This is a genomic window from Microbulbifer taiwanensis, from assembly GCF_014904815.1.
Taxonomy (GTDB): domain Bacteria; phylum Pseudomonadota; class Gammaproteobacteria; order Pseudomonadales; family Cellvibrionaceae; genus Microbulbifer; species Microbulbifer taiwanensis.
The window spans coordinates 57672-115203 of the sequence record NZ_JACZFR010000009.1; the positions used below are offsets into that span (position 1 = coordinate 57672).

Below are 57532 nucleotides of genomic sequence, written 5' to 3' on the forward strand. Positions count from 1 at the left end.
TCCTTGGAGCTGTCCAGCAGCTCCTTGGCGCGCTGCAGTGTGGCGTGGTAGCGGCGATCGTGCAGGCGCGCCTGGCGGCGGTTGGATAGCGCGATCATCTCGCGCTGGATCACCAGCAACAGGTGCTGGTCCTCATCCACAGTGACCACGTCCCGCGCACCCAGTTTCAGTCCCTCGACAGCGGGCTGGGAACCGCTGCGCTCGCTCAGCAGGATTACCGGTACGTCTTTCTGCAGTTTGCTGATAGTGCGCAGTGCCACCGCGGGGGGCAGCTGCTTGCTGTTCTCGGCAGCGATCAGCAGGTCCCAGGTCTTGTCCTGCAGCAGCTTGGTCAGTGCCGCCGCGCTGGCGACGTGCTGCGCCCGATTGGGGCGACCCGCGTTGTGCAGCATGCTCACCAGGCGCTGTGCCTCGGAAGGCGTATCGTGAATCAGGAGGAGTCGGATGGTGTCGTTGCTGCTCATTATTTGCTCTATTCAACTACTTTGCGGCAGTACACAGGACCGCGGAACCCGCTAGTGTAGGGGCCGGCAGCGGTGGCACACAAGGGCGGAAGATTTGCCAATCGCGACCTGGATCACACAAATTCAAAGCGGGCGAAACTGCCGGTGGTCAGGGTCTGCCGCTGCAGTATCTGCATACTGCGCCAGCGGTGTCCGGGCGTGCCCAGCCCGAAAAGGGAGACGACCCGAATCACTCTCTCCAGGCTGTCCAGCCCGCGCTGCAGGCTGCGCGTATACTTTTCACGCGACAGCAGGGCCAGGCCAGCACCTTCCTGTGCTGCCCCGCGACACAGGCGAAGGCAATACCCAATTGCTGTAGCAGCCGCACCGCCGCCAGTACTGTCTTGCGCAGCTCCGCGGTCTGCGCAGTGGCCAGTACGGAGCGCTGAATCCCCATCGCCTTGACGCAGGCCAGGGTGTATTCGCGCAGCAACTCCAACATCGCCAGGCGCCTGCCCGCGGGCGCGCGCCACCGCGCCACCTCGTCGGTCAGGCTCAACAGGAGTCCGGCCAGGCACTGCTGGTCGGCGGGTTGGCAGGGCTGCAGATCGTATTGCTCCAGCCAGCTGAAAAGCTGTTGTCCAGTGGCGCAACCGCAGCTGAGTGCCGGTAGTGTCCGGGCCGGCATTTGGAGCCTGGAGAATAATTGTTGTGGTGCGGCTGCTTGCTTCGCGGCAGCCACACATCTTGTACAGCTTCCTGCATCGCTTTCTAAGCATCCTGTGGTTTTTCAGCAGTACAAGAAGCGGGCTTTTTACCGAACAAGCGCGCAAGTCGATACTGGTGACAAAATTGCGACCTACATCAGTGGCTACTTACGCGAATATAGCCACTTTTAGCTACACACCGGCGACTTTGATGACTTTCCGGGAATTTCTCGCACCAGCCTGGGTACCAGGTAGCCCGGCAGTCGACAGCGCAGCTGTTCGACGAGATGCAGCGCTTTTTCGTCCTCCACCTCGAAGTGGGCCGCCCCCTGCACCCGGTCCAGCTGGTGCAGGTAATAGGGCAGCACGCCGGCCGCAAACAGCGCCTCGCTCAGCGCCCCCAGCGCCTCGGTGCTGTCGTTTACCCCGCGCAACAGTACCGCCTGGTTGAGCAGGGTGACGCCGGCGGCGCGCAGCCTGGCCGTGGCCGCGCGTACCTCTGCGTCGATTTCGTTGGCGTGGTTGCAGTGCAACACCAGCACCGGTTGCAGGCGCGAGGCGGCGAACCAGGCGATCAGTTCGTCGGTCACGCGGCTCGGCGCGACTATCGGCAGGCGACTGTGCACGCGCAGCTTGTCCAGCTGCGGTATCTGCGCCAGCTCGGCGGCCAGCCAGCCGGGCTGGCGGGCGCTCCGCACCAAGGGGGCGCCACCGCTCAATATCACCCCCCGCAAATCGGGGCGCGCGCGGATGTGGGCCCGTGCGCCCATCCACTGATTGCGGTTCAGGTGGTTGTCGCCGTAGGGAAACTGGCGGCGGAAACAGTAGCGGCAGTTGATCGCGCACTGGCCGGCGGCGATCAGCAACAGGCGGCCATGATATTTGTGCACCACCCCCGGCACCGGATTGGCCGCCGCTTCGTCGAGGGGATCGGCGCTGTAGCCGGGGCTCGACTGCAGTTCCGGCGCGCCGGGCAATACCTGTAGCAACAGGGGGTCGCGCGGATCACCGACACGCATACGGTGCAGGAAGGCGCGCGGCACACGCAGGGCAAATTCACCGGCGGCGGCGAGCGCGGCCGGCAGCTGCTGCACATCCAGCTGCAACAGCCGGACCAGTTCTCGCGGATCGGTCACCAGATCCGCCATTTCCTCCTGCCAGCGGCGGTGCTCGCGTACGGGAATTGCACTGGTTGCAACGGAATCTTGTGTCATGGAAACCCTGGGCGGAAAAAGCGCGCATTGTAACAGGGCGCCCCCCGGGCGGCGATTTATTGACCAGCCCATCCGGCGCCCCGCGGCCGATATTTTACGCGCCTAACACCGGTGTCTGGCACCGGCACCTGACATTTCTGCTAGGTGACGCTGCAGGCCCCCTTAAATAGTCTGCCTGCCGAAGCAACCGGCCGCTGGCCGCGCGCAGGGAAGCCACCGACAGCTGCAGTTTCGACTGTCCCACTCCCCTTTCGGTATGCGCCGCAGCACAGCCCCGCAGGCATCGGGAATCCCCCGCCCGCATCCGCCGGTCATCCGTTAACCCATCCACCAGCAAGTCAGGAAACCGACATGGAACAAGTTCAGAGCAAACGCCCGTCCGCGGAGAAGAGTGCGGGCAAGAGCAACAGCGCCAAGGCCACGCCGCAAAAGCGCGAACCCACCACGCCGCTGGAGCCGGCGACACCGGCCAATACCGCGCTCTTCCCGGTGACCACCCAGGTGCCGGAGCAGCGCGAACATGTGCTCTGGTACGACTCCCGCGTACTGGCCTCCCTGGATGAGGAAAACCGCAAGGCGATTGTCCAGCGTCTCGGGCAGGGCCGCTACAACGGCATAGTGCTCTACAGCGACAACTTCGAGGAGCTGGACAAGGCGGTCTCACCGCGCCTGCAGCGCGTCATGCACCTGGACACCATCGACGAGTGGGCCCAGTTTGCCAAGCGCGTCCAGGATGGCGCCGAGAAGAAAACGGTCGCCGTCATTTCCAGCCACGCCCCGCAGGTGCTGGCCGCAGCCCGCGAGGCCGGCTTCCGCACCAGCCTGCGCACCCACGTCGACAACGCCTCCAGCCTGCACGCCTCCTTCCACCTGGGCATGCACTACGACCACCTGATGGTGTCTTTCAAGGACCCGACCAATATTCCGCTGGAGCTGGTGATCGCCGAGCTGCACAAGACCAATACGGTACTGCTGAAGGAAGTGCACCAGGATGTAGACGATGCGGTCATCGCCCTCGGCGTGCTGGAACTGGGCAGCGACGGCGTGCTGGCCTCCTTCACCAGCATGGAGCAGTTCGACCGCTTTGCCAGCAAGATGGACGCACAGGCCTCACCGAAGATCGATATTGAAATCGGCGTGATCGATCGCATTACCCACCTGGGCCTGGGCTACCGCGCCTGTATCGACACCACCCATATGTTCAACCCGGACGAGGGCATACTGGTGGGCTCCACCTCCACCGGCGGCATCCTCTGCTGCCCCGAAGTCTTCCACCTGCCCTACATGGAGCTGCGCCCCTTCCGCATCAACGCCGCCTCGGTACACAGCTACGTGTTCCAGAGCAACAACCGCACCAGCTATATCAGCGAGCTGCGCGCCGGCAGCCAGCTGACCACGGTCAACGCCCGCGGCGAGACCCGCCAGGTGTACGTGGGCCGCACCAAGACGGAGATACGCCCGCTGCTGCTGATCGAGGCCACTTTCCCACAGGACCGCAAGGTCAACATCATCATGCAGGACGACTGGCACGTGCGGGTCTTCTCTGACAAATCCAAGCCCCTCAACGTCACCGAACTCAAGCCCGGCGACCGGGTGCTCGGCTTCGGCACCGAGCCCGGCCGCCATGTGGGCGTCAAGGTGGACGAGCACATCATCGAGCTTTGATTCCTCCACCCGGCGGGCGCCGCCCGCCGTTTCACCAACCATTGGATAGGAAAAGGAGTGTGGAAGTGCATCAGGTACTGATTACCGGCGTCACCGGTTTTGTCGGCAGCGCCCTGGCGGCGAGTTTTCTCGCCCGCGGCGTCAAGGTCACCGCCGCGTCGCGCAACGACCCCGACGGCGTGCGCACCATCAACGCGGTACTGACCGCCGCCCACGGCTGCGGCCTGGATGTGAGCGGCGCAGTGGAGAGTCACCTGCGGGTACTCGATATCGATTTTGCCAACCTGGAAGCCGACCTGGCCGAGGCCGGGCTCGAGGAAATCACCGAGATCTGGCACGTGGCCGCGGAGATGAGCTATTCCGCCCACAAGCTCGGGATCTCCTTCGATACCAACGTTGGCAACAGCGCGCGCCTGTATGAAACCGCCGTGCGCTGCGCGCCCAATTGTCGCCGCTATTACTACGTCTCCACCGCCTACGTGGCGGGCATGGCCGGCGGCGCGGTGCGCGAGGAGCTGCACACGAAAAGCCGCATGGTCAACACCTACCAGGTCACCAAGTGGAGCACCGAGCAGTCGCTGCACCTGCTGCAACAGCGCCACGGGCTGCCGGTCACCATCTTCCGCCCGACCGTGGTCGTGGGCCATCGCCACACCGGCTGGGCGCACCGCAATGGCTTCGGTTTTTATATGTTCCAGGACGCGATGATCGCCATCGCCGCCGCCGGCCACCGGGAACTAACCGTGGACCTGCTGCCGGACGCACGCCCGGACCTGGTCTCCATCGACCAGCTCTGCGCCGACGCCTGCTCCCTGACCCTGCGCCAGTCCACGGACGGCGAATTCGAGGTGTTCCACAGCAGCGGCGGCATCGGTGTGCGCATGGAGGAAATGGTGCGCATCTGGGGCCAGGTTGCCGGTATCGACGCACGCCTGGGCGCCCCCACCACCGCGCTGGAGCAGAAATTCGATCGCGCCGTGGGCCCCAACCGTCCCTTCGCCCGCACCGAATGGCAGTTCGACCGCTCGCGCCTCGACGCCGCCATCGGCCTGGCCCAGCCGGTACAGCCACTGTCCCGCGATGAGCTGTTCGCCCTGTGCCGCTGGTACGCCGAGGAGTCCACCAGTGTCGTCGCTAGCACCGCACCGGCAGTGGCCGAGGCCAGCTGAGGAAACGCCGTGACCAGTCTCACCACATCAGCGCCCGCCGCCACATCCGAATCCAGCGCATCTCCTATTGACGCCCTGGCCGAGGTATTCGTGCACCTGGGGGAGCTGGCCAACGTCAACACCAACCAGATACTGATCGTCAGTGGCCGCCTGGATCCCCGCGCGCTGGAGAAGGCGGTGGCGCGCGCGGTAGCGCAAATACCGCTGCTGCGCAGCCGTCCGCAGGGTGGCCAGTTGCGTCCATTCGACACCGCCGAGACCCGCTGGGTGGAGCACCTGGAGTATGCGGCGCCCTGCGACTTCAACGATGTCGCCTTCCGCCAGCTGTTGATGAACTTCAGCTCTGCGCGTCGGTTGCGCTGGCGCGACCGGCCGCCACTGCAGCTGCTGCTGGTTACTGGCAACGGCGGGCACAATTCCTGTGTCTACCTCAGCAGCCACCACGGTGTCGCCGATGCGCGCAGCGACTGCCTGCTGCTGCGCGCCATCATCGAGCACTACGCCCATATCACCGGCGTGCCAGGTACCGCGGCACCCGGCGGCGAACTGCCCTTCGCGCCGCTGGCGCAGATACGCCCGCAGTGGTACCGACCACTGGCGCGCGGGCACCGCTGGCTGCGCGCGCTCGGCAGCGTCGCCGCCGACCTGCTGCGCCGCGACAGCGGATTTCCGGTGCAGCTGCAGGGACAGCGCTGGGAGGGCCGCAGCGCAGACCCCGGTATCGGGCAGCTGGATTTTTTCCAGAGCCCGCTGCCGCGGGCGCTGGAGGAGCGGCTGGCGCCGGCGGCCAAGGGCGCCGGTGTGACGGTCAATACACTGCTGTGCGCGGCGCTGGCGCGACTGATGGAAGCCACGGGCAACTATCGCAGCGGCCAGTTGCGCATCACCTGCGCGGTGAGCCTGCGGCGCCTGATCGAGCGGACCTACGACCGCAGTTTCCGCAACTACCTGGTGCCGAGCAGTATCCGCCTCAAGGCCGGCCAGGAGACTCCCGCGCTGCTGCGCAACCTGCACAAGGCCTTCGGCCGCGCGCGCAGTGACCGGCAGCTAGGCACAGAGCTGGGGCGCCTGGAAACCCTGCTGCCGCTGCTGCGCCTGAAACCCCTGCGCGGCCCGGCCCGCAGCCTGCTGAACCGCTGCCAGGGTACCAACGCCTGCTATTCCAATCCCGGGCGTATCGAGGAGGACTTCACATCCTTCGGTTCAGACGCACACCGCACCCAGAGCTATGTGGGCTTCGGCTGCCTGGTGCCCCCCTACGATTTCATTCTGTACACCCCCACCGTCAACGGCCGCATGCAGCTGGACCTGGTCTACCGCCGCGCGGCCTTCAGCGATATCCACAGAGAGTTCGCCGCACCCTTTCTCGAAGCCCTGCGACAGCTGCTGGACACGCTGCAAAACCCGCCCCGGAGATGATGCCAAGATGATGAGCTACGCAATTGCCACCGCCGTCACACTGCTGTTCGCCTACCTGCTGTTTATCGCCGCGCGCCTCGGCTATTTCGGCCGCCTGTCGCTGCTGGCCAGCTGGGATGACCGCGTGGACCGCGCACTGGAATTCGCCGCGCGCCGCCACGGCGACCGCGAGCTGGTGGAACTGGCCCAGCCCCTGGCCTGGACCGGCGAACAGCACTGGAGTGCGCCGCTGATCCTGGAAACCGCGAAGAAACTGTCGTCCTGCTGGCACCACCTGGGTGTCGGCGAGGGCGACCGGGTGGCGATCTACAAGGCCAACCAGTTCGACTACTTCCTGTTTTCCGTGGCGGCCCTGCGCATCGGTGCCATCGCCGTACCCATCAACGTCAACGTGGCCGCAGAGACAGCCGCCGGCTATATGCAGCGCCTGGGTGTGCGACTGCTGGTCAGCGATGGGGGCGGCTGGCAGAAACTGGCAGCGCTGGACGAAGGGCAGCTGCCGGACTGCCTGAGCCAGGTGATACTCACCGACACGCCCCAGCACGCCGCCGGCGCGCGGGTACACAGTCTCGCCGCGCTGCTGAACGAGCCACTGCCGGCGGCTCCGGAGCGCCGCCGCGGCGGCGAGGATCCCCTCTACATAGTGCACACCTCCGGCACTACCGGCGTGCCCAAGGGCGTGATCCTCAAGCAGGAGGGCATAGCCCAGTCGCTGCGCTCCATAGTGCTGTTCAACCCGGTATCCACCCGCGACCTGGCCTGTTTCGCCCTGCCACTGAACCACCAGGTCTCGCACCTGTACCTGCATGGGGTGCTGCTGATGGGCGTGCGCTGTATCGTCGACGGCGAACTGTCGGCGCCGGCACTGGTCCGCCAGCTGCGCGAGCGCAAGCCGAGCGTCTTCTTCGGCTTCCCGATCACCTATACCCGCCTGCTCGAGGCCGGCGTTACCGAACAGCCACTGGACAGTGTGCGCATCTGGGGCACCACCGCGGACGCCAGTCACGAGGTGCAGCAGCGGGCCCTGATTCCCCACGGCTCCTTCTTTACCCGCCTCGGCATCCCGGTCAAGGGTTCCCTGTTCGTCGACGGGCTCGGCTCCAGCGAAGTGGGCATCGCCGCCCTGCTGCGCATTGCCACCCCCTGGACCAGGCACTTCGGCCGCCGCGTCGGCCGCCGCACGCCACTGGGCCCCGAGATCAAGATTGCCGACGCCGACGGCACGCCGGTGGCCAAGGGGGAAGTCGGGCGGCTGATGATCAAGGGCAAGAGTATGTTCGGCGGCTACTGGAATGCCCACGACGTCTTCTATTCCGCCACCCGCGACGGCTGGTGGTTCACCGGCGACATGATGCGCGAGGCCGACGACGGCGAACTGCTGCACCTGGACCGCGAAGTGGACGTGATCCACACCGCCCGCGGGCCCATGTACACGCTGCCGCTGGAGGAGATAGTGCTGAAGCAGGACGGCGTGCTCGATACCTGCGTGTTCGGTGTGCGCCCGGACGCGGACGGCCCCGAAGTCCCCGCCGCGGTGGTGGCACCGCGGGCCAGGGCGCGTATCCCGGACGCGGAAACCCTGCGACGCACGCTCAACACGCTGCTGCCCGAGGGACACCAACTGGTTCACCTGTGGCTGATCGACTGGGCGGATTTCCCCATCGGCGCCACCGGCAAGACCCTGAAGCGGCGCCTGCGCGAAGACTACAACGCCCTGCTGCAGTTGCAGCGGGACTCCAACCCGGAGGCGGCGCCATGCGAAGCCAGCGCACTGCAGCCCGCCTGACACCCGCACTGGTCGCGGTCCTCTGCGGCGGCCTAGGTGCCGGGCCCGCGACCGGCGACGACGACTGGGCCTTCGATACCAGCGGCGCACAGGAAACCTGGAGCAGCGACTACGAGTTGACCCTGCAGCTGATCCGCGAGCGCGAGCAGCTGTTCGCCCCCCTGGCCGCGTCCTGGGACGGCGGCGACCGCGCCGGGCGCAGTGCCGCCGAACTGCGCCTGGACCTGCAGCTGCGTTGCAGCGCGTCGCCCTGTAAAGGCACCCGCCTGGTGCTGAAGCCGCGCCTGGCCCTGGGCGACGACGACCGTCCGGCGGCCATGCCGGATCCGCAGCCGGACTGGCTCGCCGAGGGCTACCTGCTGCGCGAGTTCGACGGCGGCACCCGCGTCGGCGCCGGCAAGCGTCTGCTCGGCTGGGGGCCCTCGCTGCTCTACAGCCCCAGCAACCGCCTCTTCCCCGACAACGGCGCCGTGACCCCGCGGCGCGATGTGCCCGGCAAGCCAATGGCCTTCGCCAGCACCGATCTCTCGCCCCGCGGCCGCGCCAACCTGCTGTTGGCGGACCCGCGCCTGGATGAGGTGGCTGGCCTGGACAGCGGCGGCGCCTTCAGCCTGGCCCGCGCCGAGTGGAACTGGGTCGAGGGGCGCATCGCCACCCTCGGCGCCGTGGCCGCGGGCGGCGGCGGTTTTCGCCCTTATGTCGGCGGCTACTACCAGCTGGGCCTGGGCGAAGCCTGGACCCTCGGCTTCGAGGCGGCGACATCGCGCGGCTACGCGGACACCGTCGCCGGCGCCCCGGCGCTGGCGCAAAACGAAGAGCGCTGGCGCTGGGACGGTGTTTTCAACCTGCGCTACGGCGCCGCCTCCGGAGCCGAGACAGGCCTGGAGCTGATCTACAACGGTTACGCCCAGAGCGATGCCGAGCGGCTGGACCCGGCACTCGCCGCCCTGCCCTCGGCCGGGCGCGGCCCGTCGCGCAACCGCCCGCTGCACCCCTTCGTGCAGCGCCGCTATGCGCTGCTGCAGACCACCTGGCCGAAGCTGTTCGGCGACCGCCGCTGGGGCCTGACCGCGCGACTGCTGCAGGGACTCGACGGCGCCAGCACAAGTGGATTTACCGAGCTGTCCTACAGCCCCGGCGACGCCGCCACCGTCTACCTGGGATTGTCCCGCAGCCGCTCAGGCAAAGCGCTGGAAATGAGCCAGCCGGTTACCCGCAGCGCCTACCTGGCCCTGGATGCCTTTTTCTGATGACCCTGTTTCCGATGAATACGCGAATAAGAGGAGAGAAGAGATGAACCTGGTCGAATTCGAATCCGTCACCAAGCGCTACCGGCTCGGCGAGGTGGAAGTCACCGCCCTCGACAGCGTCGACTTCGCCGTGCGCCGCGGCGACTTTGTCGCCATCACCGGCCCCAGCGGCAGCGGCAAGACCACCATGCTGAACCTGATCGGCTGCCTGGACAGCCCCACGTCCGGCGAGATCCGTGTGGCCGGGCAGCCGGTGAGCGGCCTCGACGACCACGCCCTGGACCAGCTGCGCAGCCGCAGCTACGGCATCATTTTCCAGAACTTCAACCTGGTGCCGGTACTGACCGCGCTGGAAAACGTGATGCTGCCGCTGTACCTGCACGGGCTGTCGAAGGACGAGCGCCAGCACCGCGCCTCCGCGGCACTCGCAGCCGTGAGCCTGACCCGATTCGCCGATTTCCGCCCGGACCAGATGTCCGGCGGCCAGCGCCAGCGCGTGGCGGTGGCCCGCGCCCTGGTCACAGAGCCCAAGCTGATCCTCGCCGACGAGCCCACCGCCAGTCTCGATACCGCCAGCGCGCTGTCGCTGGTGGACCTGATGAAAGAGCTGAACACGGAACGGCGCGTGACCTTCGTCTTCTCGACCCACGACCAGCGCCTGCTGCAACACGTCAGCCGCGTTGTCGAACTGCGCGATGGCCAGCTGTCCGGTGACGATGCGCCCGGTGCCGGCGTGACCGGCGCCGCCCTGGTACAGACCGGCGACAGCGAGGTGGCGTGATGTGGTCCATGGCATTTCGCAATCTCTACCGGGACCGCCGGCGCACCCTGGCCACCGTCATTGCGGTGGCCGCGGGCCTGTTCGCGGTGCTGATGTTCCTCGCCTATATCCGCTTCGTCGAGAGCTCCCTGGCCGCGGTGGTCATCTACCGCGACGCCAATGCCCACGTACAGGTGTATCGCGTGGACGGGCCTGAGCAGCTAGCGGCGACACCGGCGCAGTACTCCCTGGACAGTGCCGACCAGGCGCTGATTCACCGCGCACTGCCTGAACTGCCGCACTTCCTGCGCGCCTCCAACCAGTTGGTGGGTGTCGGTGTGGTGCAGGCGGACGCCGACAGCGCCGTCTTCCTGGCCCGCGGTATAGACCCGGAGTTCGAAGCCGCGCTGCAACAGCACAGCCCGCTGGCCGCGCCGCCCCCGCCGGTGGATGGGTTGCTGCTCACCACCCAGCTGCAGGACCTGCTCGGCTACCCGGCGCAACACAGCGACCTGCAGCTGTTCGGCGCCTCCTATGCCAACCGCATGAACGCTATCGAGGCGCCGTTGGTGGGCGATTTCTCCACCGGCATTGAGGCCATCGAAGACAAGGGTCTCAAGGCGCCGCTGGCACTGCTGCAGTCGCTGTACGACACCGACGCCGTCTCGCGGGTGGTGGTGCAGCTGGACGACCGCATGCACAGCGGGAATTTCCGCGCACAGCTGGCCGCCGAGCTGGAGCGGCAGGCGCCCGGGCGCTTCGAGGTCACCACCTGGGACCACCCGCAGATTGGCCAGCTGTACACCAGCTTTATGGGTTTCTTCAATATGGTGTTCGCCTTCACCGGTATCGTCGTGTTCACCATCGCCCTGACCACCATCCAGCACACGGTGGCAATGAACGTGGCCGACCGCACCCGCGAGATCGGCATGCTGCGCTCGCTCGGATTCGGCCGCGGGCGCATCGCCGGGCTGTTCGTGCGCGAGAGCCTGCTCACGACACTGGCGGCGGCACTGGTCGCCGCGGCCCTGGCCTATGCGGTTATCGCCGCCCTGGCCCTGGCGGGGGTGGAGACCCAACTGCCGCGCATCGCCGAACCGGCGCCGCTGGCGCTGCAACTGCCGCCCCTCTGGGCTGTGATCGCCATCGCCTGTGCCGGTGCCGGCATCGCCCTGGGGGCACTGCTCACCGCGCGCAAGCGGGTCGGCGGCGAAGTGCGCCCCGGGCGCCGCGGCGTGCCGCTGACCCAGCTGCTGGCCGCCGCCGGCTGCCTGCTGCTGGCCGTGCCACTGCTATCCCCCGCCCAGGCACAGACGCCCCCGCCCATGGAGGAAGTCGCTGCCTCCCGGTCCCCGGACGAGGAGACGATGCGCGCCTGGCTCAAGCAGGCGGATCTGGCCCGCGGCGGCTGGGGCAGCTACCAGTGGAAACTCCGTATCCACACCGAGGATCCCGCCGGCGCCACCGATACCGACTACGACATCGCCGTGCGCGACGGCCGCGCCCTGGCGATGACCACGGCACCACGGCGCTACCGTGGCGAGAAGATTCTGATCGCCTCCCGCGCCATGTGGTACGCCAAGCCCGGGCTGCGCAAGCCGGTCAGCATCAGCCCGCAGCAGCGTCTGGTGGGCGAGGCGGCCAACGGCGATATCGCCGCCACCCAGTACGCCCGCGATTACGCGCCGGCGTACCTGGGCAGCGCAGACCTGGACGGCACCTCCTGCCACAAGCTGAAGCTGACCGCCGCCAGCGACAGTGCCACCTACGAATCCATCATCTACTACCTCGACAAGCGCAACCGCCTGGCAGTGCGCGCGGAGTTCCTGACCGCCAGCGGCATGCCGCTCAAGGTGGCCCACTTCGAGTACGACAACCGGGTGCAGATCGATGGCGAGACGCGCCCCTTCGTGTCGCACATGAAGATCGTCAACGCCAACTTTCCCGAACGCTACAGCCTGCTCGAGTACCGGCGGGTGGCTCCGGCCGATCCGCCGGACAGCCTGTTCACCGTCGACACACTGATGACCCTTTAGTAGGAGCAGAGATATGACTGTCAAACTGTTACTGACGATGTCCCTGCGCAACCTGTGGCGGCAGGGGCGCAAATCCCTCGGCACCTTCGTGGTGATGAGCATATCGGTGCTGGCCCTGTGCCTGCTGTCCGGCTACATGCAATCCAATGTCGAACTGATCCGCGACGCCTTTATGCGCTGGGGGGCCCGCGGCCACCTGGTGATCGAGAGACCGGCGTCGGAGCTGGCGCGTCAGGTCGAGGGCGCCGGCCAGCTACCGCTGACCGCGGCGCTGCAGCAGCGCATCGACGGGGTGCTGGCGCAAGAGCCGCAGCTGGTGGCCAGCGCACGGGTGCTGCGCATCTCCGGCATGGTATCGAACGCCTACGTCAGCTCCATCTTCGCCGGCATAGGGCAGGACGTGGAGCAGATCCGCGCGATCAAGGGTCCCGCCTACGAGTACGACGTGGTGGCCGGCACACCGCTGTGGATGGAGACGCGCCCGCAGCCGCTGGTACTGGGCCAGGGCCTGGCCGCCATCCTCGGCTGCGCGGTACCGGAAGTGGGCTTTGCCCCGCTGCAGCCCGGCGAAACCCCCAAGTCGCGCCCCATCGACTGCCCGCCCGGCCCGCTGGAACTGACCGCGACCACCCGCGGCACGGCGCGCGTCAACGCCGTGCGCGCCCAACCCACCGGCATCATGGACTGGGGCATCAAGGAGATTAACGATCGCCTGGTGGTGATGCCGATGGCCGACGCCCAGGCGCTGCTCAATACCACCGACGTCAGCGAGTACCACCTGCTGCTAGAGGACGGCGCCGACGCCACCGCCGCACGCAGCCGTATCGCCGCGGCCCTGGCGGAAGCGGGTCTCGACGATGTGGAGGTGTTCCTCTGGTCCGACCGCGCCGCTTTCTACCAACAGGTCAAGGCGGTGCTCGGTGGCTTCCTCAACTTCATCGCCCTGATCGCCTGCGCCATCGGCTTTACCAGCCTGCTGAACGCCAGCTACATGAACTTTTCCCAGCGCGCGCGGGAGTTCGCGACCCTGCGCAGCCTCGGTTTCACGCGCCGCTTCGTGCTGGCGCTGGCCGCGCTGGAAAACAGCTGGCTGGCTCTCGGTGCGGCGCTACTGGGTATCGGCACCACCGCTGCCATCGTGTGGTCGGTGCGCGCCGCGCAGATCATGTGGACGCCACCCGGGTCCAGCAACGCGGTCCCCGTGGACCTGGCCTGGGTGGCGCCGACATACGTGGCCGCGGTAGTAGGTGTTGTCGTCATCGCAGCCTTCGCCAGCTCTATCCCAACCCGCAAGATTCTGAGACGGCCGATTCGCGCTGTGCTCTCCGACGCGTAACGACTGCTCTCGCAGCAAAGGAGAAATTTCAATGACTGAAATGGCACGCAAAAGGCGCTGGAAGCGCTTCGTAGACCGGGAATCCGGCAAGGCATTGGTTGTACCGCTAGACCACGGTCTCACCATGGGCCCCATTCCCGGTATCGGCCGACCGCAGGACATATTGCGCTGGCTCAGTGCCGAGGTGGCCACCGGCGTGGTGTTGCACAAGGGCTTCGCTGAGCGCCTCGGCGGCGCCCCCGGCTGCGGCCTGATGATCCACCTGAACGGCTCGCTCACTGTCGACGCGCAGCCGGACCTGAAACAGCTGGTGACCTCAGTGGAAGCCGCGGTGCGCCTCGGCGCCGACGCCGTGTCGATTCAGACCAATTTTTCCGCCGTGACCGCGTCCCACAACCTGCGCCTGATCGGGCGGGTCGTGGACGAAGCCCACGCCTGGGGGCTGCCGGTGCTGACCATGGTGTACGACAAGTCCCGCGACGTCGAGCGCGGGCTGGAGCGCATGCGTCACTTTATGCGCGCCGCCGTCGAGCTGGGCGTGGACACCCTCAAGGTGGCGGCGCCGGCACAGCTGGAGCGGATGCCGGAACTGCTCGACGGTGTCCAGGAGCACACCCCGGTGCTGCTGGCCGGCGGCGCCCTGGCCGACGAGAGAGACCTGCTCGAGCTGGCGGCGGCCGTCGTGCGCCACGGCGCCGGCGGTATCTGCGTGGGCCGCAATGTGTTCCAGCGCGCCGCGCCGGCAGTGACCCTGAAGCGCCTGCTGCAGGTCTTCCGCAGCGGTGCCAGTGCCGAACTCAACTTTGCCCGCCCGCTCGCGCAGCCAGAGCGGGAAGCCGAGATGGCGGTGTGAATTCCGCAACCTCAAGCCATGCAGTCAAACAGGGAGAGACAACCGTGATACCTATCGATTCCAGTCCAGGATGCGTCGACCTTTTGATCGACCGCCATGTCCGCGCCGGCCGCGGCGACCACACTGCGCTGCTGGAGAGTGGCACCGGCGACCGCCGCAGTCTCAGTTATCGCGAACTGCAGCAGCGCACCCTGGCCGTTGCACAGGAACTGAATGTGCGCCTGGCCGGCAGCCGCAGCCAGCAGCGCATCGCCCTGGTCGGCTCGGCGACCCTGGAAAATATCGTCTACTGGCTGGGCGCCATGCGCGCCGGCCATCTGCCGTTTACCGTGCACCCGGGCCTGCCCCTGGATCACTACGAGGGCCTCTGGGAGGATTTTGACCCGGCACTGGTGCTGGCGGACAGGACCGCCGCGCCGGTCGATGCGGCCGAGGACATGACTACCGTGGAAGCGCTGGCGGCGGCCGCGGCGAAGGGACCACTGGCGGAAGTCAGCGATCTGGCCGCCGACCTGGACCGGCGCCCCGCGCTGGTACTGGCCACCTCCGGCTCCACCGGGCGGCCGAAGCTGTGCGTGCACAGCCACCGCGCCTTCTGGGCTTTCGAGCGCAATGTCAGTCGCGCGTCATGGGACATCCGCCCGGGCGACCGGGTACTGGCCAGCACCGGACCCTTCTTTTCCTTTGGCCTGCAGGGACTGCATGTGCCACTGAGCCGCGGCGCCACCGCGGTGACGCTACCGGAATGGCAGCAGCACACGGACTTCCTGGACGTGATCGAGGCCGAATCGGTCAGTGTCTTCCTGGCCGTACCCACCCTCTACCACCTGTTGATGTCGCGCGCCGCCCGCCCCTACCGGCTGGAGGCACTGCGCCTGTCCCTGTCCGCCGGCGAGCGACTGCCACCGGTCATCCGCGAACGCTGGCAGGCCTGGAGCGGCTCGCAGATGCTGGATTCCGTCGGCACCACCGAGACCTTTGCACCCTATTTATCGGAGGTGGTGGCCGCAGGCGCTTTATCCGAAGTGGCCGCAGGCGCTCTATCCGAAGTGCCCGCGGACGCTTTGTCCGCGACGGCCGCTGGCGCCGCGCCCGAAGTCACTGTGACACCGGCGCTGCAGCGCGTGGGCGGCTTCCACTATACGGAAACGCCCCACGGCGGCGGCGGTGCCTTCTCCCTGTCGATATCGGGCGGCTGCCTGATGCTCGGCTACCTGGCGCCGGCCAGCGGCGGCCTGTTACAGGAGGCGGTCACGCCCTTCGATACCCGCGACCTGTTCAACCGCGACGAGGCCGGCCTGCATTTTGTCTCCCGCGACAGCGAGCGCATCAAGGTGGCCGGGCACTGGGTCAGCCCCCAGGAGCTGGAGGAATTCCTGCTTGCAGACCGGCGGGTGATCAAGGCGGCGGCGCTGCCGCTGGAAACCGCCGAGGGGCTGACGCGACTGCGCGCCTATGTGGTGGCGGACACCCGCGGCTACTCGTCCGCGGCACTGGTGAACGACCTGATGAAGCGTATCCGCGAACAGCTGCACCCGCGCGCGCTGCGCCCGGACCGCATCGAGCTGGTCGAGGATATCGCCACCACCCCCAGCGGCAAGATACGCCGGCAGGAACTGCGCGCCCTGGTGGGGCAGCCGGTGGCCAGGGCCGGTGCGGTGCTGGCCCGCTAGTGGTTCATGCGGTTAATTCGGTAACTAAAGCTCACAGCCACAGGTTCCAGGGCAAGGCGAAAAAGCGCAGGACTAGCAGGGCTAATTCAAGCTTTTTCAACGCAGTACCGGGGCCTGTGGCGAAGAGATCGGTTACTGAATTGGCCGCGTGGACCGCTAGGGCCGGATCAGCCCGATGGACAGGGCGCGGGCCACGGCCTGGCGCCGGTTGGAGACTCCCAGCTTATGAATGATGTTGCGGAAATGGAAATTCACCGTCGCCTCGGAGCAACTGAGGATGCGCGAGATCTCCCAGGAGGTCTTGCCCACCGCCGCCCAGTGCAGGCACTCGCCTTCGCGCGGTGTCAGGCCGATATCCGCCGCCGCGTCGACCTCCTCGATGCGGGCGATCGCCTCATAGGCGTAGGAGGCCAGCAGCTGGATGGTGGGCATTGTCTCGGTCAGCCAGGACTCCAGGCGCGTATTGAACGAGGCGCCGTTGGCCACCGAGATCATCATCGCCCGGTTGTGGCGGGCACCGCGCAGGGCCGTGGCCACACCGGTGGCGATACCGTGGGCGGCGGACTCCTCGTACAGCTCACAGGCCTCGCCGGGAAAGTGCGCCCGGTGCCAGATCATCGGTACCGGAGACTGCCGGCAGTGGCGCACCACCGGGTCGCGACCAACCCACTGCAGGCGGCTGTAGCGTTCCACGCAGTCGCGCGGGTAATTGGTCTGTACACAGTGGCGGGCGCCCTCGGGGGCGACGGGGTTTTCGAGGCCGATCAGGTAATAGTCGAATCCTATGGCACTGACGGATCGCTGGATGCCGTCCTTCACCTGGTCAATGGTCTGCGCGGACAACAGGTCAGGCAGGGCCCGAATCACTTCCATTCGCGGGCACAAGGCTGCTTCTCCCAATAAGTAGAGAAAAATTGAAACTTTATTCTGCTTTTCCTGCAGAAACAGTTCGATGTTAGCGCATCCACATGACAAACAGGAGAACGGAATTGCCGTTTCGTGACGCAATACTTTCCCGGGGCCAGCGTCCCCGTCGGAAATACCAGACACAAGGCCGCACCGCGGCAACACACACCAACCGCTAGTGACAAGGAGAAAACTGTCGATGGAAATGCAACTTGAACTGCTCGAAGCCAGCAAGAGCGCGCTGATTGAGCGCCTGCGCTCACACCCCTTCCTGCGCCGCTGTCGCGAGGGTGCGGTTGAGCTGGATGAACTGAAAGTGTTCCTGGCCCAGCAGGGACTCTACAGCACCTACTTCACCCGCTACCTGTGCGCGATGATGGCCAACCTGCCCGGCAACGATGAGGTGATGGCGCTGGCGGAAAATCTGTTTGAAGAGCTGGGCCTGGAGCCGGACAGCCCCCAGCCCCACCACCTGGTCTACCGCTATATGCTGCAAAGCTTCGGGGTGCGCCTCGAGGACGCCCGCCCCCTGGCCGGCACCAGCCAGCTGATCGACAGCATGTTCCGGCACTGCCGCGACAGCAGGCCCAGCGCCGGCCTGGGCGCCCTCTGCCTCGGCGCCGAGGCACTGGTACCGGCGCTCTACACCGACATAGTGGCCGGCTTCCGCGCCTGTGGTGTCGCCGACAAGGAAATTGAGTTTTTCCTCATGCATATCGAGTGCGACGATGGCCACGCAGAAACCATCCGCGACATCATGGTGGATATCGCCACCCTGGACCCAGGGCAGATCGACATCATGCTCGGGACTGGCAGTGAGCTGGTGGATGCGCGCATGCGTTTCTTCGACTCCATCGAAGAGGCCTACCGCGAGACGCTGCACCAGCCGGTGACTGCCGCCGAGCCCGAAGCCATTCCCGCCTGAAGCGCCGGAGGAGAATACATTGACGGAGAAAATGTCCGGGGGTGAAACCCTATCGATGGAAAAGGACGAGCTGGTGCATCGCGCGCAGGACCAGATGCGCCGGCACCTGGAGGCGCCCGACTGGTCCCTGCGCGAGAAGGTCGCGCTCACCTGCCACATACTCTTCGCGCAGGGACACGACTCGGGTCTCGCTGGCCAGATCACCGCACGCGCGCCGGCGCCGGGCAACTACTACACCCAGCGCCTGGGGCTCGGCTTCGACGAGATCAGTGCGTCCAACCTGCTCACTGTCAACGAGGACTTGGAAGTGCTGTCCGGCGACGGCATGGCCAACCCGGCCAACCGTTTCCACTCGTGGATCTACCGCGCGCGACCGGACGTGCGCTGCATAGTGCATACGCACCCGCTGCACATCTCGGCGCTGTCGATGCTGGGGCGGCCGCTCAAGGTTTCGCACATGGACACCTGTCCATTACACGGGGAGGTCGCCTTCCTGGAGGAGTGGCCCGGGGTGCCGGTGGGCAATGGTGAGGGGGAGATTATCGCCGCCACACTGGGGGACAAACGCGCGGCATTGCTCGCCCACCACGGCCTGGTAATTGCCTGCCGCTCCGTGGAGGAAGCCTGCGTGCTGGCGATTCAGTGCGAGCGCGCCGCGCGCCTGCAACTGCTGGCCGAGTCGGCAGGCCAGGTGCGCGATATCGATCCGCAGCTGGCCCGCGAGGCCCACGACTGGGTGCTGCAGGAAAAGCGCACCCAGGCCACTTTCGCCTACTTTGCCCGCCGAGCACTGCGGGCCCTGCCGGCGGGGGGCGTGGACCCGCTGGGCTGATTGCGGGAAATCCCGGCGGGGTCGGGCCGGCCACACACGGCGGCTCGACCCACAGATGGCCAGATGTAGAGGTAATTTCTATGTTGCACCGGTTGCACCGGCTATCAGCGCTGCTGATCAGCCTGTATATCGTCTTCCACCTCGCCAATCACCTCGCGGCGCTGGGCGGGGTCGAGGCGCATATCCGCTTTATGGACGGCTACCGCAACGTCTATCGCAACTGGCTGGTGGAGCCGCTGCTGCTGACCTGTGTGCTCTTTCAGGTAGCCTCGGGTATTACCTTTATCATCCGCCGCCGCGGCCGGCGGCACGGTTTCTTCGACCGCGCCCAGGCTGCCTCCGGCGCCTACCTGGCCTTCTTCCTGCTTTTCCACCTGGGCGCGGTGCTCTACGGCCGCCATTTTCAGGGCCTGGATACCAACTTCTATTTCGCCGCCGCGGGCCTGCAAGTGGGCGCCTACCCGGCCTTTTTCATGCCCTACTACGCCCTCGCGGTGCTGGCCTATTTCACCCACCTGGCCTGTGGCCTGCGCTGGCTGCTGCGCCGGCGCCTGCCGCCGCAGGCACTGGACCGCGCCGCCACCGGCACCATGGCACTCGGCCTGCTGCTGGCAGTCACCATAGTGGCGACTTTCAGCGGCGCCCTCTACCCGGTACATCTTCCGGCGGAATACTGCCTGGGTGACTGCGCTCCCGGCAGCCCGGTTCGTTAACAGCGCGGCGCTCCTGTATAATCCGCCGGCATCAACAGACGATCACTGGGATTTTCGACATTTATGGCTAGTTACTCCACCAACGAATTCAAGGGCGGCCTCAAGGTCATGCTGGACGGCGACCCCTGCTCCATCGTGGAAAACGAATTCGTCAAACCCGGCAAGGGTCAGGCGTTCAACCGCGTCAAGCTGCGCAACCTGAAGACCGGCCGCGTCTGGGAGCGCACCTTCCGGTCCGGCGAGAGCCTCGAGGCCGCCGACGTGATGGACCGCGAGATGGAGTACCTGTACAACGACGGCGAGTTCTTCCACTTCATGGAGCCGGAGACCTTCGAGCAGCACCAGGCCAGTGCCGATGCGGTCGGCGACGCCGCCAAGTGGCTGAAGGAGCAGGATGTCTGCACCGTGACCCTGTACAACGGCGCACCGCTGGCGGTAACCCCGCCCAACCACGTGATCCTGGAAATCACCGATACGGATCCGGGCCTGCGCGGTGACACCGCCCAGGGCGGCACCAAGCCGGCCACCCTGGTCACCGGTGCCGTGGTCAAGGTACCGCTGTTCCTGGAGATCGGCGAAACCATCAAGGTGGACACCCGCACCGGTGAATACCTGGGCCGCGCCAAGGAAGACTGATCTCCCACACTATCTTGTAGGAGCGGCCCATGGCCGCGATCGCTGCCCGGATTAACCGGAAAGTACGATCGCGGCCATGGGCCGCTCCTACATGGGCTCATCGGAAATGACTGACTCTCTCTGGCAACCCACCGCCTCCCTCGAGGCCCTGCGCCGCCGCGCCGAGCTGCTGACGGATATCCGCCGCTTCTTTGCCGAGCGCAAGGTGCTCGAGGTGGAGGTGCCGCTGCTGTCCCGCCGCGCCACCAGCGACCCCCATATCGAATCCATCACCGCACTGTGCAACGGCGATCCCGCCTACCTGGCCACCAGTCCGGAATTCGGCCTCAAGCGACTGCTGGCCGCCGGCCTTGGTGACTGCTACAGCCTCGGCAAGGCATTCCGCGAGGGCGAGGCCGGCGGCCGCCACAACCCGGAGTTCACCATGCTGGAGTGGTATCGCCGGGGCTGGGACGATCGCCGCCTGATGGTGGAGGTGGGCGAATTGTTAAGCCGGGTACTGGGTATCGGGCAGGTCCAGTCAATGAGTTATCGCGAACTGTTCCTGCGCGAACTGCAGCTCGACCCGCACTCGGCCCCCGAGGAGGCGCTGCGTCACTGCACAGCGCGCGAGGTGGAGCTGTCTTTTGCGCCACAGAGCCGCGACGAATGCCTGGACCTGCTGATGAGTCACCGCCTGGAAGCGGCAATGGGCGATGGCATCACCCTGCTGTACGATTTCCCCGCCAGCCAGGCGGCGCTGGCGAAAGTGGTCAAGGACGACAGCGGCACGCCGGTGGCACGCCGTTTCGAGGCCTATGTGGGTGGAATGGAGCTGGCCAACGGCTACTGGGAACTGACCGATGCCGGGGAACAGCTGCAGCGCTTCGAGACCGACCAGCGCTACCGCGGCATGCACAAGCTGCATGTCTACCCATTCGAGGAAAGGCTGGTGGATGCGCTGCGGGTGGGGCTGCCCGAGTGTGCCGGTGTGGCGTTGGGCATTGACCGGCTGCTGATGCTGGCGGGCGGCTATTCAACCATCGACCAGGTGATCGCCTTCCCGATAGAGCGCGCCTGATTGTCGAGAGACCGTCAGGGCTCGAACTGGTAGTGCGCCACTTCGCCGACGGCGAAGAACCCCGCCTCCAGCAGCAGCTCCTGGCGATTCGCCGGCGCCAGGGCCACCGCATGTTTGTGGTGACTTTTCAGGGCCTGGCCCACCAGGTGGTGGAATATCGCGCGACCGATACCGCGGCCGCGATAGTCCTGCAGGGTGACCAGGTCGTAGAAACCCAGCGCATCGGCGGACGCGAAGAGGCAGCCCGCGGCCACCGCTTCACCATCCAGTTTGCCGAGAAAGTATTTCAGCCGGCTGCGCTTCTGCTCCGGTATTTCCTGCAGCAGGTGGTAGAACTTCTTGACCTGCGGCCCCTCGCGGGCGCCGTTGTACACGGCGGCCTGGATATCGCCGACGGTGGCCAGTTCCCCGGCGGCGGCGGGCACTATTTCCAGTTTCCCCCTGAGCTCTTGCGGCAGATCGTCGTCCGCCGCCAGGCGCTGCACCTCCACCGCCATGGCCACCAGTGACTCCCGGCGCTTCAGCCCCAGTTCCGCCAGCTCCGCATCGTCGAGGGACTTGCTGGCGCAGTGCCAGAGGGTGAAAGGGCTGTGCCGCTCGGCAAAGTAGTCGACCACGAAGCGCTGCAGTATGCGCGTCGGCATGACCGAATTGGTTACCGCCTGGTTGAAGGTATGCGACAGCAGGCCACTGTCGCTGCGCACCACGCCGGTAATTTCCTTGGTGTGCTCCGGATTCAACAGGCCCGCACAGTAACTGGCACGGGACTCCAGGTTGCGACACACGAGGTTTTTGGCGCTGAGACTGTATTTCATGCCTGTAAGGATAGCTCCGTTTATCCTGCGTCTGAGGTGGGTCGGCGGAATTCCCTGTCGACCTGGCGCCCCGTACCGACTGGCTCAGGGCAGCTGCTTGTCCACTTGCGACAGCGCACTGTGATCCATCGACAGTGCTGGCTGGTCGCAGCTCGCCCTGCAGATCACCCGCGCCGGCACGCCGGCGACCAGCTTGTGTGCCGGTACTGACTTGAGCACCACACTGCCGGAGGCGACCTGCGCGCACTCACCGATTTCGATATTGCCGAGCACCTTGCTGCCGGCGCCGATCAGCACGCCACAGCGCACTTTCGGGTGGCGGTCGCCACTCTCCTTGCCGGTGCCCCCGAGGGTAACCGACTGCATGATCGATACACTGTTTTCCACCACCGCTGTCTCACCGATCACTATACCGGTGGCGTGGTCGAGCAGTATGCCCTCCCCCAATCTGGCCGCCGGGTGTATATCCACACTGAACACCACCGAGATGCGGTGCTGCAGGAAGAGCGCCAGGGAGCGACGTTGCTGCTGCCACAGCCAGTGCGCCACGCGATAGGCCTGCAGCGCGTGGAAGCCTTTGAAATAGAGGAAGGGCTCGTAGAGGGAATTGCAGGCGGAGTCGCGCTGGTAGACCGCAGTCAGGTCCGCGCGCGCGGCCCGGCCGATCGCCGGGTCAGCGCCCAGCGCCTCGTCGATGACTTCGCGAATCAGCAGTGCTGGCGCCACGGCGTTGTCGAGCTTGTTCGCCAGGTGAAAACTGAGCGCCGACTCCAGCGAACTGTGGTTCAGGATGGTCGCGTGCAGGAAACTGGCCAGTATCGGCTCCCGCTCCACCTGCTGGGCCACATCGGTGCGAATCTGCTGCCAGAGTTCGCCCGCCCTCGTCCTAGATTCAATCGCTTCCATCGATAAGACTCCTTCAGTTAAACGGCGCCCAGTGTCAGCGGTGGCTCCAGCAGCGCCGACTGCTGCTCGCGCAGCGCCAGTATATGCTCCGCCCAATAGCGCGGCGTGTTGAACCAGGGAAAGGCCTGGGGAAAAGCAGGATCCTGCCAGCGGCGCGCCAGCCAGGCGGCGTGGTGCATCTGGCGCAGGCAGCGCAGCGGCTCTACCAGCTGCAGTTCCTGAGGATCAAAACTGGCAAAGGTCTCATAGCCCTCGATCACCGCGTCCAGGTAGGCGGTCTGCTCGGCGCGATTGCCGGAAATCAGCATCCAGATATCCTGGATCGCCGGCCCGGTCAGGCAGTCATCCAGATCCACGAACCAGGGGGTGTCGTCGCGCCATAAGAAGTTGCCGCTGTGGCAGTCGCCGTGCAGGCGCAGCGTGCGCCATTCGCGCTCGAACAGCGGCGCTATCTGCTCAATGATATGGCCGGTAATCGATTCGTAGGCATCGCGGTTCTCCCGCGGCAGGAAGTCGCCGGCCAGGATAAACTCGCGGCTGTCGATGGCGAAGTGCTTCAGCGTCAGCGCCGGGCGGTACTCGAAAGGCCTGGCCCGGCCGGTCGCGTGAATGCGCCCGAGCATGGTCCCCACCTGTTCCAGGTGCTCGAAATTGTCCAGCTCGACCTGGCGCCCGCCGCGGCGCGGGAAAAGGGCGAACCGGAAGCCCTTGGCCTCCATCAGCGTGCGGCCGTCGAATTCCAGTGGCGCGACCACCGGAATCTCCGCCGCGGCCAATTCCAGGCTGAAGCGGTGTTCCTCCAGTATCTGTTCATCGCTCCAGCGCCCGGGGCGGTAGAACTTGGCGATCAGTGGCTCACCGCCCTCTACGCCCACCTGGTAGACGCGGTTTTCGTAACTGTTCAGCGGGAAGATACGCGCGTCGGAAATCAGCCCGGCGCTCTCGACGCAGTCGATAACCGCATCCGGCGTAAGGGCCTCATAGGGGTGGTGGCTCTGGGGCATAAGTTGTCCCGGGTATTGCATAGGGCAGCTATGCTAACGCGGTGTGGGCGCCATCGACAATCGGAGATGGTGGCGGGCTGGTCGGCACTCTCTGTGCCCCGAGCCGCTGAACTGCGGCCGCCCCACACAGACGGTAGACTCGCCCCGCGCCCGAACGTGCGACACGCTTGCCTCGCCGCCACAATGAACTTGCGACCCACAGCCGTGCGACGGGGACCTACCATGCAGCCTGGAAGAATCTTTTCAAAATCCATAGTCCCTGCCCTCTTTCTCGGCGCCCTGGTGTCGTTGAGCGGCTGCGGCGGCGAGCGGGAAGCCGCGCGGAACGATGCCACCATCGGCAAATTGGACTCCAGATTGGAAACTCTGGAGCGGCGGGCGAGCAACTGTGCCGCCGGCCGGGACTGCGCGTCCGTATCCATCAGCCGCGAAGTATTCGAGCAGAGGCCCGCGCTGAACAAAGCCGTGTTGCGGCTGCTGGTCCGCCAGCTGCAGGGCAATGGTGAGGACCAGACATCGGCATCCAGCCTGGAGGAAATCGCCGATATCTTTCTCGCCGAGGCCGCGCAGATGGAAGAGATCAGCAGCGCCGTCTGGCAACTGACCGGTGAGGCCCGGCGCCTGTCCCGGCGCGGCAAGCTGCTCACCGTGGAGATCAACAGCTATCGCTATACGGGCGGCGCCCATGGCATGCCGAGTGTGCACTGGCTCAACTGGAATCTGTCCAGCGCGGAGCAGGTATCCCTGGAGCAGGTGATCGGGGATGGCAAGGAGAAGCGTTTCTGGAAGGAGGCTCAGGCGGCACACCGGCGCTGGCAGGACAAACAGCCGGGCAGCAACCGGGATTTCCGCCAGATGTGGCCCTTCCAGCGCAGCGAGGACTTCCGTCTCGACGATGAGGGCCTGGTACTTTTGTACAACGTCTATACCCTGGGCCCCTATGTGCTCGGCCCGGTACAACTGACCATACCCTGGAAGGATCTGCGCGATGTGGTGCGCGAACAGTACCAGCCAGCCAGTGCGCCCGACCGGCAGCGGAAATAAAAACCATCGAGGTGACGTCCGGGTTTTCGAGCCCGCCGAACAGGTCAGCTGCGGACTTTTTTCGGCATCAGGTACCAGAGCAGTGCCGCCACCAGAAACAGCGCCGGCACATCGCCGAGCAGGTTGGCTCGCTCGGTGTTATCCACCAGCGCCTGCACAAACATAATGCCGCCGTGCACTATGCTCGACCAGATGGTGAACCAGATCAGGCTGGCGTTAGCGGATGGGTCCTTGGCCGCGAGGATCAGGAAAACGCCCAGGGTCGCGTAAATACCCATGATCATCTGCTCATATTCCGGCTGCCGCGGTGTCCAGCCCCAGCCGGACGGCCATATCCACATCATCAGCGGGTAGATCCCAAAGATGAAAATCAGCCCCACGGCAATCAGTGCCAACTTGAGTAACCTGGCCCGGCTGCTCGGTTCCATTCCGCCACCCTCCTTGATTGTTGGATCAGGCCCTGTCCAACTGCGGCCGCGCCTCGCTCGCGCCGCTACCCGATTTCTTCGCAGCAGCCTTGAGGCTGCGCAGGTAGCCGTGCAACAGTTCCGCATCCAGCCCGTGCAGCATCAGGCGAAAGCCCGCCTGCAGCGTCGAGTGCGGCACCATCGGATGGCGATTGCTCACCAGAGACAGCGCCGTAGTGTCATTCAGCAACTTACCAATATAGATGGATACCGTCTCATCCAGCTGCAGGGAATTGCTTGCGCGCCAGAAATCGTGATCGGAGAGGAATAGCGCGTATAGCGGTGTGTACATCTCAATCGCCGTCTGCAGGTCTATCACATTGGTAACATGGCTGACGCCCGGATCCAGATCGAATTCGCCGTCTGTGATGGCATCAAAATTCAGCTTGTCGACGGCGACGATGTCGCGATCGCTGGCGCGCAGCTTCTGGTTCAGCTCGGCAATAAAGTTGTAAATATTCAGGTCGTGGATCAAGAAGGTATCATTTAGCAGGTCTTCCAGGCTTTTTGGCCGCAGTGGTTGCGTACTCTCGATATGGACACCGTCGATATTGTCGGCGATGAACTGCAGCAGTTCAGTGCCGATATTGAAGTGGCGCAGAATCAGGTAGTTGGCATCCCGGCGCACAAAGTATTTCAGCCCCCAGTAGATGGTGCGGTGCAGTATCCTCGACGAATTCCAGCGCTCCGGAATCACTATGCGCAACAATTGCACCAGCACGATACTGAGCCTGGCGAGGGGGCGCACCAGCGGCAGCAGCAGGCGCCGGGACCAGGTGTTATTCCCGGCGAGCAGCGCCCGCTTGGCCGGCTCGTGGATCGGCAGGCTGCGGTCCAGATAGAGCGCCAGCCAGGGGTTGGGATCCCGGGTGTTGATGGCCTCCTTTTCGAAATCTGTATTCCAGCTCATCAGTAGTTGCCCAACTCTTCCAACTGCAGCAGATAGAGGCGCCCGGTGACCCGCGCGGTTTCCTGAATTTGCTCAGCCAGGCCGTCGATTGCCAGCACACCGGTCTCGAATACATCCGCCAGCTGCTGCAGGTGGTCGTCGTCGTGTTGTGCGTGGTAGAGGTAGAAAGACACCTGGTCATCCCGAAGACCGAGATGCTGCTGCAGCGAGCGGGCGAAAATGCCGGCGAAGTGCTTGCCCAGCCCCTCGATCACAAACATGGCCCCGAGCAGATCCAGCGGGTTGCGCTGGCTGGCGCGCTGGTACATCCACGCCGAAAGCGCATTGGCCCCGATATTCTTGCGGCCGCGGCGCAGCGAATCGATATCGCCGCCCACCGCCACATAGTCCCGCTCCAGCATCTCGTAGTCGCGGTGCTCCGTGCCGGCGTGGCCGAGAAAGGTGGAGCGCAACTCCAGGTACTGGCGATCCATCGACGAGACGGCCCGCGCTATCCAGCAGGAGCCCTCGATGACCTGCTGGTAGTGGTCGTGCAACAGAAGCCGGTAATCTTCGATCCGCACCGCGCCGCGCAGTGCGCGGGCTATGACCGGAACCTGTAGCAAGCGGCCCTCGAAATCCGCCCAGATTCTGCTGAGCTGCCGCATCAGCAGTGCGGCAGGGGTTTCCATCACTTCCATTTCACACCACCGTCAGGCTCATAAAGGACGCCAGGCAGCGTCCGCTCTCGGGCACAAAGCACAGTATGCGATCGCCGCTTTGCACGGTTGCATCCCGTATCAGTTTGTCGATCAACAGGAAAATCGACGCGGAGCCCACGTTGCCCACCTCGCTCTGGTGGTTGCGCCAGCGCTCCTCCGGAATCATGGCTGATGAACAGGTAAGCAGCGTTTTCATGCGCTCGCCGAGGGAGCGCGCTGAATAGTGCGGCAGGAAATAGCGGATATCTCCCGGCGACAGACCGCGTTTATCCAGCACCTCGAGAAAGTAACCCATCCACACCGGGAACATCTGCTCCAGCAGAACGAAGTCCTGGCGCAGCAGCAGCGCTCCCTGCCGGTAGGCCTCCTGTGGCGAACCGAAATGGGCCCAGGGTTTGGCTTCCTCGGGATCATTGCTGTCGGCGCCGGCAAACATGCAGTTCGGAAACCGATCCGCAAATGACTTCTGTTCGATCCAGTCTATTTTCAGGCAGGTGCGGGAGCTGTCCGGTGCCGTCTCCATCACCAGTGCTGCCGCCCCGTCGGACAGGGTCCAGCGCAGAAACTCATACTGGAGTGCCTCTTCCGGGCTCATGGAGGAAAAATCGATCTCTCCGTAAAAGCCCGGCTGGAACCAGCGGCTGGAGAACTCACTGCCACAGGCGGCGGCCACCCGGTGTTCGCCGGCACGGATATTCAGGTAGGCCGACTTGATCGCCATCATGCTGCTGCCGCAGACACTCTGGTGCGAACTGATTTCCATCGGGCTGCCGCCCAGCTCGCCGTGCACGGCACTGGCGTGGCCGGGCACCAGTTGATCCGCCTGGGTGGTAGCGCAGGAGAGGTAGTCGAGCTGTCGCGAGTCCCGGCGCGCGGCATCACAGGCAGCGGTAACGGCATTGGCCGCCATCTGCGCATTGGTGATCTGATAATTACCCGCCGCATCTATCGCGTAGTGGCGGGTCTTGATACCGTTCTGGCGCAGCGCCAGGGTTTTGAGCTTGCGGCTGTGCCCGCTGATCAGGCCGATGCGCGCTTCCATTTCCCGGTTGTCCACCGGCCGACCGGGCAGATAGCTACCGCTGCCGGTAATAAAGACATCCTGCATTCAACTACATCCATTTATTCTTTTACAGCGCAGCCATTGTATTCGTCGCACAGTGCCCAATCCACTGCATTGCGAGCGCCAACTCCGCCGCACCGGACAGCGAAACCGGGGAGCCCCCGGTTCAGCCACTGGCGTTATCCCGGTTCGGGTGGGAATTACCCCCCCGGTACCACCACGACTACTCCTCCAGGTCTCCCGGAATATGGCAGACCACTTCGATATTGTGACCATCCGGGTCCACCACCGCCGCCGCATAGTAATCCGGGTGGTACTGCTGGCGCACGCCGGGTGCACCATTGTCCCTGCCGCCGGCTTCGAGCGCCACCCGGTAAAATTCGCGCACGGTGCTCCTGTCCTCCGCGCGAAAGGCGATATGCAGGTTCGGCGCCGTACTCTTGCCCCCCTTGATCCACAGGTCAGGCTTGTCGGCCCAGCCGAAGCCGGCCCAGTCGGCGTACTCGAGAATCAATTCATAACCGAGAGGCGCCAGTGCCAGGCGGTAGAATTCCTTGCTGCGTTCGTAGCTGTGAACATGAATACCGATATGATCCAGCATTGCGGGTCTCACCTTAATTCCGAGAGGAAGAAATTACCGAAATCATCACGAGCAGGACACAGACCAGGCCTGCCAGAGGAATCGGCCAGCCAGCAAAAGTAGAGGCCAAAACCAGCACAATCGCTACCGGAAACATCAAACCGTAGCAGCCCCCTGACTTGCGGTGCGGGCGCAGGTGCAAAAGCCACAGCGCCAGCAGATACACTGCCACCGGAAGGGTAAAGGCCGCCGCAGCACTCTGGCGATTCAGCTTCCCATGACCCGTGATGTAGTCCACGTTGACAGCAAAACCGGCGCCCGCGGCAGCAGCGGCGGCAAAGATAAAATAGTGACCGTAGCCCCAGAGGAAGGCTGCACGATTGGAAGTGAGGAACCTGTGGGCCGGCCTGTCAAAGTACAGCCACCAAAGGGAGAAGACTACGAGCAGTCCACCGCCAATGGCACGATAGAGTGCCACGGTGCCTCCATACTCTCCTGCCGCCAACTGGGCTGCGTTGGTCGCTGTCAGTATCGATTCACCCAGGACGATAATAGTAAAGAGACCGTAGCGTTCGGCGATATGACTTGGATGCCAGCTCGTCTTGGCAGCGCGCTCGGCCCACAACGGCACAGCGAGTTCCAAGCCGGCCATCAACCACCATCCCCACATGGGCCAGCCGGAGATCAGCAATACCGCCCAGCCCAGCATCACCGCGGACACACCGAAAGCAAACCGCAGCGCCGTGGTCCGGCGCTCGGGATCATGCTTCGCAGCGCGAAGCCACAGGCTAACCAACCCTACCCGCATTACACCATAGCCGCAGAAAACCAGTGAAAAATCATGGGTCAGGAAAGCGCGCGGCACACCGGCCGCAAGTATCAGGGTTCCGACTATCTGTAAAAGCGATGCCAGCCGGTACAGGACATCACCATTGTCGTAGGCGGAAGCGAACCAGGTGAAATTCATCCAGGCCCACCAGATCGAAAAGAATACCGCCAGGTAACTCGCGACTCCGCTGGCGATATGTCCCTCGCTCAGCGCATGGTGCAGCTGGGCCGCGGCCAGGGCGACCGCGATCACGAAACTGAGGTCGAAGAACAGCTCCAGAGGCGTCGCCTGGCGGTGCACCTGTGCCGGATCCCTGGCCGGCATAGGCAGGAGCCAGCGCCTTCCTGTCGATGTGCGCTTTTCGGGCATGGATGCCTTACCTGGACCTTTGATTCTGTCCGTCAGAAAAATACGGCCACCCCGGAAATCGGCTGGCGACCTTGATTCCGACATGATCTCCCGGACTACGCTTAAAGCATAGAAAAGTGCCGCAAGCTGGCGACCGTTCGCGCTTCACACTCGCCTACTGCCTGGCGGCTGCCGTCATTTCGCACAGACGGCCGCCATTCTTTTCGACACTATTTCCGCCACTACCTTCCGGCAGGACAGTTTCCATGAGCGACATCGCGTTGAACTGGATAGACGGCAACTGGGTGGACTCGGGTAACTACCGCGACAGCGTCAACCCGGCAACCGGCGAGATCATCGGCCGTTATGCCGATGGCGGCGAACAGGAAGCAGCTGCTGCCATTGCCGCGGCCAGGCGCGCTTTTACCGAATCCAGCTGGAAGGACGACCGCCACCTGCGTGCCCGGGCACTCTGCGAAGTGGCCGATATACTCGAGGCGCATACCGACGACCTGGTCGAGGCGCTTTCGCTGGAAAACGGCAAGCTCAAACCGCACGCACGCTTCGAGGCGGAAATGGTGCCTTCCAAGCTGCGTTTCGCCGCGTCTCAGGTACGCACCGATTACGGCCGCGCACTGGAGGTGGCGCCGGGCACCTTCTCGATGGTGCTGCGCCAGGCTCTGGGTGTGGCCGGTATCGTTGTGCCATGGAATTCACCGCTGGTCTTGCTGGTTCGTTCCCTGGGCCCGGCGCTGGCCGCGGGCACCACAGTGGTAGTCAAGATGCCGGGGCAGACGGCGCAGCTGAACGCATTGATCTTCAGGCTGCTATCCCAGGTCGAATCCCTGCCGCGCGGAGTAGTCAACGGCTTCAGCGAACTGCACGGCGACGGCGTTCGCCATATCGTCACCTCGGCGGACGTGCCCTGTATCAGCTACACCGGCAGTACTGGCGTCGGCCGCGCCATCTGCGCCAGCGGTGCCGAGCATCTCAAGCGCTTCGGCCTGGAGCTGGGTGGCAAGACGCCAATGATTGTTTTCGACGACGCGGATCTCGACGCCGCGATCCCCACACTCGTTCAGGCACTGACCGTCTTCAATGGCCAATTCTGTATGACCGGAAGCCGTGTGCTGGCCCAGAGCGGCATTGCCGACGAACTGCGCAAACGGCTCTGCGCACAGCTAGAAAAGGTCAGGGTCGGACCCGCCAGCGACCCGGCCAGCAATCTGGGACCGGTGATCGACAGGCACAGTGTAGAGCGCATCGACAAGGCGGTGGAGAGTGCGATTGCCGCCGGCGCCAAACCCCTGGTGCGCGGCGGCCCCATCAACGAGGGTCCGCTTACGGCGGGCGCCTTCTACCGCCCCTGCCTGCTCGAGGTGGAGGACAACCGGCTGGATATCGTGCAGGAGGAAACCTTCGGCCCGGTACTGAGCCTGCAGATATTCGATAGCGAGGCCGAGGCGGTCGACCTCGCCAACGATAACCAGTACGGACTCGCGGCCAGTATCTGGAGCCGCGACTTCCAGCGCCCGCTGCGCGTGGCCCGCGAACTGGACGCCGGCACCATCTGGATCAATGACTGGGCCAGGGTGTACGACGAGTTCGAGGAGGGCGGTTTCAAGCAATCCGGTCTCGGGCGCATGAACGGCCTGGCAGTGCTGGATGACTTTATCGAGTACAAACACATCACTTTCAGCTGCGGCCAAGTGGTACGTCAATAAGCTGCAACTGGTCGAGGAAATCCCCAAGATGCGCAACCCATTTCAGTACATCAGGACATCCGGATCCCTCACACGCCTTTTCACATTAGGCCGGCAGGGTTCGACGAGATGTCGGGGCCGTAGGATTTACTCTATCGTCGCGGCCGCCCTGGTTGCTGCCACGTTGTCTGTTGCCGCCTTTCCGGCTGGTGCCCAGACCACAACGCAAAGTGAAACGGAAACGGCCGACTTGATCATTGTGGACGGCAAGATTTTCGCCGATCGTGAAGGACAGCCTTTCAGCCAGGCCCTGGCGGTGCGAGACGGCAAATTTATTCGTGTCGGCAGCAACAAGGAAGTACTGACGCTTCGCGGTGACAAGACCCGGGTAGTTTCCGCCAGGGGCAGAACCGTAATCCCCGGTCTCAACGACTCCCACCTGCACCCGACCCGCGCGGGGCGCTTTTACCTGACAGAACTGCGCTGGGATGGCGTACCGACACTGAAGGAGGCCCTGCGACGCCTGCGCGAGCAGGCACGGCGCACGCCGCCGGGGCAGTGGGTCCGGGTAATCGGTGGCTGGACACCCTACCAATTTGCAGAAAAACGCATGCCGACGCTGGCGGAAATCAATGAAGCCACCGGTGATGTGCCGACATTCGTCATGTACCTGTACAGCCGCGGTTTTCTGAACCAGGCCGGTATAAAGGCCATGGGCATCACCGCCGGGACACCGGCACCCGCGGGCGCCTCCTACGAAATCGGTGAGGATGGCAAACCCACCGGGTTGATCCTGGCAGACCCCAATCCCGCGCTGCTGTATCAAATGGTTGCAAAGTTACCGGCCCTCTCCCCTGCTGACGAAGTTCTTTCGACCAGGTACTTTTACCGGGAGCTGAACCGATTCGGCCTCACCAGCGCTATTGATGCCGCCGGCGGCGGCCACGTCTTCCCAGAGGATTACGTCGCAACGGAAGCCCTCGCAAAAGAGGGCAAACTTTCCCTTCGGCTCGGCTATTTCCTGTTCCCGCGCAGCGCCGGCACGGAAATCAAGGACTATCGCAGGATGCTCGCCGGGCGCGAACCGGGGGAAAATAGCGATCACTTGCGCAGCAACGGTTTTGTCCTGCTCGGAGTGGGAGAGGCGCCGGTACTGGCGGCGATCGACTTCGAAAATTTTATGGCGCCCAGGCCCGAAATCGATGAAGAAATTTTTGCGCCGGCACTGGAGCAGGTAATTACCGGGCTGGTCGACCGGGGATTTTCTTTTCGGATACACGCCACCTACAACGAGTCCATCGACAAAATTCTCGATGTCCTGGAGCGGGTGCAGAAGAAGACGCCATTCGCCGGGCGCCTGCGCTGGGCCATCGACCACGCCGAAACCGTCTCCCCCGACAGCCTGAAACGCATTCAGGCGCTCGGCGGTGGCATTGCAGTGCAAAACCGGTTGGCATTCGCCGGCGAGGATTTTGCCGCCCGCTACGGCAGTGAAGTCGCCTCCCGTGCACCACCCCTGCGCGATATCCTCGATGCCGGCATCCCACTGGGGCTCGGAACCGACGGCACGCGGGTGTCCTCCTACAACCCCTGGCTCTCCCTCTATTGGGCGGTGTCCGGCCGCAGCCTCGGTGGCACTGAACTGCTCTCGCCGAAGCAGCGCCTCAGCCGCACCGAAGCCCTGCGACAGTATACCCAAGGCAGTGCCTGGTTCTCGGGCGAAGAGACACGTAAGGGGCGTATCGCTGTCGGCCAGGACGCAGATTTCGCGGTGCTCAGCGCCGACTATTTCAGCATTCCGGAAGTGCAGATCAAGGATGTGGTTTCACTGCTGACAGTTCTGGGCGGTGAGGTCGTGTACGCGGCGCCCCCCTTTGTGGCACTGGCGCCCGAGCCGCTGCCGCCAGCGCCAACCTGGTCACCGGTACGTCATTTCGGCGGCTATGCATCTCCATCCGGTTCGACCGCCGATTCCCAATGACCCATTGACACCGAGAGACGGGAGAAAACCATGAGCAATAACCTGATGCGCGCCGTGCAGGCGGTCAAGGCCGGCGAGCCCTTTGTACTCGGCGAAATAGCCATCCCGGAACCGGCCCGGGGGCAGGTGCGGGTCAGGGTGCACGCCTGCGGTGTATGCGGCGGCGATGCGATAGCGCGCAATGGCCTGCTCGGCGCGGTACTGCCACGGGTGCCGGGACACGAAATTGCCGGCACCGTGGATGCGGTCGGTGTTGACGTGGCCAACTGGAAAGTGGGAGACAGGGTCGGCGTCGGCTGGCAGGGCGGCTACTGCAAGGAGTGCCAGTTCTGCCGCGCCGGCGACTTCGTCAACTGCGTCGACAGCCAGGTGGTGGGGCTCTCCTACGACGGCGGCTACGCGGAATATATGGTCGCGCCCCAGGAGGCGCTGGCGCGCATCCCCGAGGAGCTCTCGTTCGAAGAGGCCGGGCCCATGATGTGCGCCGGCATCACCACGTTCAACGCGCTGCGCCACTGCGGCGCTCGCCCAGGGGATACTGTCGCGATTCACGGTATCGGCGGACTCGGCCACCTGGCAGTACAGTTCGCCGACAGGATGGGCTTTCGCACCATTGCGATCAACCGCAAGCGGGACAAGGAAGCGCTGTCGAGAAAACTCGGCGCCGATGACTATATCGACAGCACCGCTGGCAGTGCCGGTGAAACACTGATGAAGATGGGGGGCGCCGTGGCAATTCTGTCCACCGCCGGCCACGCGCCGTCGCAGGTGGACCTGATTCAGGGACTCAGGCCCAACGGCCGCCTGGTGGCCATTGCCGCGGACCACGCGCCGCTGGAGTTCTCCGCCGAACAGCTGGTATTCGGGCGCAAGTCCATCGCCGGCTGGTACAGCGGCCACGCCAGGGACAGCGAGGAGGCCATGGCCTTTGCGGTACTCAAGGGTGTGCGACCTATGGTGGAAACCTTCCCGCTGGATAGCGCCGAAGAGACCTTCCTGAATATGAACAAGGCGCGCTACCGGGTGGTGCTGACCCTGTAACCTTTCCGGCCAGCTCAGTTAGTGGGGCTGGCCGGGAAGGCTATATTTTGCCGTTCGTCATTTTGTACAGGGTTCGATCCCGCCTGCCCCAGTGGTGATACAAGGCCGCCAGCGCATGTCCGGTGACCAGCATCCAGATCAGCCACTCACCGAGCAGCTGCTTGTGGACGAAATCCAGCGGCCTTTCAAACTGTTCGAAGCTGATTCCAAAACCACCTGTAACCAGCAGAGCAAATACTTGAGTGCTTTCAAATTTCGGAATGTCGAACAGGAAAAAATACTCGGTATCCACGCTGGTGCCGAGATAGCCGGTCAGCGGTGCGAGTATCATGATGGCGTAGAGCGCATAGTGCCCCGCGTGCGCTGCCAGCTGCGCCAGGCGACTTCCCGGTTCCGGCCGCGGAGCGGGATTCATCACCCGCCACAGGATTCGCAACAGGACCAGCACACCGATGGTGACACCGACGGACAGGTGCAGCTGCAGCGCAGTCCAGTTCTCCGGAGTTTGTTCCTCGGTAAACCAGTGTCGGTAATAGACGGTTACATAAGACAAAAGAAACAGCAACGCTGTGCCCCAGTGCAACCACTTGGCCACGGTGCCGTAGTTATCCGCAGTATTCCTGATCGCCATTTAGCCTCCCGCCGATATCGGCTACAAACCTGCCAGAAAATGCCGCACAGCGTTATTTCCCCCGCGCGGCCCATTAATCCGGGGCCACCGCTTACCAGTAGCCCCCATTGGCGCCGACCACTTGGCCGGTCACCCAATCCGCCTTGGCACTGACCAGGAAGGAGACTACCCGGGCCACGTCTTCCGGCTCACCGATGCGACCGAGAATATGCTGCCCGGCAAACATCTCCACCACTTCCTTCGATTTTCCGGTGTTGAACAGGTCGGTGTTCGTCGGCCCCGGGCGTACCGCATTCACGCGAATACCGGACGGCCCCAGCTCCTTGGCCGCGACCTCGGTCAGTTTTTCGATCGCCATCTTCGATGCGGCGTAGGGGCCATAGCCCGGAATCGGCGCACCCTGGAAGCTGGCGGTCACATTGACGACGCGACCACCGTCTGCGAGGCGCTTCGCCGCCTCGCGCAGTGTCAGGAAGACACCCTTCAGGTTGGTGTCCATGACTGCCGCATAGTCTTCATCGCTGAACTCGGCGAAAGTCTTGCGCACCGCGCGACCGGCATTGTTCACCAGCACCCCCACCGGGCCGAAGCGCTGTTCGGCTTCGTCAAACAACCTCGTCACGTCGGCACTGCGGGCGACATCTCCCTGCACCGCCGCGGCGCGTCCACCGGCGGCCTCGATATCAGCGACCACTGCGGCGGCGGCATCGGCGGAACCGGCGTAATTGACAATGACCGCGTAGCCATCGGTGGCCAGGCTCGCGGCAATCGCCGCGCCGATTCCGCGGGACGCGCCGGTAACAATCGCTGTACTGCTCATAGAAATCGCCTCTTTGATTGGGAACTGCGCAGATCCGCGATCGGATCCACGGCGATTACTATAGGAGAGCCACTTTGAATGAGTACAATGCATAATTAAAATAACATCCATGCGCTATACACATATTCGCCAATCGGACCTGAACCTGCTGCTCGGCCTTTCAGTGCTACTGGAGGAGCGTTCGGTATCCCGCGCCGCCGAGCGTTTCCACCTGAGCCAGCCGGCCATGAGCCGAATGCTGCAGCGGCTGAGGGAGACCTTCCACGACGAACTGCTGGTACGCACCAAAGACGGCTACGAACCCACTGCGCGGGCGCGCAAAATCCAGACAGAGCTGGACCAGTTGCTGCCGCGGATCAACACACTGCTACGCGGCCCGGTATTCGACCCTTCAATCGCGGATGAAACTTTCCGTATCGCCTGCACCGACTACGCAACCGTCGTCATGGGCGCGCAGCTGAGCGAACGCCTCTACGGTGAGGCACCGGGCATAACGCTGGATATCTCCGCCTGGCGCGACAGTGCCTTCGAGGACTGCGTCCAGGGTCGACTGGATCTGGTGCTCTGGGTCGATGCGGCGCCGGAGCCGCTGGTTTCCGAAGTGCTGTTTCGCGAGGACTTCGTCTGCGTAATGTCGGCGGAGCACGCGTTGGCCGGCAGGCCGCTGACCCTGGACGACTATCTGCGCTATCCCCATATCGTCGTGGATCTACTCGGCGGCCAGCAGACGCTGGTGGAAGACAAACTGGTCGAGCTGGGAGCAGCGCGTACCGTGGGTCTGCGGGTTCCATATTTCTCCGCAGCGATCAGCGCCGTGGCGCACACCAATCTGATTGCGACTGTGCCGCGCCGCATTGCAAGTTGCTATTCGGCAAACAACGATCTATTCACTATTGATGCGCCGCTGGAGCTGGCACCCTTCGACTATGTGATGGGCTGGCACCCTAGATCTGCCGAGGATCCCGCACACCGATGGCTGCGGAGCCTGTTTACCAATCTCGGCAGAAGAATTTAATTTGCCGCGGCGAGTACGGAGTCCATTACCTCTAGCTGCCAGTCGAAATAGGGGTTGTAGGTCAGGCGTGCATGCACCTTGCCAGATTCGCGGTAACCCCAGGCGGAATACCAGACCTGTTCTCCAGCCAGGCAACTGGCATAATCTTCCGGCGACTGTCCATTCCAGCAGATCCGCTGATCGGCGCCGATTCCATAGAGCGGATTCCGCGGAGAGAAGAGCACGCTCATATGGGAGAACTGGCTGATATTCTGCTCGGGCAGGGAATCGCTGCGCACGAGAATACGCCTGTCCTGCTGCTCTCCCGCGGCCAGTTCGCCATACCAGATCATGCGGCTTGCCGGATGGCCGAATCGCCGCTCGAATATCTCGCGGATGCTGGCAACATCCACCACCGAATCGTGCTCGGTAACCACCAGTAGCGCCGGCTTGTCGAAGCGCCGCCTGGCCAATGCATTCCTGACTGCGCGGCTGCTCTTGTAATAGAGTGCAAACCCGTTGGTCGGCGTATTCATATAGCGCACTTCCGACTGGTGCGGGCGGCTGTCGTCCGGCTCCATCAGCCAAGGCCGGAACCAGCTCAATATCGGTGTCACCCAGTCCAGAGCGCTGTCTGATTTGAATGCCGGCGAGAAGAGCAGCAGGCCCTGCACCGACGGATCACCCAATGCATACTCAGTTACCAGATTGGCGCCGGTGGAGAAGCCGCCGAGATAAATCTGCTCTACCTCTTCTTTCAACAGCGCGACCTGATCCTCCACCAATTGTTGCCAGTCGCGGAAGTCCGGCGACATCAGGTCCTCCGGCTTTGTGCCGTGCCCCGGCAGCAGCAGGGTCCTGACGAGGAAGCCGCGCCCGGCAAGCAGTGGACCTATATCGCGGAAAGACCAGGGGGAATCCCCCAAGCCATGCACCAGGATAACACCCTTACCCGTGCCAGTATCCGGCCGCCACTCGGCGGGCAAATTGCGTTCGATCTCTGTCTCGATATCATCGCTCTGGAAACGGCGCTGCTGCGCCAGTTGACCCCGTATTTCCAACCGGTATTGGTCAAACCCGCCCAGAGCGGATGGATTTTCCCGCGTCGCGGCATCGGTGCCATGTAAAAACCCGGAGCCGACGTAGAGCACGACGGCGACAACCCAGCCGGTGGGACTTATGTGCGATACAAACTGAATCAATGCCGGAAACCCTGTAAACCTATCAATGGATCACTTTAGGAACAACGGGAGCCACCTGTACAGTGCGGGCGGGTAATAATGCTTATGCACAGGACACATGCGACAGGTCATAAGCGCCTACCGACAAGGAGCGCCTACGCTCTTCCGGGGCAAGAAGCATCGTTGGCAGCCGAAGATAAATTTCCTGCGTACGACAGACTGTTGCGTGAACCGGGACACTCCTCACTCGGCAACCCTGCGCCAGTGTGAGAGTTTCTCAGCAAAACTGTGTGTTGTGTTCGCCGGGCTGGTAGATGGCAGTCTCTGGGTGGGAATAGCGGAAAATTCCCGCGGCAGTTCGATGAGCACATACCGCTTGTACATCTGCTCCGCCTTGACGCCGTTGAAATAGATACGGGCGATTTTCGGATGGGTATTGAGAAAGGCGACGAAGTCATTCGGCACTATCGACGAGTCGACGATGGCCGAATCCATGCTGCCGGAACGGGTGCAGGTTTTCAGCACATCCCAGAGCGCAATGCGATTTTCTGTCAATGCGGCACAGCGCCGCTCGTAGCTGAGCCCGGAATCCAGACTCAGCAGCTGTTCGATGATGTTCCAGAAGGCATTGCGCGGGTGCGCGTAGTACTGCCGCGCCCGCAGCGAGGCGACACCGGGCATGGAACCGAGAACCAGGCGCGTCGCGTCGGCGGTGGCTATCGGCTCAAAACTGTGTACGGTGGTCACGGAAAGGCACCATCAGCCGCGGTGGCAGTACTCGGACGCGTCCCAGTCGCGCTCGAGCAGGCCGAAAAGCAACGCGTCCTGGATCTCGCCCAGATGAAAATAGCATTCGCGCAGTAGCCCCTCGCGCCGGAAACCGAGTTTCTCCAGCACGCGGATGGATGCGGCGTTGCGCGGGTCTGCGTCGGCGCCGATACGGTGCAGCCGCAAGCGCCGGAACGCGAACTCGATAACCGCCGGCAATGCGCGCAGTATCAGGCCCCGCCCCCAGTATTTCCGCCCCAGGGCAAAGCCGATATCCGCACGGCGGTTATGCCGGTCGACAGCCGCCAGGGTACAGGTGCCAATAATCTCGCCATCCAATTCTATACCCCACTGGTATAGGCTGCCTGCGAGAAACCCCTCGTGGATGGACAGCAGGTACTGGCTTGCCGCCGCCTCTGTGTCCAACGGCTCGGTCGCCATATAGCGCACAACCCGGACATCGGCGAAGATTGCCATCAATGCCGGCAGGTCCACTGTGGTCAACCAGCGCAATACCAGGCCGTCTTCGCACAGTGCAGGCAATCGAGCGCCCAGGTTGTCGGGATTCATCGCGCCATTATCCAGTGATACAGGCCGTAGCAGGCAACTCCGGCACCGAAAATAAATTGCCCGAACAGCAGTGCGCGAATCGCGAAGGTATAGCGGACCACAGTGCCCTTCTGTGCACTGTCGCGGGAATAGATACGGCTGCTCTCGGGTAAATCCTTTTCCAGCCGCTTCAGGCCCGGAACCGCGAGACTCAACAGCTCGCGGCTGCGCGCGTCCACCAGCCAGAACACCGCCGAAATTATCACGACGAAGCCGCCGAGCAGCGCCAGGCTCAGCGGGTGGAAGCCCTTCTCGACCGCAGTGAAGATACCGCCCTCGGCAAACATCGACAGGATGACAAAAAAGTTGAAGCCTTTCAGGCGCTGCTCTGCGTTAAATCGGTAGTGTTCGCAGAGATACTGCTGTTCGTTCAAGACGCTGTTCCTTCAAATCCATCGCGCTGCCAGCCCGCGCGCTCCAGGCGATAGACAAAGCAGTCATCGTCGCCAAACTGCCTGCGCTCGACAAACCGGAAGCCCAGCCGCTCGTAAAACCGGTGCGCGCGAGTATTAGTGGCCAACGGATCTATCAGCACCGCCGTAACCTCTGCATGCGCAAAACATCTTTCCAGCGCCAACTGCATCATGGTTGTGCCGTAACCGCGGCCCAGATCCGCCGCCTCGCCGATCCAGATATCGACAGCGCGCAGGTTGTCCGCCACATCACCCCAGTAGTGGCTGTCCTCCAGGGCCGGGTCGATAATCTGCATAAAGCCGATCGGGCGGCCGTCCAGCTCGGCGATCAGTAACTCGCGCCATTCCGGGGTGCGGTGGAGCTCCTCCTCCCAACCCCAGTCGTCGTTCGGGTCAGCGGCGATCACATGGCGCTGCTCATCCCAATGGCGCAGCAGATTCAGGTCGGCGGGACTGGCGGCTCGCAGCTGCATATGCCCGCCGCCGTGGCACCAGGGCAGCGCCTCCTCCGTGAATACATCGCCGCTCGGTACAAACTGGTACGGCTCATCGAAAACACCGATCAGGAAATGGGTTTCCCCGACCCATTTATCGCTCTGGTAGCTAAGCGGCGTACCGCACTGTTTGCAGAATCCGCGCCTGACGCCTTCCGAGCTGCAATAGCAATCTGCGTCTGAGAGCCACTCAACCTGCGGATCTTCGAATCCTACCCAGGTCGAAAAGGCACCGCCGGTGGTGCGCCGGCAGCTGTCGCAATGGCAGCGCGCGACGAATTTCGGCGCGCCCTTCGCCTCGAATCTGATGGCGCCGCAGTGGCAGCCGCCCCGATAAGTTACATCCGTCATAGCTCCCTCTTTCCGCTCTGCAACAAACTGGCTGCTCATGTACAGCCCGCTTCCAATAGTACGGGATTTCACTACACAAAAAAGCCGGGCAGTGCCCGGCTCAAAGTAAAGGTTTTCGAATACAATCAGCGATTGGCGCGATGCTCGATCAGCTCTTCCACCACCGACGGATCCGCCAGCGTCGAGGTATCGCCGAGGGTGTCCAGCTCGTTGCAGGCGATCTTGCGCAGTATGCGGCGCATAATCTTGCCGGAGCGGGTTTTCGGTAGCCCCGGGGCCCACTGGATAATGTCCGGCTTGGCAATCGGACCTATTTCTTTCACGCACAGATCGATCAGTGCCTGGCGCAACTCCTCGCTCGGCTCGTGGCCGTGCTTCAGGGTGACATAGGCGTAGATGCCCTGCCCCTTGATATCGTGGGGGTAGCCGACCACGGCGGCCTCGGCGGTATCCTCGTGCAGCACTATCGCGCTCTCGATCTCGGCGGTGCCGAGGCGGTGGCCGGACACGTTCAGCACGTCGTCGATGCGGCCGGTGATCCAATAGTAGCCGTCGGCGTCGCGGCGGGCACCGTCGCCGGTGAAGTAGTAGCCGGGGAAGGTGGAGAAGTAGGTGTCGATCATGCGCTGGTGGTCGCCGTAGACGCTGCGGATCATCGACGGCCAGCTGGATTTCATTACCAGCGCGCCCTCACCCTCGCCCTCGATTTCCCTGCCCTTCTCGTCCAGCAGTGCCGGCTGCACGCCGAAGAAGGGGAAGGTGGCGGAACCGGGTTTCAGCGGCGTGGCGCCGGGCAGCGGCGTGATCAGGTGCGCGCCCGTCTCCGTCTGCCACCAGGTGTCGACGATCGGGCAGCGCTCCTCGCCGACCACCTTGAAGTACCACTCCCAGGCCTCCGGGTTGATGGGTTCGCCGACGGTGCCGAGCAGTTTCAGCGAGCTGCGGTCGGTTCTCGTCACGTATTCGTCGCCGGCGCCCATCAGTGCACGGATAGCGGTCGGCGCCGTGTAGAAGATATTGACCTTGTGCTTGTCGACCACCTGCCAGCAGCGGGAGGCGTCCGGGTAGGTGGGCACACCCTCGAACATCAGGCTGATGGCGCCGGCGCAGAGCGGGCCGTAGACGATATAGCTGTGGCCGGTGATCCAACCGACATCGGCGGTGCACCAGAAGACATCGCCTTCCTTGTAGTCGAAGGCATACTTGAAGGTCATGGCGGCCATCAACAGGTAGCCGGCAGTGGTGTGCTGTACACCCTTGGGTTTGCCGGTGGAGCCGGACGTATAGAGGATAAACAGCGGGTCCTCGGCGCTCATCGGCTCCGGGGCGCACTCGGGTTTCATCTCGGCGACCGATTCGGCGTACCAGATGTCGCGCTTGCTGTCCCAATCGATATTGGCGCCGGTGCGCTTGACCACTATGGCGGTGTGCACGTCCGGGCAACTGGCCAGGGCCTGGTCGACATTCGCCTTCAGCGGCACCTTCCTGCCACCGCGAACGCCCTCATCGGCGGTGATCACCAGGCGGCAGTCGGAATCGAGGATGCGGTCTTTCAGCGAGTCCGGGGAGAAGCCGCCGAACACCACCGAGTGCACGGCGCCGATACGCGCACAGGCCAGCATTGCGTAGGCGGCCTCGGGAATCATCGGCATATAGATACAGACACGGTCGCCTTTCCTGACGCCGCGGGTTTTCAGAAGGTTGGCCAGGCGGCAGACGTTTTCGTGCAACTGGCCGTAGGTGATTGCCTCGCTTTCGGCGGGATCATCTCCCTCCCAGATCAACGCCGTCTGCCCGGCGCGGGTCGGCAGGTGGCGGTCGATACAGTTGACGGTCACGTTCAGCTGGCCATCGGCGAACCAGGCCGCGTGGCCGCGCTTCAGGTCCTCCTCGATCACCTGGGTGAACGGCTTCTCCCACTGCAGGAAATCCTTGGCCTGCTGGGCCCAGAAGGCATCCGGGTCCTCGACCGACTGGCGGTACATCTTCTGGTAGTCCTCCGCACGGATGTGTGCGTCGGCGGCAAAGTCTGCGGGCACGGGGCGGGTATGCACTTCTGACATCGTTTTCTCCCTTATTAGTATTATCCGGCCAACCTTCAACCGAACTGAAGGCGGCGATGGTCGACCAGTTATAACACTGCCGGACAATTGATGACAACGCTGTCAACCAGCGTAGCTGCCAATCCTAGCTGGCCATCATAGCCCGGGGACGAGCGGCTTCCACCTCCAAAGGGACTAATTGCGTGTCAATTCCGGGCGGGACTGGCACAATGACAAAATGTGATCACATTTTGCGGAGAACGAATATGTCGAAAAAACTGTTGCGCATCGTCGAGGGCCGGGGTCAGGTCGAAAAGGGACCTGTGGCCGAGGAGAAGCTGCTGGCGGGCAACCCTCGGCAGATGACCGAGCACTTCTTTACCAACGCCAGGGAGAATTTCTTCTGCGGCGTCTGGTCGTCGGACGCCGGTAAATGGAAGCTGAGCTACAGCGAGGATGAGTTCTGCTACATCATCGACGGCGAGGCGGTGATTACCGACGCCGAGGGTCACAGTGAGCGGGTCGTGGCCGGGGATGCTTTCTGTATTCCGGCGGGCTTTGAGGGCAGTTGGGAGACCATTGGCAGCGTGAAGAAATTTTATGCTATCTACGAGGAGTGATTTTTTGTAGGAGCGGCCCATGGCCGCGATCGATTTCGGGCGTGTCCGACAGTCCGATCGCGGCCATGGGCCGCTCCTACAGGGTGTAGGGTGGCGCTTCTACTGAATCTTAAGCCTCGGCCAACTGCACCGGAATCGTGTTGGTGCTGCGCTCGACGCGGTTTTTCTCATCCAGGTAGACCAGCTTCGGTTTGAAGGCGTCTGCCTCCGCTTCCGTCATCTGCGCATAGGAGGCGATGATGATGCGGTCACCCACCTGTACCCGGCGAGCGGCGGCACCGTTCATCGAGATGATGCCGGAGCCGCGTTCGGCCAGTATCACATAGGTGTGGAAGCGCTCGCCGTTGCTGACGTTATAGATATCGATCTTCTCGAACTCGCGCAGGCCGGCCAGCTCCACCAGGTCTTCATCGATCGCACAGGAGCCGTCGTACCAGAGTTCGGCCTGGGTCACCGCTGCCATATGCAGTTTGCATTTCAGCATTTCGATTTGCATGTTTCCCCTCCCGTCAGAGTTCCAGGGATACGTTGTCGATCAGGCGCGCGGCGCCGGTGTAGATGGCACCGAGAATCGTGATCTGGCTGTCGTCGTCGGCGGCCGGCTGCAGGTCCTTGCTGTTGCAGATGGAGAAGTAGTCGACGCGGAAGCCGGACTTTTCAATACGTTTCTTTGCCTCACCTTCCAGCGCGGCGAAATCCCGGCGACCGCCCTCTATTTCGCCCTTGACCCAATTCAGCGACTGGTTCAGTACCGCCACCCTGGGACGTTCCTGCTCGCTGATGTAGCTGTTGCGCGAGCTCATCGCCAGGCCATCCTCCTCGCGGTGTACCGGCGCGGCGACTATCTCCACAGGGATACACAGGTCCTCGACCATGCGGCGGATCACTGCCAGCTGCTGGAAGTCCTTGATGCCGAACACCGCTTTTTGCGGCTGCACGATATTGAACAGCTTCGCCACTACGGTGGTGACCCCCTCGAAGTGACCCGGGCGACTGGCGCCACAGAGCACATCGGTCATCGCCGGGCAGACCACCCGTGTCTGCTGGTCCATACCGTTGGGGTAGATCTCGCTCTCGTCCGGGTGGAAGAGAAAGTCGCAGTCCGCCTCGCGCAGCTTCGCCATATCCCGCTCCATGGTGCGCGGGTACTTGTCCCAGTCCTCGTTGAGGCCGAACTGCAGCCGGTTGACAAAGATGGACACCACCACCAGGTCACAGTGCTGCTGGGCGATCTTGACCAGCTCGATATGGGCGTCGTGCAGGTTGCCCATGGTGGGCACGAAACCGACGGTCTTGCCGTCGCTGCGGGCCTTTGCCAGCGCCTCGCGCAGGCTGGCCACGTGGTGGAAGACTTGCATCGCGATTGCTACCGCTGTGACTGAATCAGCGCGGCATCATACTCTCTGGGGTAGCGGGCGACAATATCGCCGGAGGACACTCGACGGGCTAACTTCGTCAATAAAGCGGCTAACAGGTCGCGATCTGCAGTCAAAGCCAGAAAACCAGAAGAATCTTTCGGTTTTCAACCCAAGCGAAGCCCAACAGACGAATCGATAGCGGTTCAGGATGGATTCAGTCCCCAAGCCGCAGAATGGCTCCCACAGTACGAGAGGCCGCCCTGCGGCACGGGAGAAAGTCTTTATGAAACAGATTATCACCGCCATCGCCGCTGCCGGCCTGCTGCTGGTCACCGGGCCGGTACTGGCTGACGACCGCCACAGCTATCGCGGCAAGCAGGACTCCGATATTACCGGCTCGGCATTTCGCAAGGCTTACAACCGCGAGCGCAACAGAAACCGCGAGGACGGACGCGATCGCGGGGGCAAACACCGCCCGGATCACCGAGGCGATCGGAAACACCACAAGGGACGCGACCGGGATCACCACAAGGGGCGCGACAAGCAGCACGGCCGCGATCGGGACCATCGCGGCGACCGCGACCGCCATCACAAGCGCAAGCACGGCTACGACAAAGGCTACAAGCGGGGTTACAAGCAGGGCTACAGGAAGGGGCACAAGCACGGCCACAACTGGGGCCACCGCCGCCCGCATCACAAGCCGCACTGGCCCCGTTACCGCCCCGGCTACCGCCACCACAAGCCGCGCTGGCGCCCGGCCCATTACGGCTACGGCTATCGCTGGAGGCACCTGCCGCGCAACTTCGTGCGCATCAGTGTCGGCGCCCTGGGCTTCTACTATAGCGACGGCATCTTCTACCGCCCCCACAGCCACGGCTATGTCGTGGCACAACCCCCGGTCGGCGCCATAGTACACAGCCTGCCCGGCTCAGCGGTCACCGTGGTTTTCGGCGGACTGAATTACTACGTGGCCTACGACACCTATTACCTGTGGGACGGCCCCATCAGCGGCTACCGCGTAGTCGCCAACCCGGGCTTCTATTGATTCCACCACTCCATACGACCCCTACTTCAGCGGCCCCCGGGGCCGCTTTTTTTTGCCCTAGAAACCACCACATTAACCTGTAACCAAGAGCCAAAAAGCTGAATAAAAACTCAACTAAAAAGGGTACGGTAAGCTGGCACCAGAAACCGAATTAATATTTAATTTTTACCCGCTAAAAAATGGTGATTTTCTTATCTATAGTTATTGCTTTCCGCCCCGACTGGGCCCAAGATTCGCGCCCCGCCACTGACAGCAAATACAGGCAATTGAACAGGCGCCATGAAACAGCAACAAGTACAAGACTGGACTTGCGAAGACTCAGCGGAACTCTATGGAATCCGCAACTGGGGCGCCGGTTATTTCGATCTGAATGATACCGGCGAAATCACCGTTCGCGTGGAAAACTCCGCCGGCGAAAGCCACAGTGTTTCGCTGATGGATATCGCCCGCGGCGCCACCGAACGCGGCCTGGGCCTGCCGCTGCTGTTGCGTATCGAAAACCTGCTGGATGCACAGATAGCGCGCATCAACCAGTCCTTCGCCCGCGCGATAGAGGACTGCGGCTACGGCAATGTGTTTCGCGGCGTATTCCCGATCAAGGTGAACCAGCAATGCCAGGTGATCGAGGAGATTGCCAGTGCCGGTCGCCGCTTCAACCACGGCCTCGAAGCGGGCAGCAAGGCGGAGCTGATTGCGGCACTGTCGGTTCTCGACAACACCGAATCCCTGATCGTCTGCAACGGCTACAAGGACGAGGAATTTATCAACCTGGGCCTGCAGGCACAGCGCCTGGGCATGCAGATCTTCTTCGTCGTCGAAACGCCGTCGGAAGTCGAGACGATTATCCGCTGCGCCGAGCGCGAACAGGTGCGCCCCAACATTGGCGCACGGGTCAAGCTGGCATCGAAAGTCGGTGGCTACTGGAATGCCACCAGCGGCGACCGCAGCATCTTCGGCCTCGGCAGCAATGACCTGATCGCGATGGTCGACCAGTTGCGCCACCACGATATGCTCGACTGCCTGAAGCTGCTGCACTACCACCTGGGCTCCCAGGTGCCGAACATCCGCGATATCCGCACCGGTGTGCTGGAGGCCTGCCGCTACTATGCCGACCTGGTCGAGGAAGGCGCGGCCATGGGCTACCTGGACCTGGGCGGCGGCCTGGCGGTGGACTACGACGGCTCCAAGACCAACTACACCCATTCCAAGAACTACTCCCTGGACGAGTACTGTGTGGACGTGGTCGAGGCCATCATGGGCACGCTGGACAGCGAGGGCGTCGCCCACCCGGTGATCATCACCGAATCCGGCCGCGCCACTGTCGCCTACTCATCCGTGCTGCTGTTCGACATACTCGATACCACCCGCTTTGAACCGGTGGAACTGGAGCACACAAAAATCGCCGAGGGCGACCACCAGATGCTGTTGAACCTGCAGGACGCGGTGAACAGCATCAGCGCGAAAAACCTGCAGGAGAGCTACAACGACGCTCTCTACTATCGCGACGAAGTCCGCTCCCTCTACCTGCACGGCCAGGTCAGCCTGCGCGAGCGCGCCAATGCGGAAAACCTCTTCCTGCAAGGCGCCCAGCAGATCCGCAAACTGCTCGACGAGGCGGAAGAAGTACCGGTAGACCTGCAGGCGCTGCCGGAAGTATTGTCGGACATTTACTATGCGAACATGAGTGTGTTCCAGTCGCTGCCGGATATCTGGGCCATAGACCAGGTGTTCCCGCTGGCGCCAATTCACCGGCTGGACGAGGCGCCAACCCGCTCGGCGATCATCGCCGACATCACCTGTGACTGCGACGGTAAGATAGACCGCTTTATCGGCCGCCAGGAGGAGCAGAAGACACTCTTGCTGCACGACCTGAAGGACGAAGAAGACTATATTCTCGGCACCTTCCTGGTCGGCGCCTACCAGGAGACACTGGGCGACCTGCACAACCTGTTCGGCGACACCAACGTGGTCAGCGTGCGCATCCACGACGACGGCAGCTTCGACTACAGCCGCGAAATTCACGGCGACAGTATTTCCGATGTGCTGAGCTATGTGGAGTACCGGCCGCAGGAACTGTTCGAGCGCTTCCGCAAGCTGGCGGAACGCGCGGTAAAGGAAGGCAGGATCACTGCGCAGCAGCGCAAGCAGATACTGCATACCTATACCGCCAGCATGAGTGGTTATACCTATTTCGAAAAATAGCGTGGCGTTTTCGAGAAATAAGGTTCAATAATCGAAAAGAATATTGAAGTCTGATGCGAAGGCCCTGATGTCGGGGGAAGTTTGCGGGACCTTCTGCGGCCATGGATGGCCGTGGAGAGCGTACAGGGATGTATTCACAGCGTGTCCCGCAAACTTCCACCGGCAGCAGGGCCGCCACCGGCCTTTCTTACTGGCATGAGGTAGGTGGCTACTCACATAAGGAGATTTTCATGGCCAATGTACTGATTATCGGCGCCGGCGGCGTCGGCCAGGTGGTTGCGCACAAGTGCGCCCAGGTCGAGGAGGTGTTCGAGAATATCACCCTCGCCAGCCGCACCAAGAGCAAGTGCGACAAGATCGCCGCCATGCTGCCGCGCAAGATCGATACCGCCGAGGTGGACGCGGACAATGTGCCGCAACTGGTGAAACTGATCGAGAAGGTCAAGCCGGACATGGTGATCAACGTCGCCCTGCCCTACCAGGACCTGCATATCATGGATGCCTGCCTGGAAACCGGCGTGCACTATCTGGATACCGCCAACTACGAGCCGCCGGAAGAGGCCAAGTTCGAGTACAAGTGGCAATGGGCCTACCAGGACAAGTTCGAGAAGGCCGGCCTGATGGCACTGCTCGGCAGCGGTTTCGACCCCGGCGTGACCAGTGTGTTCACCGCCTACGCCAAGAAGCACCACTTCGACCGCATCAAGACGCTCGACATTCTCGACTGCAATGCCGGTGATCACGGCCTGCCCTTCGCGACCAATTTCAACCCGGAAATCAATATCCGCGAGATTACTGCCAACGGCCGCTACTGGGAAAACGGCGAGTGGATCACCACCAAGCCGATGGAAGAGAAACGCGTTTTCAGCTTTCCCGAGGGCATAGGCGAAAAGGACATCTACCTGCTCTACCACGAGGAGCTGGAATCCCTGTCCAAGCACTATCCGGAAATCGAGCGCGCGCGCTTCTGGATGACCTTCGGTGCCAGCTACCTCAAGCACCTGGAGGTACTGCAGAATGTCGGTATGACCAGTATCGAGCCAGTAGAGTTCCAGGGGCAGGAGATAGTGCCGATCCAGTTCCTGAAGGAACTGCTGCCGGATCCGGCCAGCCTGGGCCCGCTGACCAAGGGCAAAACCTGTATCGGCAATATCATCCGCGGCACCAAGAATGGCGAGGAGAAAATCTACTACGTCTACAACATCTGCGACCACCAGGCGTGCTACAAGGAGGTGCAGTCCCAGGCCATCTCCTACACCACCGGTGTGCCGGCGATGATCGGCGCCAAGATGATGATGGAAGGCAAGTGGATGAAGCCGGGCGTGTGGAATATGGAACAGCTGGATCCGGACCCCTTTATGCACGACCTGAATCAGTACGGCCTGCCGTGGCAGGAGACCTGGCTGGACAAGCCGTTCCAGTAATCGCCGGGCATTGTTCTGGACACCGGCCTGCGCCGGCGTGACGATAGTTTCGAAGAAAGTCGTCATCCCCGCGCAGGGCGGGAGCCAGCTGACACCTAACCGCAAACACACCACACCGCATTCAAGCCTATGGACCTGACTCCGCGAATAGACTACTTCGGCAACTTCGATCCGACCCGCGTCCCCTCCCCCTGCTTCGTCGTCGACGAGCGGGCCCTACGCGACAACCTGGCGGTGCTGGCCGACGTGCAGCAACGCAGCGGCGCAAAGGTGCTGGCCGCGCTGAAGGCTTTTTCGATGTGGAGCACCGGCCCCATCGTTGCCGAGTACCTGTCCGGCACCTGTGCCAGCGGCCTGCACGAGGCGAAACTGGGTTACGAGGAGTACGGCGGCCGCGATGGTAAAGAGGTGCATGTCTTCAGCGCCGGCTACAAGGAAAGCGAACTGAAGGAGATACTGCAGTTCGCCCACCATGTGATTTTCAATTCCTTCTCCCAGTGGAAGCGCTTCAAAGGCCAGTGCCTACAGGCCCAGAAAGACAGACCGGAACTGCGCTTCGGCCTGCGTATCAATCCCGAGCACTCCGAGGGACACACGGAACTCTACGATCCCTGCGCCCCCTGCTCGCGCCTCGGAATCGTGCGCTCGCTGTTCGACGGCGAGGACCTGGACGGTATCAGCGGCCTGCACTTCCACACGTTATGCGAGCAGGATTTCAAACCGCTGGAGCGCACCATCGCCGCGGTGGAGGAGAAATTCGGCGATTTGATCCCGCAGATGGAATGGATCAACTTCGGCGGCGGCCACCATATCACCCGCTGTGACTACCAGGTGGACGAGCTGGTAAACGCGGTGCGCGCCTTCTCCGATAAGCACCAGGTGCAGGTCTACCTGGAGCCCGGTGAGGCGATCTCCCTATTCGCCGGCGTACTGGTGGCCGAGGTGGTGGACATCAGCTGGAACGGCCAGAACCAGGCCATACTCGATGCGTCCGCCACCTGTCATATGCCGGATGTGCTGGAGATGCCCTACCGCCCGGAAATCACCGGCGCCGCCCGCCCCGGCGAACTGCCGCACGACTACCGCCTCGGCGGCCAGAGCTGTCTGGCCGGGGACAGTATCGGCGACTACAGCTTCAACGACCCGCTCAGGGTTGGCGACCGGCTGGTGTTTGAGGAAATGGCCTACTACACCATGGTCAAGACCAACACCTTCAACGGCATTCCGCTGCCGGCCATCGCCCTGTGGAATTCCAGAACCGACGAACTGAAAATCGTAAGAGAATTTGGCTACGAGGATTTCAAGAACCGCCTGTCCGGCAAAGACTGGAAAAACCTCGGGCGAAGTACCGGAGAAGAAGAAGACGGCTGCGCGTAGGGTGTGCCGTGCGCACCGATCAGCTCAATGGTGCGCACGGCGCACCCTAGGGCACAAAAGCCCGGCAACGAGACATCAAATATGCTTTCAGAAAACGACTACCCCATCTTCCTCGGCTCCGAAATCGAACAGCCGAAGCCGGAGGAGGCGCTCTTCCATATAGTGCCCATCCCCTACGAGGAAACCGTCTCCTACGGCGGCGGCACCGGCAAGGGTCCGGGGGCAATCCTCGAGGCCTCCTGGCAACTGGAGACCTACGACAATTTCTCCTACCCAAGCGAACTGGGCATCTACACCCGCAGCCCGGTCAACGTGTCCGGCACACCCGAGCAGGTGATGGACAATATCGCCGCGGCCACCCGCGAGGTACTGGAGCAGGGCAAGATGCCGGTGGGCATCGGCGGCGAGCACTCGGTGACCTGGGGTGTGATCAAGGGATACCTGGACGCGGGTATCGAGGACTTCGGCGTGGTGCAGATCGACGCCCACGCGGACCTGCGCGATCGCTACGAGGGCCAGAAGCACAGCCACGCCAGCGTCATGCGCCTGGTGGTAGAGGCGGGCATACCGCTGTTCCAGCTCGGTATCCGCGCCTACTGCGAGGAGGAGATGGGCGCGCGGGACAAGTACGGCGTCCACTACCTGGACGCCCACCAGCTGGTACCGACCAATGTGCAGGAGTTCGAGCTGCCGGAAGACTTCCCCAGCAAGGTGTTCTTCACGCTGGATATCGACGGCATGGACCCGTCCGTCTTTCCCTCCACCGGCACCCCGGTGCCCGGCGGCCTGGGCTGGTACCAGACCCTGAACCTGTTCGAGTCGGTAGCCAGGCAGCGCGAGATCATCGGCTTCGACCTGCTGGAATTTGCCCCCATTGAGGGCTTCCACGCCTACGACTTCGCCGCCGCCCAGCTGCTGTACAAGCTGATGGGCATAGTGCAACGCAATAGAAAGGCTTAGTCCGACGCCAACGCTGGGGCTGCGCCACATCCCCTACACGGCGCGCTCCAATATATCGATGGCCCTGTGGGCCGCCGATACACCGTCGATCAGTATCACATCGCCGTCGCTGTTGCGCCTGCGCAGCGGCAGTATCTCCTGATAGGCCGCCGATTCGTACCAGCGCCTGGCGCCGACCATGTCGGGAAACTCGATGATGATCAGGTCGCCGCCCCAGTCTCCCTCCAGGGGTTCATACGGCCCCCCGTGTACCAGGAAGCGCCCGCCGTAGGGCGCCAGGGTGGCGTCGATCTCGCGCAGGTACTCGACGATTTCCTCTCCCATTTTCACATTGTGCAGGTGTCCTATGGCATAAGCGGGCATGGTGCCTCCCTGTGTCTGTCAGTTTATCGAGCGAATAAGCGCAACATAGCCGCGGGAAGCAGTTGCGTCGATTACCACTGCGGTAAGTGACGGCCCATTCAAGTCGGAGTGGCGGTGGAATCCACCTTGCGCAGGGAATGCAGCAGGTTCGCGGTGGCGGTATCGGCGGGGAAAAATGCCTCTATCGCCAGTTCGGACAGGGTCACATCCACCGGCGTGCCGAATACCGTGGTAGTGCTGATCAGGGACAGAGGACCGGAGTCGCTGGCCAGCCGCAGGGGCACGACGATATCGGTCTCGAGATCGGGCGGCTCCGCGCTATCGGGTTGCGGCAGTTCCAGCAGCTCCCGCAGCAGTTCCGACAGCACCGGATCGGCACTGGCATCCCGCTGCTGGCGCAGGCGCGACAGCAGATGCGTGCGCCACTGAGGCAGGTTCTCGATTTTGGGGGCCAGGCCCCGCGGGTGCAGGCTGAGGCGCAGCACATTGACCGGGGGCTGCAACAGCTCCGGCGCCACGCCGACCAACAGCGACTGCAGCGCGCGATTGGCGCTGACCAGGTTCCAGTGCCGGTCCACCGCCAGTGCCGGATAGGGTTCGTGACCAGCCAGTACCTTTTCCACCGCCTGGCGCGCGGCGGCCAGCGCCGCGTCGTCCAAGGGGCGCTCCGGGTAGGCCGGCGCATAGCCGGCGGCGACCAGGAAGCGGTTGCGCTCGCGAATGGGCACCCCCAGGTGCTCGCACAGGTGCAGCAGCATGTCGCGGCTCGGCCTGGCGCGCCCGGTTTCGACAAAGCACAGGTGTTTGGCCGAGATATCCGCCTCGCAGGCGAAGGCCAGTTGACTAAGGCGTCGACGCAGGCGCCACTGGCGCACCAGGTCCCCGACCGATGGGTTTTCCTTCTCCATCGGCGCAAGATAGCGCCAGTGCCAACTGCCGTCTATCGCAGAACGGCCTATTTATATTCCCCGAGGTTCACAATTCTTAACGCGAAGCCGTGGCAAAGGACCACAGGCAGGGGTTAAAATTTAACCTATGTAAGTAATCACTTCGCTGGAGAAGTTGTGAAGACCTTAAAAGCCCTGATGGGCGCCGTCGGCCTGCTGGCGCTGGCGGCATTTGCCTTCAGTCCCCCGGCCGACGCCTCACCGCGCGGCTACGAACGCGGGGGGCACGGCTACCATCGCCCCTACAAACACTGGCACAGGCACCACCACCGCGGGCCCCGCTATTGGGGTCCGCGTGTTTCCATCGGCTTTGTCGCGCCGATACTGCCGGCCGGATACATGAGCCTGGCAGTGGGTAATCGCCCCTACTACTACCACGGCGGCTACTTCTACCGCCCAGCGCCGTCCGGTTATGTGGTCGTATCCGCGCCGCTGGGCGCCTCGGTGGTATCCCTGCCGGCCAGTGCCGTGCAGGTTCAGATCGGCGGCTTTACCTACTACCAGTACGGGAGTGCTTACTACCAGTGGCGGCCGGCCAACCGCGCCTATGTGGTAGTGCCGCCACCGGCGGGAGCACCCGTGGCAGCGGCTCCGGCGGCTCCAGTGGGTCCGGCAGCCTCCTCGGGCTATGCCCCCGGTCAGGTGCTGGAATCCCTGCCCACCGGCTACACAGCGGAAGTCATCAATGGCGTGCAGTACTACCGCTACGGCAGCGATTACTTTATGCCCACCCAGCGGGACGGGCGCGAGGTCTATGTGGTGGTGCAGATCTAGAGACCTGCTTCTCAGCCCAATACGGATCGCGGCCAACGGCGGACGCCCGCGATCCGCCTACCTGTCCCTACTGCACCAGTCTCAGCGACAGATCGTCCAGGTAGGAATCGTTGTCGGTGCCGCGATTGCGTGTACCGCGCAGGTGGAATTCCAGGCTGCGGGTGCCGGCGGGTATATCGACGGTATTGCTGCGCAGCGCGAAGCTGGTGCCGACATTGGAAATGGCGGAAGTGCTGTCCAGCACCTGGCCGCCGGCATCGATGAAGACCACGAAGATCTCCGGCACGTCATTGCCATTCCAGTTGCGCATATAGCCCGCGTACTCCACCCGCAGCCCGGCATCTATCGCCGCGGCGTAGGCGCTGACATCCACATTCTGCATCGCTTCGGCCACAGCGGCCTCATCGCACAGGGCGCCGACGGCAAAGTAGCGGCTGCCGCTGTGCGGTGATACACCGTTGCACTCGCCGCTGGCCAGACTCTCCAGGTAACCGCTCAACACCTGCCAGTGGTCGGTGCCCTGCTCCGCGCCCGGGTTGGCCAGCAGGTTGTCGCTGGGGATCTGTGGCGCACTGCCACCGTCGTCTGGCAACAGCAGTGTCAGGCGGATATCGTCGATATACGAGTCGTTGTCGCTGCCGTTGTTGCGCGTGCCGCGTATCCACAGGTCTATCGCATGGGTGTTTTCAGGCACCCGCTCTGCATCCGATACCCCTGTCCAACTGGTGGTCGCAGAGCTGATGACTTCGCTGCTACCGATTACATTCTGCTGCTGGTCGAGGAATTCCAGGTAGATTTCCGGCAGGTCGCTGCCGCTCCAGTTGCGCATATAGGCGCCGAAGCTGGCGCTCACATCACCACCGGCAATGGCGTCGCGGTATGAGGCCAGGTCGATACGCTGGCGCGCCCTGGCCTGGGCGGACTCGCTGCACAGGCCGCCGATGGAAAAGTAGCGGCTGCCGCTATTGGGGCTGACACCATTGCACTCGCCCTGGGTCAAGGACTCCAGATTGCCCTGCTCCACCGTCCAGCCACCGATGCCGCTCTCGGCGCCGGGGTTGGCCACCAGGTTGCCGGTCTCCTGCAGGTTCGGTGTCGTGAATTGCATTTCCTGCGACCAGTCCGACCATTCCCAGTGCTCGTCGCGGTAGCGCACGCGCCAGAAGTAGGTGGTGTTGCCCGCCAGGCCGCCGACGGTATAGCGGGTGATATCCACGCCCTGCTGGATATTCATCTCATACCAGATGTTCTCGCTGCGCGTCTTGTTGCCCCAGATATCGACGACCGGATTGCTGTAGTCGCCCGCAGCCGTGCTGACCTGCCAGTGGCTGGCCAGGTGGCTGTCGCCGTCCACATCGCCGAAGGCGCCGGCCTGCAGCTCGACCGCAACATCGTCGATCTGCCCGCTGGGTGCCTGGGCCACCGGCGCATTGGGTGCAGTGTTGGCGCCACCAATCACGAAGTCGTCGCGGGAACTGGCATCGCTGTAGCCGTAATAATCCCGGTCGTCACCGCCACTGCGCCGCTGCACATGTACACCCGGCGCGCCCTGCGCACTGAAAGTCAGTGCCGAGTAGCCGTACTCGTCGTAGCTCTTCTGGAATTCGTCGTAGTCGCGCTGGGCGTATTCGCCCCAGAAATCGATATCGCCAGCGCTGGTGGCGGCGTTCAGCCACAGGTGTTTCACATCCCGCGACTGGCCGCGGGAATAGGCGTGGGTGTGGCCGAACAGGTGGCCAGTGATGGTGCCCGTCTGCGCGGAGAAGTCCTCCACTCTCTGCACGAAATCACAGGTAACCGGGTTTTCGCCGGGCAGCCACAGCTCCGACTTGCACGGGTGGTGCAACTGGAAAAACACATAGTCGATGGCGCTGCTCTGCGCCGTACCCGCGAGCAGGCTGTCGAGCCACTGCCCCTGGGCGTTGTGCATGGCCTCACCCAGGCTGGTATTGGAATTGAGACCGATCAGGCGCAGGTTGGCATAGTCGATGTAATACCACTGTTCCAGGTAACCGGCAGTGCCATTTTCCGGCAGTTTGAAATACTTCAGGTAGTTGCTGATGTTGTAATCGTGGTTGCCGATCGAGGGGATCAGCGGCACATAGGGGCTGATATTCCTGGCCATGGCGAAGAACTCGTTGCGCCACTGACTGACAATACCGCCGCTGGTGACCAGGTCGCCGGGAATCACTATGGCCGCAATATTCTCCGGGCAGCGATTTACATCGCCGCCGCACTCCACGCCGATCAAACCGTTCCGCACTATGTCCTGAAAACGCTCGGGCCAGTCGCCCTGGGTGTCGCTCAGCACGATAAACTTGAAATCGTCCACGGCGTCGCCGGCGGCGGGCCAGGTGCGGAAGCGGTACACCGGCGTATCGCCGTTTTCCGAACGCACGAAATACTCGTAGTTGCTACTGGATACCAGGCCGTCGATCTGCGCCTGGAAGACGGTGCTGCTGCCGCTGACATTGGACGCCGGCAACTGCTGGAAATTGCCCTGCCCCAGCGCGCGATAGTGCACACTGAAGTTGTTGTCGTGGGACTCGAACATCACCGTCATGCTGTCGGCAGACGGCGATTGCAGGTAGGGGTTCACCAGGAAACCCGGGCTGGCGGAGGCCAGCGGAGTACAGAGAAATAAAGCAAACAACAGCGGAGACAGCGATCGGGATCTTATGGCTTTCAAATTCATCGGCTCAGGCTCCTTATATTGGTCTAGACCAGTATCAAATACCGGTAGGAGCTTAGAGAGGTTCGATGAACTTTATATGTCCCTGACGTTAAATCGTCACCTATTGCCTGACTCCGGACAAAAAATGTGACCCGGCACGCAGAAGTCGGGGCGCAAGGTAACTTGAACGCGTAGGCCCCGAAATCAGCCGAGTGGCGTCGCAAAGCTCTCCGGCAGACCGCGATAGGGCGTGCGGTAGATCAGCAGATTTCCACTGTGGGGCTGGCTGCGCAGCTGCTGTGTCGACAATCCCTCCCGTGCGCTGGTGACGAACAGCAGGTTGAAGTCCCTGCCACCGAAAGCCACACAACTGGGCTGGCTGACCGGCAGATGCAGCAGGGTATCTTCACTGCCATCGGGCGCGTAACGCACGATACGTGAGCCACCCCAGTGGGCGCTCCACAGATAGCCTTGTGCATCTACCGTGGCACCGTCCGGGCAGGCGCTGTCCGCAGTACGCGCAAATGGCCGCCCGTTTGCGACGCGGCCGGTATCGGGATCGAAATCGTAGACGGAGATCTGCCGGCGCGCCGAGTCGGCGTGATACATCCGGCTGGAGTCCGGGCTCCAGCAGAGCCCATTGGATATTCTGAGCTCTCGCAATCGGCACGCGCGCGAATGCAGGCAATAGAGGCCCGCCGGTCGAGTGC

Annotated in this window: 54 protein-coding genes (2 of these 54 only partly in view); 27 read left to right on the plus strand and 27 right to left on the minus strand. The window is 63.3% G+C overall.

Features of this window, described 5'->3' with window-relative positions; all coding sequences use genetic code 11:
• The 3 genes from IG627_RS03060 to epmB form a co-directional block, all read right to left on the minus strand.
• Window positions 1-464 carry the beginning of an EAL domain-containing response regulator gene (locus IG627_RS03060; protein WP_193189820.1) on the minus strand. The gene continues 1624 nt to the left of window position 1, outside the view, so only the first 464 of its 2088 coding nucleotides appear in the window; it begins with the start codon at window positions 462-464; its stop codon lies off the left edge, out of view.
• A gap of 229 nt (window positions 465-693) precedes the next feature.
• Window positions 694-1131 (minus strand): hypothetical protein, encoded by a 438-nt coding sequence (locus IG627_RS03065; protein ID WP_193189822.1) that lies wholly within the window; start codon window positions 1129-1131, stop codon window positions 694-696.
• A gap of 207 nt (window positions 1132-1338) precedes the next feature.
• Window positions 1339-2364, minus strand: coding sequence for an EF-P beta-lysylation protein EpmB (gene epmB / locus IG627_RS03070; protein WP_193189824.1), 1026 nt, complete (start codon window positions 2362-2364; stop codon window positions 1339-1341).
• Between the two features lie 351 nt (window positions 2365-2715).
• Between epmB and IG627_RS03075 the strand changes: the two genes are divergently transcribed.
• The 10 genes from IG627_RS03075 (at window position 2716) to IG627_RS03120 (ending at window position 16311) form a co-directional block, all read left to right on the plus strand.
• Window positions 2716-4029 (plus strand): 3-dehydroquinate synthase II, encoded by a 1314-nt coding sequence (locus IG627_RS03075; RefSeq protein ID WP_193189826.1) that lies wholly within the window; start codon window positions 2716-2718, stop codon window positions 4027-4029.
• A 65-nt stretch (window positions 4030-4094) separates the two neighbouring features.
• Window positions 4095-5198 (plus strand): SDR family oxidoreductase, encoded by a 1104-nt coding sequence (locus tag IG627_RS03080; RefSeq protein WP_193189846.1) that lies wholly within the window; start codon window positions 4095-4097, stop codon window positions 5196-5198.
• A gap of 9 nt (window positions 5199-5207) precedes the next feature.
• Window positions 5208-6617, plus strand: a complete 1410-nt coding sequence (locus IG627_RS03085) for a hypothetical protein (protein WP_193189848.1) — start codon at window positions 5208-5210, stop codon at window positions 6615-6617.
• Window positions 6618-6624: 7 nt separating this feature from the next.
• A complete protein-coding gene (locus IG627_RS03090) occupies window positions 6625-8403 on the plus strand; it encodes a class I adenylate-forming enzyme family protein (protein ID WP_193189850.1) in 1779 nt (592 codons plus the stop codon).
• Window positions 8373-9653 carry a hypothetical protein gene (locus IG627_RS03095; protein WP_193189852.1) on the plus strand — a complete coding sequence of 427 codons (1281 nt, stop codon included), beginning with the start codon at window positions 8373-8375 and terminating at the stop codon, window positions 9651-9653. The genes IG627_RS03090 and IG627_RS03095 overlap by 31 nt, the downstream gene beginning before the upstream one ends.
• Before the next feature lie 43 nt (window positions 9654-9696).
• A complete protein-coding gene (locus IG627_RS03100; protein ID WP_193189853.1) occupies window positions 9697-10434 on the plus strand; it encodes an ABC transporter ATP-binding protein in 738 nt (245 codons plus the stop codon).
• A gap of 8 nt (window positions 10435-10442) precedes the next feature.
• On the plus strand, window positions 10443-12449 hold the full coding sequence (locus IG627_RS03105) for an outer membrane lipoprotein-sorting protein (RefSeq protein WP_193189855.1): 2007 nt from the start codon (window positions 10443-10445) through the stop codon (window positions 12447-12449).
• Window positions 12450-12462: 13 nt separating this feature from the next.
• The gene (locus IG627_RS03110) at window positions 12463-13785 is read left to right on the plus strand and encodes an ABC transporter permease (protein WP_226864658.1); all 1323 of its coding nucleotides are present in this window, start codon (window positions 12463-12465) and stop codon (window positions 13783-13785) included.
• Window positions 13786-13816: 31 nt separating this feature from the next.
• Window positions 13817-14638, plus strand: coding sequence for a class I fructose-bisphosphate aldolase (locus IG627_RS03115; protein WP_193189857.1), 822 nt, complete (start codon window positions 13817-13819; stop codon window positions 14636-14638).
• A gap of 44 nt (window positions 14639-14682) precedes the next feature.
• Window positions 14683-16311, plus strand: a complete 1629-nt coding sequence (locus tag IG627_RS03120; RefSeq protein ID WP_319024483.1) for a class I adenylate-forming enzyme family protein — start codon at window positions 14683-14685, stop codon at window positions 16309-16311.
• A gap of 156 nt (window positions 16312-16467) precedes the next feature.
• Here the strand turns inward: IG627_RS03120 and IG627_RS03125 are convergent, their stop codons facing one another.
• A complete protein-coding gene (locus IG627_RS03125; RefSeq protein WP_193189859.1) occupies window positions 16468-17184 on the minus strand; it encodes an autoinducer binding domain-containing protein in 717 nt (238 codons plus the stop codon).
• Between the two features lie 232 nt (window positions 17185-17416).
• On the opposite strand from IG627_RS03125, the gene IG627_RS03130 reads away from it, so the two are divergent.
• From IG627_RS03130 to epmA, 5 genes are all read left to right on the plus strand, one after another.
• Entirely contained in the window at window positions 17417-18142 is a 726-nt protein-coding gene (locus IG627_RS03130) for a TenA family transcriptional regulator (RefSeq protein ID WP_193189861.1), read from the plus strand.
• Between the two features lie 19 nt (window positions 18143-18161).
• Window positions 18162-18974, plus strand: a complete 813-nt coding sequence (locus IG627_RS03135) for an aldolase (protein ID WP_226864659.1) — start codon at window positions 18162-18164, stop codon at window positions 18972-18974.
• 80 nt (window positions 18975-19054) lie between these two features.
• Entirely contained in the window at window positions 19055-19687 is a 633-nt protein-coding gene (locus tag IG627_RS03140) for a hypothetical protein (RefSeq protein WP_193189863.1), read from the plus strand.
• A gap of 63 nt (window positions 19688-19750) precedes the next feature.
• A complete protein-coding gene (gene efp / locus IG627_RS03145; protein WP_193189864.1) occupies window positions 19751-20323 on the plus strand; it encodes an elongation factor P in 573 nt (190 codons plus the stop codon).
• Window positions 20324-20429: 106 nt separating this feature from the next.
• Entirely contained in the window at window positions 20430-21383 is a 954-nt protein-coding gene (epmA, locus tag IG627_RS03150; RefSeq protein WP_193189866.1) for an EF-P lysine aminoacylase EpmA, read from the plus strand.
• Between the two features lie 14 nt (window positions 21384-21397).
• On the opposite strand, the gene IG627_RS03155 is transcribed toward epmA, so the two are convergent.
• The 3 genes from IG627_RS03155 to IG627_RS03165 all read right to left on the minus strand — a co-directional run bounded on the left by IG627_RS03155 (window position 21398) and on the right by IG627_RS03165 (window position 24108).
• On the minus strand, window positions 21398-22198 hold the full coding sequence (locus IG627_RS03155; RefSeq protein WP_193189868.1) for a GNAT family N-acetyltransferase: 801 nt from the start codon (window positions 22196-22198) through the stop codon (window positions 21398-21400).
• An 84-nt stretch (window positions 22199-22282) separates the two neighbouring features.
• Window positions 22283-23104 (minus strand): serine O-acetyltransferase, encoded by an 822-nt coding sequence (cysE, locus tag IG627_RS03160; protein WP_193189870.1) that lies wholly within the window; start codon window positions 23102-23104, stop codon window positions 22283-22285.
• A 17-nt stretch (window positions 23105-23121) separates the two neighbouring features.
• Complete coding sequence (locus IG627_RS03165; protein ID WP_193189877.1) at window positions 23122-24108, minus strand: serine/threonine protein kinase; 987 nt, start codon at window positions 24106-24108, stop codon at window positions 23122-23124.
• A 222-nt stretch (window positions 24109-24330) separates the two neighbouring features.
• Here IG627_RS03165 and IG627_RS03170 point away from each other — a divergent pair, with 222 nt between their 5' ends.
• Window positions 24331-25152, plus strand: a complete 822-nt coding sequence (locus tag IG627_RS03170; protein ID WP_193189879.1) for a DUF3298 and DUF4163 domain-containing protein — start codon at window positions 24331-24333, stop codon at window positions 25150-25152.
• A gap of 44 nt (window positions 25153-25196) precedes the next feature.
• On the opposite strand, the gene IG627_RS03175 is transcribed toward IG627_RS03170, so the two are convergent.
• The 6 genes from IG627_RS03175 to IG627_RS03200 form a co-directional block, all read right to left on the minus strand.
• On the minus strand, window positions 25197-25580 hold the full coding sequence (locus IG627_RS03175; protein ID WP_193189881.1) for a DUF6632 domain-containing protein: 384 nt from the start codon (window positions 25578-25580) through the stop codon (window positions 25197-25199).
• A gap of 25 nt (window positions 25581-25605) precedes the next feature.
• Window positions 25606-26529, minus strand: a complete 924-nt coding sequence (locus IG627_RS03180; RefSeq protein WP_193189883.1) for a DUF6999 family protein — start codon at window positions 26527-26529, stop codon at window positions 25606-25608.
• Window positions 26529-27209, minus strand: a complete 681-nt coding sequence (locus IG627_RS03185; RefSeq protein ID WP_193189885.1) for an iron-containing redox enzyme family protein — start codon at window positions 27207-27209, stop codon at window positions 26529-26531. Before IG627_RS03185 ends, IG627_RS03180 begins: the two co-directional genes overlap by 1 nt.
• 1 nt (window position 27210) lies before the next feature.
• A complete protein-coding gene (locus tag IG627_RS03190; protein WP_193189887.1) occupies window positions 27211-28338 on the minus strand; it encodes a 3-oxoacyl-[acyl-carrier-protein] synthase III C-terminal domain-containing protein in 1128 nt (375 codons plus the stop codon).
• Between the two features lie 178 nt (window positions 28339-28516).
• The gene (locus IG627_RS03195) at window positions 28517-28894 is read right to left on the minus strand and encodes a VOC family protein (RefSeq protein WP_193189888.1); all 378 of its coding nucleotides are present in this window, start codon (window positions 28892-28894) and stop codon (window positions 28517-28519) included.
• A 13-nt stretch (window positions 28895-28907) separates the two neighbouring features.
• A complete protein-coding gene (locus tag IG627_RS03200; protein WP_226864660.1) occupies window positions 28908-30071 on the minus strand; it encodes a low temperature requirement protein A in 1164 nt (387 codons plus the stop codon).
• Window positions 30072-30316: 245 nt separating this feature from the next.
• Between IG627_RS03200 and IG627_RS03205 the strand changes: the two genes are divergently transcribed.
• The 3 genes from IG627_RS03205 (at window position 30317) to IG627_RS03215 (ending at window position 34775) form a co-directional block, all read left to right on the plus strand.
• On the plus strand, window positions 30317-31774 hold the full coding sequence (locus IG627_RS03205; protein ID WP_193189890.1) for an aldehyde dehydrogenase family protein: 1458 nt from the start codon (window positions 30317-30319) through the stop codon (window positions 31772-31774).
• A gap of 238 nt (window positions 31775-32012) precedes the next feature.
• Entirely contained in the window at window positions 32013-33734 is a 1722-nt protein-coding gene (locus IG627_RS03210; protein ID WP_319024489.1) for an amidohydrolase, read from the plus strand.
• Between the two features lie 30 nt (window positions 33735-33764).
• Entirely contained in the window at window positions 33765-34775 is a 1011-nt protein-coding gene (locus tag IG627_RS03215) for an alcohol dehydrogenase (protein WP_226864662.1), read from the plus strand.
• 40 nt (window positions 34776-34815) lie between these two features.
• On the opposite strand, the gene IG627_RS03220 is transcribed toward IG627_RS03215, so the two are convergent.
• The gene (locus IG627_RS03220; RefSeq protein ID WP_193189894.1) at window positions 34816-35406 is read right to left on the minus strand and encodes a cytochrome b; all 591 of its coding nucleotides are present in this window, start codon (window positions 35404-35406) and stop codon (window positions 34816-34818) included.
• Between the two features lie 91 nt (window positions 35407-35497).
• Complete coding sequence (locus tag IG627_RS03225) at window positions 35498-36226, minus strand: SDR family oxidoreductase (RefSeq protein ID WP_193189896.1); 729 nt, start codon at window positions 36224-36226, stop codon at window positions 35498-35500.
• 109 nt (window positions 36227-36335) lie between these two features.
• Here IG627_RS03225 and IG627_RS03230 point away from each other — a divergent pair, with 109 nt between their 5' ends.
• Window positions 36336-37241, plus strand: a complete 906-nt coding sequence (locus IG627_RS03230) for a LysR family transcriptional regulator (RefSeq protein ID WP_193189899.1) — start codon at window positions 36336-36338, stop codon at window positions 37239-37241.
• On the opposite strand, the gene IG627_RS03235 is transcribed toward IG627_RS03230, so the two are convergent.
• From IG627_RS03235 to acs, 6 genes are all read right to left on the minus strand, one after another.
• Entirely contained in the window at window positions 37238-38422 is a 1185-nt protein-coding gene (locus IG627_RS03235) for an alpha/beta hydrolase (RefSeq protein ID WP_226864663.1), read from the minus strand. The genes IG627_RS03230 and IG627_RS03235 overlap by 4 nt on opposite strands.
• Window positions 38423-38644: 222 nt before the next feature.
• Window positions 38645-39148 carry a DNA-deoxyinosine glycosylase gene (locus IG627_RS03240; RefSeq protein WP_319024484.1) on the minus strand — a complete coding sequence of 168 codons (504 nt, stop codon included), beginning with the start codon at window positions 39146-39148 and terminating at the stop codon, window positions 38645-38647.
• Window positions 39149-39160: 12 nt separating this feature from the next.
• Window positions 39161-39739 (minus strand): GNAT family N-acetyltransferase, encoded by a 579-nt coding sequence (locus IG627_RS03245; protein WP_193189901.1) that lies wholly within the window; start codon window positions 39737-39739, stop codon window positions 39161-39163.
• A complete protein-coding gene (locus IG627_RS03250; RefSeq protein WP_193189903.1) occupies window positions 39736-40152 on the minus strand; it encodes a hypothetical protein in 417 nt (138 codons plus the stop codon). Before IG627_RS03250 ends, IG627_RS03245 begins: the two co-directional genes overlap by 4 nt.
• Window positions 40149-41036, minus strand: coding sequence for a GNAT family N-acetyltransferase (locus tag IG627_RS03255; RefSeq protein ID WP_193189905.1), 888 nt, complete (start codon window positions 41034-41036; stop codon window positions 40149-40151). The genes IG627_RS03250 and IG627_RS03255 overlap by 4 nt, the downstream gene beginning before the upstream one ends.
• A gap of 125 nt (window positions 41037-41161) precedes the next feature.
• Entirely contained in the window at window positions 41162-43099 is a 1938-nt protein-coding gene (acs, locus tag IG627_RS03260; RefSeq protein ID WP_193189906.1) for an acetate--CoA ligase, read from the minus strand.
• 245 nt (window positions 43100-43344) lie between these two features.
• On the opposite strand from acs, the gene IG627_RS03265 reads away from it, so the two are divergent.
• Window positions 43345-43698 (plus strand): cupin domain-containing protein, encoded by a 354-nt coding sequence (locus tag IG627_RS03265; protein WP_193189909.1) that lies wholly within the window; start codon window positions 43345-43347, stop codon window positions 43696-43698.
• A 109-nt stretch (window positions 43699-43807) separates the two neighbouring features.
• On the opposite strand, the gene panD is transcribed toward IG627_RS03265, so the two are convergent.
• Both panD and panC read right to left on the minus strand, forming a co-directional pair.
• Window positions 43808-44194: an aspartate 1-decarboxylase gene (gene panD / locus IG627_RS03270; RefSeq protein ID WP_193189911.1), complete on the minus strand. Its 387-nt coding sequence runs from the start codon at window positions 44192-44194 to the stop codon at window positions 43808-43810.
• Between the two features lie 13 nt (window positions 44195-44207).
• On the minus strand, window positions 44208-45056 hold the full coding sequence (gene panC, locus IG627_RS03275) for a pantoate--beta-alanine ligase (RefSeq protein WP_193189913.1): 849 nt from the start codon (window positions 45054-45056) through the stop codon (window positions 44208-44210).
• Window positions 45057-45339: 283 nt separating this feature from the next.
• On the opposite strand from panC, the gene IG627_RS03280 reads away from it, so the two are divergent.
• From IG627_RS03280 to speB, 5 genes are all read left to right on the plus strand, one after another.
• On the plus strand, window positions 45340-46101 hold the full coding sequence (locus IG627_RS03280; protein WP_193189915.1) for a DUF6515 family protein: 762 nt from the start codon (window positions 45340-45342) through the stop codon (window positions 46099-46101).
• Between the two features lie 279 nt (window positions 46102-46380).
• Window positions 46381-48303 (plus strand): biosynthetic arginine decarboxylase, encoded by a 1923-nt coding sequence (gene speA, locus IG627_RS03285; protein ID WP_193189917.1) that lies wholly within the window; start codon window positions 46381-46383, stop codon window positions 48301-48303.
• Between the two features lie 230 nt (window positions 48304-48533).
• Entirely contained in the window at window positions 48534-49727 is a 1194-nt protein-coding gene (locus IG627_RS03290) for a saccharopine dehydrogenase family protein (RefSeq protein ID WP_193189919.1), read from the plus strand.
• 129 nt (window positions 49728-49856) lie between these two features.
• The gene (gene nspC, locus IG627_RS03295) at window positions 49857-51104 is read left to right on the plus strand and encodes a carboxynorspermidine decarboxylase (RefSeq protein ID WP_193189921.1); all 1248 of its coding nucleotides are present in this window, start codon (window positions 49857-49859) and stop codon (window positions 51102-51104) included.
• 81 nt (window positions 51105-51185) lie between these two features.
• The gene (gene speB, locus IG627_RS03300) at window positions 51186-52064 is read left to right on the plus strand and encodes an agmatinase (protein WP_193189923.1); all 879 of its coding nucleotides are present in this window, start codon (window positions 51186-51188) and stop codon (window positions 52062-52064) included.
• 33 nt (window positions 52065-52097) lie between these two features.
• On the opposite strand, the gene IG627_RS03305 is transcribed toward speB, so the two are convergent.
• Together IG627_RS03305 and IG627_RS03310 are read right to left on the minus strand one after the other, a co-directional pair.
• Window positions 52098-52427, minus strand: coding sequence for a DUF1330 domain-containing protein (locus IG627_RS03305; RefSeq protein ID WP_193189925.1), 330 nt, complete (start codon window positions 52425-52427; stop codon window positions 52098-52100).
• Between the two features lie 98 nt (window positions 52428-52525).
• Window positions 52526-53335: a helix-turn-helix domain-containing protein gene (locus tag IG627_RS03310; RefSeq protein ID WP_193189927.1), complete on the minus strand. Its 810-nt coding sequence runs from the start codon at window positions 53333-53335 to the stop codon at window positions 52526-52528.
• 156 nt (window positions 53336-53491) lie between these two features.
• Between IG627_RS03310 and IG627_RS03315 the strand changes: the two genes are divergently transcribed.
• On the plus strand, window positions 53492-54148 hold the full coding sequence (locus IG627_RS03315) for a DUF6515 family protein (RefSeq protein WP_319024485.1): 657 nt from the start codon (window positions 53492-53494) through the stop codon (window positions 54146-54148).
• Window positions 54149-54215: 67 nt separating this feature from the next.
• Here the strand turns inward: IG627_RS03315 and IG627_RS03320 are convergent, their stop codons facing one another.
• Window positions 54216-56843, minus strand: coding sequence for a metallophosphoesterase family protein (locus IG627_RS03320; protein WP_193189929.1), 2628 nt, complete (start codon window positions 56841-56843; stop codon window positions 54216-54218).
• 183 nt (window positions 56844-57026) lie between these two features.
• A protein-coding gene (locus IG627_RS03325) for an SMP-30/gluconolactonase/LRE family protein (protein ID WP_193189931.1) crosses the window boundary here: on the minus strand, window positions 57027-57532 show its 3' portion. 373 nt of this gene lie beyond the right edge of the window; the window shows 506 of its 879 coding nt (coding positions 374-879); its start codon lies beyond the right edge, outside the window — the gene reads right to left on this strand; the stop codon is at window positions 57027-57029.

Coding starts and splice junctions, on each gene's coding strand:
- IG627_RS03100 (WP_193189853.1), top strand. CDS start 9,697: ATGAACCTGGTCGAATTCGAATCCGTCACCAAGCGCTACCGGCTCGGC.
- IG627_RS03165 (WP_193189877.1), bottom strand. CDS start 24,108: ATGCCCCAGAGCCACCACCCCTATGAGGCCCTTACGCCGGATGCGGTT.
- IG627_RS03190 (WP_193189887.1), bottom strand. CDS start 28,338: ATGCAGGATGTCTTTATTACCGGCAGCGGTAGCTATCTGCCCGGTCGG.
- IG627_RS03105 (WP_193189855.1), top strand. CDS start 10,443: ATGGCATTTCGCAATCTCTACCGGGACCGCCGGCGCACCCTGGCCACC.
- IG627_RS03290 (WP_193189919.1), top strand. CDS start 48,534: ATGGCCAATGTACTGATTATCGGCGCCGGCGGCGTCGGCCAGGTGGTT.
- nspC (WP_193189921.1), top strand. CDS start 49,857: ATGGACCTGACTCCGCGAATAGACTACTTCGGCAACTTCGATCCGACC.
- IG627_RS03205 (WP_193189890.1), top strand. CDS start 30,317: ATGAGCGACATCGCGTTGAACTGGATAGACGGCAACTGGGTGGACTCG.
- IG627_RS03220 (WP_193189894.1), bottom strand. CDS start 35,406: ATGGCGATCAGGAATACTGCGGATAACTACGGCACCGTGGCCAAGTGG.
- panC (WP_193189913.1), bottom strand. CDS start 45,056: ATGCAAGTCTTCCACCACGTGGCCAGCCTGCGCGAGGCGCTGGCAAAG.
- IG627_RS03215 (WP_226864662.1), top strand. CDS start 33,765: ATGAGCAATAACCTGATGCGCGCCGTGCAGGCGGTCAAGGCCGGCGAG.
- IG627_RS03305 (WP_193189925.1), bottom strand. CDS start 52,427: ATGCCCGCTTATGCCATAGGACACCTGCACAATGTGAAAATGGGAGAG.
- acs (WP_193189906.1), bottom strand. CDS start 43,099: ATGTCAGAAGTGCATACCCGCCCCGTGCCCGCAGACTTTGCCGCCGAC.
- panD (WP_193189911.1), bottom strand. CDS start 44,194: ATGCAAATCGAAATGCTGAAATGCAAACTGCATATGGCAGCGGTGACC.
- IG627_RS03255 (WP_193189905.1), bottom strand. CDS start 41,036: ATGACGGATGTAACTTATCGGGGCGGCTGCCACTGCGGCGCCATCAGA.
- IG627_RS03245 (WP_193189901.1), bottom strand. CDS start 39,739: ATGAATCCCGACAACCTGGGCGCTCGATTGCCTGCACTGTGCGAAGAC.
- IG627_RS03170 (WP_193189879.1), top strand. CDS start 24,331: ATGCAGCCTGGAAGAATCTTTTCAAAATCCATAGTCCCTGCCCTCTTT.
- IG627_RS03265 (WP_193189909.1), top strand. CDS start 43,345: ATGTCGAAAAAACTGTTGCGCATCGTCGAGGGCCGGGGTCAGGTCGAA.
- IG627_RS03200 (WP_226864660.1), bottom strand. CDS start 30,071: ATGCCCGAAAAGCGCACATCGACAGGAAGGCGCTGGCTCCTGCCTATG.
- IG627_RS03140 (WP_193189863.1), top strand. CDS start 19,055: ATGTTGCACCGGTTGCACCGGCTATCAGCGCTGCTGATCAGCCTGTAT.
- speB (WP_193189923.1), top strand. CDS start 51,186: ATGCTTTCAGAAAACGACTACCCCATCTTCCTCGGCTCCGAAATCGAA.
- IG627_RS03155 (WP_193189868.1), bottom strand. CDS start 22,198: ATGAAATACAGTCTCAGCGCCAAAAACCTCGTGTGTCGCAACCTGGAG.
- IG627_RS03075 (WP_193189826.1), top strand. CDS start 2,716: ATGGAACAAGTTCAGAGCAAACGCCCGTCCGCGGAGAAGAGTGCGGGC.
- efp (WP_193189864.1), top strand. CDS start 19,751: ATGGCTAGTTACTCCACCAACGAATTCAAGGGCGGCCTCAAGGTCATG.
- IG627_RS03310 (WP_193189927.1), bottom strand. CDS start 53,335: ATGGAGAAGGAAAACCCATCGGTCGGGGACCTGGTGCGCCAGTGGCGC.
- IG627_RS03180 (WP_193189883.1), bottom strand. CDS start 26,529: ATGAGCTGGAATACAGATTTCGAAAAGGAGGCCATCAACACCCGGGAT.
- speA (WP_193189917.1), top strand. CDS start 46,381: ATGAAACAGCAACAAGTACAAGACTGGACTTGCGAAGACTCAGCGGAA.
- cysE (WP_193189870.1), bottom strand. CDS start 23,104: ATGGAAGCGATTGAATCTAGGACGAGGGCGGGCGAACTCTGGCAGCAG.
- epmB (WP_193189824.1), bottom strand. CDS start 2,364: ATGACACAAGATTCCGTTGCAACCAGTGCAATTCCCGTACGCGAGCAC.
- IG627_RS03225 (WP_193189896.1), bottom strand. CDS start 36,226: ATGAGCAGTACAGCGATTGTTACCGGCGCGTCCCGCGGAATCGGCGCG.
- IG627_RS03115 (WP_193189857.1), top strand. CDS start 13,817: ATGACTGAAATGGCACGCAAAAGGCGCTGGAAGCGCTTCGTAGACCGG.
- IG627_RS03110 (WP_226864658.1), top strand. CDS start 12,463: ATGACTGTCAAACTGTTACTGACGATGTCCCTGCGCAACCTGTGGCGG.
- IG627_RS03320 (WP_193189929.1), bottom strand. CDS start 56,843: ATGAATTTGAAAGCCATAAGATCCCGATCGCTGTCTCCGCTGTTGTTT.
- IG627_RS03090 (WP_193189850.1), top strand. CDS start 6,625: ATGATGAGCTACGCAATTGCCACCGCCGTCACACTGCTGTTCGCCTAC.
- IG627_RS03065 (WP_193189822.1), bottom strand. CDS start 1,131: ATGCCGGCCCGGACACTACCGGCACTCAGCTGCGGTTGCGCCACTGGA.
- IG627_RS03195 (WP_193189888.1), bottom strand. CDS start 28,894: ATGCTGGATCATATCGGTATTCATGTTCACAGCTACGAACGCAGCAAG.
- IG627_RS03280 (WP_193189915.1), top strand. CDS start 45,340: ATGAAACAGATTATCACCGCCATCGCCGCTGCCGGCCTGCTGCTGGTC.
- IG627_RS03175 (WP_193189881.1), bottom strand. CDS start 25,580: ATGGAACCGAGCAGCCGGGCCAGGTTACTCAAGTTGGCACTGATTGCC.
- epmA (WP_193189866.1), top strand. CDS start 20,430: ATGACTGACTCTCTCTGGCAACCCACCGCCTCCCTCGAGGCCCTGCGC.
- IG627_RS03185 (WP_193189885.1), bottom strand. CDS start 27,209: ATGGAAGTGATGGAAACCCCTGCCGCACTGCTGATGCGGCAGCTCAGC.
- IG627_RS03130 (WP_193189861.1), top strand. CDS start 17,417: ATGGAAATGCAACTTGAACTGCTCGAAGCCAGCAAGAGCGCGCTGATT.
- IG627_RS03125 (WP_193189859.1), bottom strand. CDS start 17,184: ATGGAAGTGATTCGGGCCCTGCCTGACCTGTTGTCCGCGCAGACCATT.
- IG627_RS03230 (WP_193189899.1), top strand. CDS start 36,336: ATGCGCTATACACATATTCGCCAATCGGACCTGAACCTGCTGCTCGGC.
- IG627_RS03095 (WP_193189852.1), top strand. CDS start 8,373: ATGCGAAGCCAGCGCACTGCAGCCCGCCTGACACCCGCACTGGTCGCG.